Genomic DNA, 57,671 nt, shown 5'->3' on the forward strand with positions numbered 1-57,671 from the left:
AATTTGTGTGTAATTTCGCATTTTTCTCAATCTTAATTATGCAAAAAATGCATGGATCAATATATTTTTGCATTTCACACTGCTTCAAAATCGAGCAACAATCCCCTTCCATAACAACATCACCATATTCGATTCGGTTAAACAGATACAGATATCTAGGAAGATAAAATCGGTAGAACGACCGGACTGAACTAACAAGGAAAGCTTTCAATCATTCAAATCCCATCAAAGAATGATTGAATCAAATGGATAGAGGTTCATATGAAGCAAAAGAAATTGCTCAAGTATATTGTTATTGCTATTTTACTCGGCATACTGACAGGTTGGATTTGTCACCACTTTTTCAATGAAGGTGAACAACTCAAACAGATCGCTTCTTATTTCAGTATTATTTCAGACATCTTTTTACGCTTAATCAAAATGATTATTGCTCCATTGGTATTTGCCACAATTGTTTCAGGCATTGTATCAATGGGGAAATCTACATCAATTGGAAGTATTACACTTAAGTCAATGACTTGGTTTATTACTGCTTCGTTTGTATCGCTTGCAATCGGTATGGGTTTAGCTAACTTCTTCCAACCTGGTGCAGCTTTAGATTTAGCATTACCAACAGCTCAACAACTTAGTGGCGCCTCTCTCCCAGCGACCACTGGCTTTACACTACAATCATTCTTAAGCCATGTTTTCCCACGCAGCATTGCAGAAGCGATGGCCAACAATGACATCCTACAAGTACTCGTTTTCTCAATCTTCTTTGGTTCAGCTCTTGCCTTTGTAAATCAAGGTAAAGAAAAAGACTCAGTTATTGTTCGTTTGACTGAAGAACTTAGCAAGATCATGTTCCGTATTACCGATTACGTCATGATGTTCGCCCCTTTTGCAGTATTTGCTGCAATGGCTTCTGCAATTACAGTACAAGGTTTAGGCTTGATTGTTGACTACGGTATTTTAATCGCTGAGTTCTATTTCGGTCTTCTGTTGCTTTGGATTATTTTGTTCTCTGTTGGTGCAATCGTACTTAAAAAAGATATTTTCCGCTTAGGCAAATTAATTCGCGAACCTGTAACGCTTGCTTTTGCTACAGCTTCAAGTGAATCTGCCTACCCTAAAGTAATGGATGCACTAAATAAATTTGGTGTACCTAAAAAAGTGACTAGTTTTGTATTACCTTTGGGTTATTCATTCAACCTAGATGGTTCAATGATGTACACCACGTTTGCAGTACTGTTTATTGCTCAAGCTTACAACATCGATCTTAGCTTCACGCAACAAATCTTAATTCTGTTAACGCTTATGGTAACAAGTAAAGGTATTGCGGGTGTATCACGAGCTTCTATCGTGGTTATTTCAGCAACACTTACCATGTTCCATTTACCTGAAGCAGGCATTCTCTTATTGCTTGGTATCGATCAGTTCCTTGATATGGGTCGTACTGCAACAAACGTAGTAGGTAACAGTATTGCTACTGCCGTAGTTGCTAAACTTGAAGGTGATAAAGTAGCTGACACTGAAGAGCTACCAGAGCCTGTATTAATTAAATCAACTCAAGAACAAACGACCGCTTAAGTTTCTCTTTTCTCCCACTCTCCCAACTTAAGAGCAATTTTATATGACCTTATAAAATTGCTCTTCTTTTTATTCTAAAATTAAACAATAAAAATTTATCTGTATTTTCATATTAAATAATGAACCAAAAAATGCACTTTAACCCCTATTAAATTTTCTTAAAGTAAACCTTAAAAAGAGAATAAAAATCACCCAAACAGAATTCATATTCTTAGAAATAAACATCAAGTGATTAAATTTTAATTCATTTTATTAAAACTTAATTATATTAAACTATTGTAATTATTATTTAGTTTCCCTACCAAAAAATTTATATAACTTTATTTTTAAATAAAAACTTTTATAATCAATACAATATAAATACCAAATGGTAAATAAAACCCCACCACATCCATTATTTTTTAATTTTATAAAGATAAAAAAATCATTTGCTTTCTTTATATTAAAAAGCAAAAAAATCGAGATAAATTAGAAAAACTTAATAGATTTTTTATTTTATTCATGATATTTATTAACGCTGAATAAAAGCAATGACTAAGTAATTGTTGGTGAAACAAAATGCTATTCAGGGATGCTTCTTATTCAGCAAGTTACGAATATGTTTTACATGGTATGTATTTTGCTTAGGAAAAGCAGACATATTCGACAAACTTTTTTACTTTCGTCACTTCATAAGGATATTTTCGATGTTGACTAAAACTGTTAAATCTTTAGGTTTAGCGATGGGCTTATTGGCCTGCTCTCTCCCACTTTACGCAAAAAACAATGTAGTTGTTGTTGCCACTGGCGGTACTATCGCAGGTGCTGGCGCAAATTCAACAAACAGTGCAACTTACACTGCTGCGAAAGTTCCAGTTGATGCCTTAATTAATGCAGTTCCACAAATCAAAGATTTGGCGAATGTAACTGGTATTCAGGCATTACAGGTCGCTTCTGAAAGTATTACTGACAAGGAATTATTACAAATTGCTCGTCAAGTAAATGAGCTGGTAAAAAAACCATCTGTTAATGGTGTTGTGATTACTCACGGTACAGATACTTTAGAAGAAACAGCATTTTTCTTAAATCTGGTTGTTCACACTGATAAGCCGATTGTTATTGTTGGTTCAATGCGCCCTTCAACTGCTCTTTCAGCAGACGGCCCACTTAACCTTTATAGTGCAGTTGCTTTAGCAGCTTCTGATGATGCAAAAAATAAAGGCGTTATGGTTCTCATGAACGACTCTATTTTTGCTGCGCGTGATGTAACTAAAGGCATTAACATTCATACAAATGCTTTTGTTAGCCAATGGGGCGCTTTAGGTACATTAGTTGAAGGCAAGCCATACTGGTTCAGACAGTCTGTAAAACGTTTTACAAATGCTTCAGAATTTAATATTGAAAATATTAAAGGTGATGCACTTCCAATGGTACAGATCGTTTATGGCTCAGACTCTATGCTTCCAGATGCTTATGAAGCATATGCAAAAGCTGGCGCTAAAGCGATTATCCATGCAGGTACTGGTAACGGTTCAGTTGCGAACTATATCGTACCAACTTTACAAAATCTTCACGACAATAACGGTATTCAAATTATCCGCTCATCACGTGTTCCACAAGGTTTTGTAGTGCGTGATGCAGAACAACCTGACTCTAAATATGGCTGGGTAGCAGCACATGATTTAAATCCTCAGAAAGCGCGTCTTCTTGCAGCATTAGCTCTTACCAAGACTACCGATGCTAAAGAAATTCAACGCATGTTCTGGCAGTACTAAGTTTTTCAACCAGCTCAAACCTAGATGTTTGAGCTGGTCATATTTTATAAAAATAATGTCTTTTATATTAAATCTGTACAATAGATGTTCAACTCATTCTTCTTAAATAATAAAATCCTTAACAGTTTGCCAAAATATTAACCATTTCCTTTTAAGTTTGCGTGTTAAACTATGCCGTGGTCGCATTAAGGATTGGTTTATGCAGTTTGTTCATCTAGGTATTTATACAGAATTTTCGATTACAGAGTCGATAGTTCGCATACCTGACTTGGTCAATGCTGCGGTTAAAGACCAAATGCCTGCATTGGCATTAACTGATCTCTCTAACCTCCATGCGGCGGTAAAGTTTTATAATTCCTGTTTAAAAAAAGGAATTAAGCCGCTTTTAGGTAGCACAATTCGCCTTGATGATGCTCAACATCGTGTCACCTTACTTGCAATGAGTGATATTGGGTGGAAAAGTCTGACCGAAATCGTTTCACGCGGTTTTATTGAAGGACAACAGCTCAGTATTCCATGTGTACAAAAAGAATGGGTACTTGAACAGCATCAAGACATTATCGTTTTACTTGGCCAGCATAGTGATGTTGGTCAGATGCTTTGCTCATCTAACCCTCAAAAAGCTGCTCCCCTTTTAGAAGCATGGCTCGAAAAGTTTGGTAACCGTGTTTATCTTGCTTTAACACGTACTGACCGCCCGGGTGAAGAAGACTTTATTCAAGAAGCAGCTAAGCTTGCTGCACAATATAATGTTGGTGTAGTTGCACATAATGATGTGCACTTTGTAGAAAAAGAAGATTTTGAGGCACACGAAGCACGTGTTTGTATCGCTGATGGTTATGTATTAGCAGATAATCGCCGTCCACGGACGTATAGCCCAGAGCAGCACTTTAAAACCTCAGATGAAATGATCGAGTTGTTTTCTGATATTCCTAGTGCTATCGAGAACACCTATCATATTGCCAAACGCTGCAACGTTAAACTACAACTCGGTACTTACTTTTTACCTGACTATCCAATTCCAGATGGTTTTACCATCGACACTTATTTTGAACATTTATCAAAAGTAGGTTTGGAAGAGCGCTTAAATTATCTTTACCCTGTTGAAAAACGTGGCGAGGACTGGGCAGAGATTCGTAAGCCTTACGATGAACGAATTGATTATGAAGTCGGTATTATCCTTAAAATGGGTTTCCCAGGATACTTCCTCATCGTCATGGACTTTATTCAATGGGCAAAAAATAATGGTGTTCCTGTAGGGCCAGGTCGTGGTTCAGGTGCGGGTTCTTTAGTCGCATATAGCTTAAAAATTACTGATCTTGATCCACTTCGTTACGATCTACTCTTCGAACGTTTCTTGAACCCTGAACGTGTATCGATGCCTGACTTTGACGTCGATTTCTGTATTGCCGGACGTGACCGCGTCATTGATTATGTATCGCGTACTTATGGTCGCGAAGCCGTTTCACAAATTGCAACTTTCGGAACCATGGCAGCAAAAGGTGCGATCCGTGATGTTGCGCGTGTATTGGGTAAATCTTACGGTTTAGCTGACCGTATTTCAAAAATGGTGCCTACCAAACCGCTCGGTGTGGACTTAGCCACCGCTATTGATATGGAACCTCAGCTTAAAGATATTGTGACCAACCCATCTAACCCAGATAACGACGATGCAAGCGAAATCTGGGAAATGGCATTAAAATTAGAAGGTGTAACTCGAAATACTGGTAAACATGCCGGAGGTGTAGTCATTGCACCAGGTAAAATCACCGATTTCTCGGCTGTACTTTGTGATGCAGATGGAACGAACCGTGTTGCTCAATATGATAAAGACGATGTAGAAGCAGCAGGTCTGGTCAAATTCGACTTCTTGGGCTTACGTAACTTAACCGTTATTGAAGACGCGATCCAAAATATTAATAAAAACCGCGACAGTAATGATCAGCTCAATATCTTGCATGTTCCTCTAGACGACGCTAAAGCATATTCTGTCTTTGCCGATGCAAATACAACAGCGGTATTTCAGTTTGAATCCGTCGGCATGAAACGGATGCTTAAAGAAGCACGTCCAAGTAAATTCGAAGAAATTATTGCGTTCGTATCATTGTATCGTCCAGGTCCAATGGACCTTATTCCTGACTTTATTCACCGTATGCATGGTGGAGATTTTGAATATCTCCATCCCCTTCTTGAAGGTGTATTAGAGCCGACATACGGGATTATGGTTTATCAGGAACAGGTGATGCAGGCTGCACAGATCTGTGCAGGTTACACCTTAGGCGGCGCAGACTTATTACGCCGTGCAATGGGTAAAAAGAAACCTGAGGAAATGGTCAAACAGCGACAAATCTTCTTAGAAGGTGCTGCTGAAAAAGGGATTGACGAAAGCACAGCCAACCATATCTTTGACTATATGGAAAAGTTTGCAGGCTATGGTTTCAACAAATCTCACGCGGCTGCTTATGCCCTAGTTGCCTACCATACTGCATGGTTGAAAGCTCATTACCCTGCTGAGTTTATGGCAGCCGTCATGACATCGGAAATGCAAAACACAGACAGTGTTGTATTCTTGATTGATGACTGTCGAAATAATAATCTTGATGTCTTACCACCATCGGTCAACATGTCGACTTATCACTTCCATGCGAGTAATGATAAAACGATTGTTTACGGTTTAGGTGCAATTAAAGGCGTCGGCGAACAAGCAATGCAGTCAGTTATTGACTCTCGCCGACAATATGGCCCTTATACAGATCTATTCGATTTTTGCCATCGTATTGATTTAAAGAAAATCAATAAGCGTACTCTTGAAGCTTTAATTCGTGCGGGTGCACTCGATTGCTTAGGTATTGAACGTGCAAGCTTAATGGCTCAATTGCCTGAAGCTGTTCAAGCTGCTGAACAAGCTCGAAGTAACCGTGAAAGCGGTATTATGGATTTATTTGGTGAAGTTGAAGAAGTTCAGCGTAAGCCAGCTAAACCTGTAAAACCGTGGAGCGATGAAGTTCGTCTCAAAGGCGAAAAAGATACGCTTGGTTTATATTTAACGGGCCATCCAATTGATGTTTATCGACAAGAACTCAAAGCATTTATTCCTGTAAAACTAAATGAAATTACAGCTACGCGTCGTGGCGTTACAACAGTTTATGCAGGTTTGGTCATTGATGTCGCAAACTTCCCGAACCGAGTTGTTATTGTACTTGATGATGGTACGGCACGTATTGAAGTCAGCTGTAACCATGAGCGCTTCCAACGTTTCAAAGATATCGTTCAAGTGGAACGTGTTGTAGTTTTCGAAGGTGAAATCTATGAGCGAGAAGGCTTTGATCGTCCAATGGGACGTTTAACCAAAGCTTTCACCTTAAATGAAATAAGACAAAAACGTGCTAACAGTATTCAAATCAAATTAACAGAAGAGTTCATGCAACCAACATTGGCAAAAGATCTGCAAAACATGATCTTGCCATTTTGCAATGTAGATATGCATCAACATATCGCTCTACAGTTACAGATTGATCAACCCTATGCTCAAGCCGAGCTTCTGTTTGGTCCGCAATGGAAAGTCGCTCCTCTAGATGAATTACTTGCTAAGCTCAGAGATTATTTTGGTAAAGATAATATTTATATTGAATATCAAGTGAAGTCGAAAGCGGCTAAAGCAGCAGACCCTGTTCGTCCACATGCTGTTGCCTCTCCTCCTGCGGGTATGTCTATGGACGATGCATTGGATTTATACCAAAGCGAAGTTTCTCAATATTCGTAATTTCTGGAAATCTTATGAGTTCGTTTGACCACACCACCGTGTCAAAACAATTAGCACAAGTGCGTATTGTCATGGTAAATACAACTTTGCCTGCCAATATTGGTAGTGCTTTACGTGCCATGAAAACAATGGGACTAATTAAATTAGTTCTCGTAGCACCCAAAACATATCCTCATCCAGATATACAAGCACTTGCTGCCGGTGCCCAAGATTTATTTGAGCACCTTGAGATTGTAGATACCCTAGAAGATGCGATTAAAGATTGCCATTTGGTTTTTGGAACAAGTGCACGTAGTCGCACCATTCCTTGGCCTTTACTTGATGTGCGACCTGCTGCTAAAGAAGCCATTAAAGCAACCACTCAAGGACAACAAATTGCGATTGTTTTTGGTCGTGAAGACCGTGGTTTAACTAACGAAGAATTAGCACTGGCAAATTACCATTTAACGATTCCTGTAAATCCGGACTATGGGGTATTAAATGTTGCGCAAGCGATTCAAGTCGTATGTTATGAGCTTCGCATGTCTGCTCTGGAACAAGACAAAGTCGATCAGAATGTAGATGAAATGCCATTAGTGCAAGGCCAAAGCATGCAATGGGATGAACCTTTGGTTACTCAGCAACAAATGGAAGAGTTTTATCCTCACCTAGAAAAAATGCTGACTGAAATTGAATTTTTAGATCCAGAGAATCCACGTTTATTGCCTTTACGCTTGCGTCGTTTGTTTGGTCGTATACAATTAGATCGTATGGAATATCATTTACTTCGCGGTATTTTTAGTCGTGTGCAAGCCCTAACAAGTGGTAAATGGAAAAAAGCATTATCTGACAAGGAGGATCAACCCAATGCTTAAGCAGCTTAAAGAAGATATAAAGGCTGTATTTGCGCGAGATCCTGCTGCCCGCAATACACTCGAAGTTCTTACGACCTATCCTGGCATTCATGCAATTATGATGCATCGTGTTGCACATGAATTATGGCAAAAAGATTGTAAAGGTGCAGCTCGCCTACTTTCTTCATTTAGCCGTTTTGCAACAGGAATTGAAATTCATCCAGGTGCTAAAATCGGTAAGCGTTTTTTTATTGATCATGGTATGGGTGTTGTGATTGGTGAAACTGCTGAAATTGGTGATGATGTTACGCTTTATCATGGGGTTACATTAGGTGGTACAACATGGAAGACAGGCAAACGTCACCCAACTTTAGAAGATGGCGTTGTCGTTGGTGCTGGCGCGAAAATTTTGGGGCCATTTACGGTAGGTAAAGGTGCTAAAGTCGGTTCAAATGCTGTAGTGACTAAAGCTGTTCCTGCTGGTGTGACTGCTGTAGGAAACCCTGCTCGCTATATTTATAAAGATGCCGACAAAAATAAAGATGAAGAACGTCGCCGCGATTATGCTCAAAGTATTGGTTTTGCCCCATATGCGACAACTGCTGATCAGTCAGACCCTATTTTAGAAGGTATGCGCGTTTTGCTTGATCGTATTCAGCACAATGAAACGCGTATGAATAATTTATGCCAGCGTTTATCAGAGCTAGACCCTAGCTTCAAAAAAGAAAACCAAGATGAACAACCTTTTAGTGATGAAGAGCTAAAAATTCTTGAAGAAGTGCGTCGTGAATGTGGTGCACAAAACAAGATATCAAAAACGTAATATTCTTGATTCATAATGTAACACGCTTACTCTTGCATGTCGGTTTAGCTTTTCCTAGACTTACCACTACCAAATCTGACTTTACTAAAATGAACGGAAGATCCTATGAATTTTAAGCCTTTGGCATATATCATCCTTGCGACCTCAAGTTTAACAGCTTGTACAATGGCACCTGTAAAACAACAAAAAATTGAGCCTTTTGTTTTCAAGGAACCAGAGCTTACTCCTCCTTTTTATGCACTAAATCCTTTTAACTATGATCAACCACCAGCATTTGAAGTTGCGTTAAAAGACGCTGCTGCACAGCCGGTAACGAAAATGGTGGTTAATCGTCAAGATGACCCAACCAAACAGCTTACTCTCGACACCAATAAACTGATTGTTCCGACTGTAAATAACACACAGCGTTCAATGAAATACGCAGTTTTGGCAGGTGATAATGAAATTGATGTTACAAGCATTGATGACTTCTTACAGTTAGTGGAAGGCAAAGCACGTCACTATCCACCTCGCTTTACTGACCGCCAAGAACGTAAAGGCTTCGAAAGTAAACTTAAAGAAGTAACACAGCAGCTTGATACACTTGCTGCAAACCCAAATGCATCATTTGATATTTTACTTCGCGCTTTTAAAGCAAGTGTTCTTGCACGTAACCTTGATTTAGGTACTGTTCATACCACTAGATCTTTAGAATATGCTCAAAGACTTTTAAAAATTAATCCAGATGATGCGGAAGCAAACTTCTGGTTCGGTTTTGGCTTATCTGAAGGTGGTGGTCAACGCGAAGCGATTCCATATTTAGATAAAGCAATTAAAGGTAATGTTCAAGAAGCATATTTAGCTGCTGCAAATAACTATATTGCGATGGAGCAAAAGAAAAATGCGATCCAGACGCTTAAGAATTATAAAGTTAAATATCCAGATGAATCGGAAATTGCTGATCGTTTAATTCAAGAAATTGAAAAACAAGGTCGTTGGAATGTATGGCAAGTTTTAACTAACCCTGCAATGTCTGCAACTACCCCTAGCACAACATCTAAAAAATAAGCCTAATTAGATAAAAAAGGGCTGTTTTGACAGCCCTTTTTTTTATTTGATCATTTGAAAAATATTTTAAAATTTGTATGATCTACCTACCATTGAGCCACTAAATTTTGACCATAATGTTTTCAATAAAAAGAAGCAAAACAGTATTGACGGTCATACTACTCGGTTCAATTCTGAGTGGTTGTCAGGTCGTGAATGTTAAACAGCAAGCTTTGAATGTAACTATTGCAAATGAACGTAATAGTATTCTTACGCAAGATAAACTCAGCGAAGCAAGTCTGAATGTTTTATCAATGTCTGGTCAGGAAGCTAAAGTTTGTACTGACACACCTGATAACTGTGTAAATCAACTCAAAAAATTACCTCAAATTTTAGATGAACAGTTCTTATCAGCTGCAAGTGAAATGTATCTGGCAAAAGCAATGGCTTTGTCAGATTCATCTAATTGTAAAATTAGTAGATTTACTAAACATAAGTCTGAAGAAGAACAAACCAATATTCAGAACAAATATGATGATTGTTTAGACCAGCAATTAAATTTACTGGATAAAAGTATTCGTTATAGTTACGCCTATTTGTTTTCAACGAAGCGTCAGCCTACTGACCGTATTTTTGATAATAGACAAGTTCAGATTCGTGACTTCTATAATCAGGCAATTGCCAAAATGGTCGGTGCTTATGATTTGAGACACCCTCAAAAAAATGGTGTTGAACCCCAAATTCATATTGGTAAAAATGTTTATTCAATTGATTTTGAATTTCATAGACAGTTAACAGGTCAAAAATTAGAAAAATTAATTTCAAGTTATAACTTAAATTTTTCAGGGTTAAGAACCATTAACCGTCGTGATGGTTTTGGATCTGAATTTGTAGCGGTTTTTCCGAGTTCAGGAAAAGAAGATATTAATGAGTATATTTTAGACCCACTTAAATACAATTATAAAAATGGCGTTAACCCAAATATTCATCATGCACGTTATTTGGCTGCAACTATTGTAGCTGAACCAAAACATGCGACCACCGTTGAAGAAATTATTAATAATCCTGAATTCGTGATTCGGGTTTACGATCCATACCGGACCGACAATATTAGTGTAGCAGGAAAACAATATCCTCTAGCGGCCAACTTTTCCGCGCCTTACGGCCTATGGTTAGCCGAGAACAATTTAGGTGTTGCGGCTTATTTAAGTCTGATTGATCGTGATCAGCATTTAACCATGCCACACCTATATATGCTTGAACCATACAATCCAAATAAAAAAATTATTGTATTAGTCCATGGGCTCGCAAGTAGTCCTGAGGCATGGATTGCTTTGACTAATGATGTTATGGGTGACACGGTTTTAAGAGATAATTATCAAGTTTGGCAAGTTTTCTATTCGACTAATATGCCGATTCTGGAAAGCCGTTTCCAAACTTATGCCCTTCTTAAGCAAGCTTTTGGTTCTTTGAACCCTAATGATCCTGCTGCACATGATGCTGTACTGGTTGGACATAGTATGGGAGGTATTATTAGCCGTTTACTGGTAAGTGATGGCGATATTACCAAGCCTGCTTTAGAGCTAATGACGACACGTCAGCAAAACCGCTTTAAGAAACATCCAATGGTTACTGAACGATTGCAAATGCATTCAATCAATAATTTTGATCGTGCAATTTTCTTGGCTTCTCCTCATCGAGGTACAGATTATGCAGATCGCTGGTTTACATTAGCAGCGCGTAAAGTTATTCGCCTACCTGGTGCTTTTTTATCAGCTGTAGCAACTTCACTCACAACCGAAAATTTAGATGTTAAAGATTTCTTGAGTAATATTGATAGTGGTTTGATTCAAAATGGTCCAAGCGATTTGAGTCATCAGTCCAAATTTATGGAGCTTACAGAAAATATTAATCCTCATAAAGGCTTGGTTTTTCACTCAATTATGGGAAATATCACCAAGAGCGATGATCCAAACGTAATTACAGATGGTATCGTCCCTTATAAGAGTGCTCACTTAGAAGGTGCCAAATCTGAGAAAGTTCTTCCAGGTGGACATTCAATTCAATTAACGCCGCAAGCTGTATTGGAATTACGTCGTATTTTACGAGAGCATTTAGTCGAACATGGTTTATATAAACCATAAAAATAAAAAAAGCCAAAGGATAACCTTTGGCTTTTTTGTTTCTGGATCTAAATTTTATTGCCCAGAACGAATGATGTAATCAAACGCAGAGAGTGATGCTTTAGCGCCTTCACCTGTAGCAATAATGATTTGTTTGTAAGGCACAGTTGTACAGTCACCCGCAGCAAATACACCTTTCACATTGGTTTCGTTGCGGTCATTTACAATGATCTCGCCACGGTTAGTTAACTCAAGCTCACTGTCTTTCAAGAAGTCAGTATTTGGTAATAAACCAATCTGTACAAAGATCCCTGCAAGCTCTACCACATGCTCTTGATCAGTCGCACGGTCTTTATATTTAAGACCAGTTACTTGTGATCCATCGCCTAACACTTCAGTACTTAAAGCATTCATGATCACAGTTGTGTTTGGCAAGCTATGCAGTTTGTTTTGCAAGACTTGGTCAGCACGTAGTTTGGTGTCGAACTCAACTAAAGTCACATGCTCAACAATTCCTGCAAGGTCAATTGCAGCTTCAACACCAGAGTTACCACCACCAATCACGGCAACACGTTTGCCTTTGAACAAAGGACCATCACAGTGTGGGCAGTACGCGACACCACGGGTACGGTATTCTTGCTCACCCGGTACATTCATTTCTCTCCAACGTGCACCTGTTGAAAGGATTACTGTTTTCGATTCAAGCTTTGCACCATTTTCAAGTTCAACTTCAACCAGACCATTTACGGTTTGATCTGCACCAACGATTTTGCTGACACGTTGCAGGTTCATGATATCAACATCATATTCACGAACATGTGCTTCCATTTCGGCAGCAAACTTAGGACCTTGAGTCTTTTGCACAGATGTGAAGTTTTCAATATCCATGGTATCCATGACCTGACCACCGAAGCGTTCAGCCACGATACCTGTATTAATGCCTTTACGTGCTGCATAGATCGCAGCAGTTGCACCCGCAGGACCACCACCAATCACTAACACATCAAACGCATCTTTGGCATTCAATGCTGCTGCATCTTTTTCAGCAGAGTTGGTGTCGAGTTTTGCTACGATTTCTTCAAGGGTCATACGACCTTGACCAATGTGTTCATTATTCTGGAACACCATTGGAACCGCCATGATTTTGCGTTGTTCAACTTCGTCTTGGAAGAATGAACCATCGATCATGGTTGCCGTTGTGTTCGGGTTATAAATCGCAATCAGGTTAAGCGCCTGTACCACGTCCGGACAGTTATGACAGCTTAGCGATACAAACACATCAAAATCAGCTTTGAGGTTTAAACCTTTAATCTGGTTGAGCACTTCATCAGACACTTTAGGAGCATAGCCAGACACTTGTAACAGTGCCAAGATCAAAGATGTAAACTCATGGCCCATCGGTAAGCCAGCAAAGAACACACGAGGTTGTTCACCTGCTTTAGCCACACCAAAGCTTGGACGACGTGTATTTTTGCCATCAAAACGAGCAGTCACCTTGTCAGAAAGTTCAGCAATTTCGGTAACTAGCTCTTTAATTTGAGCAGCTTTATCTGATTCATCCAAAGCAGCAACTAATTCGATTGGACTTTCTAAACGTTCTAGGTAAGCTTTTAATTGAGTTTTAATGTTTTGATCTAACATCTGTTTTTACTCCAATGCATCCAAATTCTTTCAATAGATGCATAGTACGTTAAAACACAAAATAGGTGAAACAGTATGTTTTTATAGATTTGATCGGTTTTTTAGATTTAATTATTATTCACTTCAATCAAAAAAAGCCAACCTGAACTCATCCAGCGCAGGTCGGCAAACTGGTTAAACTAGAGTAAAACAACACCAAATACAGCGCCTGCAATCAAGACATGTAAGGGATGAACCTTTTTAATTAAAGATAATAACGTTGCAACGACGACCATAATGACAAGTAAAGTATTTATTGCAGCCGCCTCAGAAATAATCCAGGCACTGGCAAGTACCGTTCCAACAGTGACTGGTTGTAATGCAAGCTGTAAAACACGGCGCCATTTCTTATCTTTAAATTTTGACCAACCTCTCATTACAAATACAGTAATAATAGATGAAGGTAGAAATTTGGCAGTTGATGTCACAAGTAACCCCGATAACCCTGCTACATGCCATCCCACCAACGGTACAATCATCATGTTTGGACCAGGGGCAGCTTGGGCTATTGCGAATAAGGCACTAAATTCTTGTGCAGTCATCCAATGGTGAATATCAACGACTTGACGTTGCATTTCAGGCAAAATTGTATTGCCGCCACCAAAAGCAATAAGTGATAACTGAGTAAAAATGATGGCTAAAGTAAGTAGAACTGCACCCATTACACACGTCTCCAAATAACAGCTGAATAAAATGACAACAAAACCAGCATGGTCAAAAGCAAGGAGATTTTCAGAAAAGCGATGCTGACAATTGCTACTACAACTACACACATCGCTAATGGATTACGTAATAAGGGCTTGAGCATTTTCAACCCTGTTGCAACCAGTAGCCCAGCCGCTGCTGCTGCTAGTCCTTCAAAAAGATGCTTGACCATGAGGTTATCTTGGAACTGCTCATAGACATAATGTAAAAGTACAACAATTACCGTCGGTGCAAAGATTAAGCCAATCAGTGAGCTCACTGCACCACGAATACCACGAAACTCCATGCCAATCGCAACAGATAAATTAATAATATTGCCACCCGGTAAAAATTGACACAGACCAAGTAACTCAGTGAATTTTTCAGGACTTAGCCACTGTCTCTGCTCTACAACAACTTTTCGTGCTAAAGGCAGCACACCGCCAAATCCAATTAAACCTAATGTTAAAAAACCTAAAAATAGTTCTGTGCAGCTCGGTACACTCTCCTTCTGCACGGCAATCTCAACATGGTTCATTTTCGTTACTTTTCACTTTATCTGACCAAGATAGAATGATACTTTTATGACATATCTACAAATGCTTTTATTTTCTTTAACCATACTCTAAAGGTATTCCTATGCTAGATTTGCACAAGCTTCATGCCTTTGTTGTGGTTGTTGAAGAAAGAAACATTACCCACGCGGCAAACCGATTATTTATTCAACAGCCGCCGTTAACGCGTTTACTCAAAAAACTGGAAGAAGAACTCGGGACACAATTACTTGTTCGGCAACCACGTGGGATTGAACCGACTGAAGCAGGTTTAGCATTATTTAAAGAAGCACAAATTTTATTAGAGCATGCCAAACATATTCCTAAATTAGTTCAAGATGTCAGCCAAGGTAAAACAGGACAACTCAATATTGGTTTTACAAGTTCTGCAGGCTTGCATCCGCTCATTTCACTCGTATTACGCTCCTATCGAGAAATATATCCAGGGGTACAAACCAAACTTGAAGAAGCAGGTAGCCAAAAACAATTAGATCGGTTAATCTCGGAAAAACTTGATATCGCCTTTTTAAGAGCCCCGATTAGTCGTGATATTGGGTTAAAACATCTTCATATATTAGATGAGCCAATGATGGTGGCATTGCCTATAGGACATCCACTTACGCAAAAAGAAAAAATTAGTTCAAGTGACTTATCAGATGAAAATTTTGTTTTATACCGTCGCTCTTCAGGACAAGGTTTATATGACAATATTTTATATAGTTGTTATCAAGCAGGTTTTAGCCCACGTATTATTCAGGAAGCACCTCGACCTACCGCAACATTAAATTTAGTCGCTGCTGGAATTGGTATAACTATTGTACCAGCCTCAATGCATAACTTCTGGGACCATGAAATTATTTATCGCGAATTTGATAGTTCAATAAAACTTAATGCTCCTCTTTACTTGATTACAAGAGAAAATGAAAATTCAGCCAAAGTGGCAAATTTTATTGACCTATTGCAGACATTATTGCCTACCATCTAAATTCGTATTAAATATCAATAAAAAAGTGCTCTAATGTGAGCACTTTTTTATTGTCATCAATCTACTATTTTTGATTGATTCGTTTAGATAATTCTTCTGCCGATTCTTTACGTTCCGAATAGCGATCTGTCAGATATTGTTTTTGTCCACGTGTTAATAAAGTGAACTTATAGAGTTCCTCCATTACATCGACAATTCGGTCATAGTAAGAGGATGGTTTCATACTTCCATCTTCTTCAAATTCTAAAAAAGCTTTAGCAACTGAAGACTGATTCGGGATCGTAATCATACGCATCCAGCGCCCTAAAATGCGCATTTGATTCACAGCATTGAAAGATTGAGAACCTCCACTAACCTGCATAACAGCTAAAGTTTTACCTTGAGTTGCACGAATTGCTCCGCCAGCTAAGGGAATCCAATCAATCTGAGCTTTTAAAATCGAACTCATCGCACCATGACGTTCTGGTGAACACCACACCATACCTTCTGCCCAAGCCAAAAGCTCATGCAACTCTTGCACTTTAGGATGATCTGTTGCTGCATCCTCTGGTAAAGGTAAACCTTTAGGATGAAAAATTTTGACCTCGGCACCTAAATATTCAAGAATTCGGCCAGCCGTCAACACAGCAAAACGGCTATAAGAACGCTCACGATTAGACCCATATAGCAATAAAATGCGTGGTGGATGTTCAAGTTGCTGTGCTTGCACTTGTTCAAAGGTAGGCTTATCTAAAAGATTTAACGCTACATTTGATAAATCATTGTTAAGACTGTTCATGTGAGAAATACTTTTTCTTGAGCCAAAGAGAAACTGAAACGAGTGAAATTAAAACCGGAACCTCAACTAATGGTCCTATGACTGTAGTAAATGCTACAGGTGACGCTAAACCAAATGTTGCAATCGCAACGGCTAAAGCGAGCTCAAAGTTGTTACCCGCAGCGGTAAATGAAATGGCAGTGGTACGTGGGTAGTTATTCCCCATACGTTTACTCATAAAGAAGCTAATGAAGAACATCACCACAAAGTAAATCGTCAGTGGAATTGCAATTCGTAGTACATCTAAAGGTAAGCTCACCACATCACCACCTTTTAAGCTGAACATCGCCACAATGGTAAAAAGTAATGCAATCAAACTAATTGGACTAATTTTTGGCAAGAATTTAGTTTGATACCAATCTAATCCTTTTGCTTTCACTAAAATGAGTCGCGTTAGAAAACCCATTAAAAATGGAATACCTAAATACACCAATACAGCATGGGTAATGGTCCAGAAATTCACATCAATGACTTGACCCGCCACACCAAAATACGGCGGCAAGAAAGTTAAGAAAAGCCATGCATAAGTACTAAAGAATAAAATCTGGAAGATACTGTTAAAAGCAACTAAAGCAGCAACATATTGGTTATCCCCACATGCCAAACTGTTCCATACCAATACCATTGCAATACAACGTGCCAAGCCTATCAGGATTAGACCTGTCATATATTCCGGATAGTTATGCAGAAAAATAATCGCTAAAGCAAACATCAAAATTGGAGCAATTAACCAGTTTTGTACTAAAGACAAAGCCAACGTTTTTTTATCTTTAAATACTTCGGGTAAAGCTGCGTAATCTACCTTTGCCAAAGGTGGATACATCATTAAAATTAAACCAATTGCAATCGGAATATTAACGTTATCTACACTGAGTTGATTCAAAGAAACCGAGGCTTGAGGAAAGAAAACACCTATTGCCACCCCTAAACCCATGGCAATAAAAATCCATAGCGTTAGGTTCCGGTCTAAAAAAGAAAGGCCTTGTTTAGTCATGTTCTGCTCAATGAAAGAATTTATGAGTTTTACTTGTCATATAGGAATGATTTATTCCGGTAACTTAAACAAGCAAACATTTTCAAATAAAGTTTTTCAAACCTTAATCACAGCAAGTCGCTATTGATAAAGGTTGATCCAGTTGTTGAGCCATAGTTCCGTCTTGATGCTTTTCTATAACTTTTAAAATATCCAACGCCCATATAGGTAAAACTGGATTTAAGCTGTAATAAACCCACTGTCCTTTTCTTTCATCGAGTAATACGCCATGGGTACGCAGTAGAGCTAGATGTCTAGAAATTTTCGGTTGGCTTAAATCTAGCTGTTCTGTTAGCTCACAGACACATATGTTTTGTTTGTTTAAAACTAATTTAAGAATATTTAACCGAGTGGGGTCTGAAAGACATTTAAAAAAATCGACTTGAGTAATCATGTCAGCAACAGTTCATATTCGTTATTGCAAATATACGGATATCCATATATAAATGCAATATCTTAATTCGGCGATAAATTTGTCATGACTGAGCTAGTGAAGATTTACCATAACCCTGCTTGCGGCACCTCACGTAATACGCTTGCACTTATTCGTCACGCTGGGATTGAACCCATTGTTATTGAATATTTACAGACACCTCCTAGTAAAGATGAGCTTACTCAACTCATTTCACAAGCTGGATTAACCGTTCGTGATGCAATTCGTAAAAATGTTGATCCATATAAAGATTTAGATTTGGAACAAGACAGCTGGACAGATGAACAATTAATTGATTTTATGGTTCAGTACCCAATTTTAATTAATCGTCCGTTTGTAGTGACTTCAAAAGGTACACGTTTGTGCCGCCCTTCTGAAATTGTCCTTGATATTTTAGATTCAGAAAACTTAGGCTATTTTGCAAAAGAAGATGGTGAAGTGATCATTAATGAACAAGGTCAACGAATAAAATAATTTAAGATTCTCATCAATATAAAAAGCTAAATGGCGCAATACCATTTAGCTTTTTTGTTAAATGAAAAAGGTTAAAAGTAGGATTTAATAAAAGGAAGGAGTTGTTCTCCTATCACCATGCCTAATAAACCGACTAATGCAACAAGAGGTGGAGCTGGCGACTTCACATTTAAAACATAATATAAGATACCAACGAGCAACCCTACAGCCAAAGATAATAAGTACATTTTCATGGTACATACCTTAGAGAACCAAGCCATTTAAAGCGGCAGGTTCCCCTACTGTTTTATTTAAAATGCAAAACACGAACAACCCAGTGCGCCCCAGAAAGATTTTTTATCTTTATCATTTACAGGAACATCAAGCATCCATGAGTGGCTATGTCCATGCATACCGCAACTGCTAGCACATGAACAAAGCGCGCTTTCTGACTGTAAAGACTGATTTGAAGGTGCATTACGGTTTTCAGATAAACGCCATTGTCCACCAAAGCGTTTTACTGGCGACCATGTTGGTGATGCTGGTGGTAATGGAGGATCATCCTGCTTAAACTCTGCTCCGGCATACACAACGTTTCCACCCAAAACAGTGAGCACAGACTCAATCCACTGAATATCATCTGCCTCAACTTTGAAGTAGTCATCAGACAGCACGACCAAGTCAGCAAGTTCCCCTGCTGTTAGTGAACCTTTGACATCTTTTTCACCTGAAAACCATGCAGAACCTTTGGTCCAGAGCATGAGTGCTGTTTGACGATCTAATAGATTTTTTTCATCATATAAAGGTAAACCACCAACAGTTTTACCTGTGCTCAACCAATATAAACACACCCAAGGGTTATAAGAAGCAACACGTGTTGCATCAGTGCCAGCTCCGACAGGAACACCTAGTTCTAGCATTTTCTTAACTGGTGGCGTTGCTTGAGCAGCTTCAGCTCCATAGCGTTTTACGAAAATCTCACCTTGATATGCCATACGGTGTTGAATGGCGATACCACCGCCCAACGCACCAATACGCTCAATATTACGTTCAGATACGGTTTCGGCATGGTCAATAATAAATCGAGTTGCAAATGGCTGTTTTGAATTTACTTTTTCAAACACATTGAGCAAGCGATTAATACTTTCATCATAGGTTGCATGAATACGGAATGGCCATTTCTTTTCAGATAAATGCTCTACAATGGCTTCGAGTTCACCTTCCATTTTTTCTGGTAAATCTGGACGCGGCTCATAGAAATCTTCAAAGTCTCCCGCCGACCAAGTCAGGTTCTCACCCGCTCCATTCATTCTAAATAGTTCATCACCATCGCCTGGGAATGTCATTTCTGTCCAGCGACGATAATCATCAAGCTCCTGACCTGCCTTTTGAGCAAATAAGTTGTAAGCAATTCGCACCGTCATTTGATTTTGGTCATGCAATTGCTTAATCACATCATAATCTTCAGGATAATTTTGCCCACCGCCACCCGCATCGATTGCAGAAGTAATACCTAATCGATTGAGTTCACGCATGAAATGACGAGTTGAATTGACTTGATCTTCAACTGGTAATTTCGGTGCTTTGCCCAAGGTCGAATATAAAATCATAGCTGACGGCGTTGCGAGCAATAGTCCTGTTGGCTCACCCTTTTCATCTCGTACAATCTTGCCGCCGGGTGGGTCTGGTGTGTCTTTATTAAAGCCCAATACATCAAGCGCAGCTCGGTTCAACAAGGCGCTAGCATATAAATGTAAAACAAATACTGGAGTATCAGGAGCGGCTTTATTAATTTCTTCTAAAGTCGGTAAACGCTTTTCGGCAAACTGGAATTCAGTCCAACCACCAACCACACGTACCCATTGAGGAGCTGGTGTATTATCGGCTTGTTCCTTGAGTAAGAGTAGTGCATCCGCTACAGATGGCACACCTTCCCAGCGCAGCTCCATATTGTAGTTTAGACCACCACGAATAATATGTAGATGGCTGTCATTTAAACCCGGTATAACGCGACGACCATTTAAATCTACAACTTTGCTCGTCGCTGATGCCAGCTTCATGATCTCATCATTTGTGCCAGTGCGTACGACTTTACCATCTGCTATGGCAATTGCTTGTACTTCTGGATTTTTAGGATCTAGTGTGGTGATTTTACCGTTTTTGAGTATGAGGTTTATTTCGGTCATTCTGAACTCCATTCTTGTGAATTATCGTTCTAAAAAATAAAGGTATAGCAACATATATATTTCATTATTCTTTTGATTTTACACGACGGAGTCTGACCGTTTTTTTACATTCAATAAAAGTAGTTAATTCTATTACTTTTCTTTCGGGAAAAGTAACCAAAACCACTGCCATCTGCAAAACTCGTTCAATTACAATCTTTTTCAGATTTTGTCCTGCCTCGAACAGTTGCAGATGGCTTTTCCACTTATCAAATATAGTCAAAAATCGAATAAATCAACTTAAATATCGAAATACCCTTAACTCAACTATTTCTTATTTTGCAGGAACGGGTGCAAGTACTTCGTGTTTTGATGTGGTACGTTCAGGTGCCTTATGTACCATCGTATAGGCATAATCAACGCCCATACCATAAGCACCAGAATGCTCACGTACAATTGCCATGACTGCATCATAGGTATCACGGTGTGCCCAATCACGTTGCCATTCAAGTAATACTTGTTGCCAAGTTACTGGAACAACACCTGCTTGAATCATACGTTGCATGGCATAGTCATGTGCTTCTTTCGATGTACCACCAGAAGCATCTGCAACCATATAAATTTCATAATCACCTTCAAGCATGGCACCAAAAGCAAAAGTGTTATTGCACACTTCAGTCCACAAACCCGAAACAATCACTTTCTTACGATTATTTTTTGCAAGTGAATCACGTACTTTTTGGTCATCCCATGAATTCATTGAAGTACGTTCTAATAATGGAGCATCAGGAAATACATCTAAAAGCTCAGGATAGGTATGACCAGAGAAGCTTTCAGTTTCAACCGTAGTAATGGTGACAGGAATATTGAACGTTTTAGCTGCTTTTGCTAACCCTACAGTATTATTTTTTAATACTTGGCGGTCTATTGACTGTACCCCAAAAGCCATTTGTGGCTGGTGATCAATAAAAATAACCTGACAATTCGTTGGTGATAGTTGTTCTAAAAGTGATTTATTCATGGGTAAACTCCATTATTCCTTATGAGTAATGCATTGAAATTGCTTACTGGTCACTATCAAAACAGATAAAAATGTAAAAGCATAGACAGCAAATCAGCACGAATCTGTATCCTGCACGAATACAATAAAAACAATGATTGCTTTTTAATTTTTATAGTTTAATCATTGATATATATTTTTTTAACTTTCGCTTATCCATGGATCGATTAGACTGTATTTCCACTTTTATAAGTGTCGTAGAACATGGTAATTTTAGTAGTGCAGCCAGAGCACTCGATATCTCTCGTGACTTAGTTGCCAAACGCGTTTGCTACCTCGAAAATGACCTAAAAACTACACTATTAACCAGAACCACAAGACAGATGAACCTTACCTCTTGTGGAGAAAAGTTTTATCAACATAGCAAAGTCATTTTAAGTGAGTTTGAATGGGCTGCCTATGAAATTAACTACAATCAGCAGTACCCTGAAGGTGAACTCAAGCTCAATACCCCCATGTCTTTTAGCAATATTTTTCTTCAAAATATAATTTCAGACTTTATTGAAAAATACCCTAGTATCAAAATTGATTTGTTCATGACAGATCAGCTATTAGACATGAATAATAATAAATTTGATTTAACAATTCGTGTAGATGGCTCTCCTCCAAATTTGGCAAATAGTAAAATATTAAATACCTATCAACGATATTTATATGCAACGCCTGAGTATTTTAATCAGCATGGATTACCCGCCTCTTTAGAGGAACTCAAAGATCATAAATTTTTAATTTATTATCAAGATAGCCGTCATAAGAAGTTGATTTTCCAAAAAGATCAAAAAGAAGTGTCCTTTAATTGTTTCCCAGTAATGACCTGTAATAATGGTGAATTATTATTAGATATGTGCCTAAAAGATCACGGTATTGTCTTTCTTCCAGAGTTTATTGCGGAGCCTTACTACAAAGAAGGTAAATTACAGAAATGTTTGGAAGACTACACCAGTCAACCACTTCATTTATATGTGACATGGCCAAACCGTAAAATTTTGTCGAAGAAAGTAAAACTATTTATTGATTTTTTAACACATCAAATCGCTCCTATAAAATAAGTGGTCTGGGCCTTTTCCATAAGAATTGGCCCACTTTTTTTAGTTGGTTTGAGTAGCTTCAATCTTCTTATTTTTAAATAAATTTTGCTCTGCTTAAACCACAGCAAGCTCTGGCTGCTCTTTTCGATAAAATGGTGTATCACCATTAATGGTTGCACGGTGCATAATGCGATGTGCATCGCCATAATCAAATAATGCTTTATGTTGCGTACAACGGTTATCCCAAATCGCTACATCACCATCTTGCCACTTCCAACGTAAATGAAACTGCTCTTGGGTCGCATGTTCAAACAAGAAATTAAGTAACTGCTCGCTTTCTTGTTCCCCTAACTCATTAATTCGAGTGGTAAAGCCTTCACTTATAAACAACAAAGGTTCACCTGTAACCGGATGGGTACGCACCACTGGGTGAACCACTGGCGGATTACGCTTAAAAGTTTGCAAAAGCTTTTCACGTTCTTCTTCGTTATGGGCAAAACGTTCAAGTGGAAAAGACTTACGAATATCGTGTGTTGCAGTTAAGCCACGTAATTTCTGCTGTAGTTCGAGCGGAAGCCCTTTAAAAGCTGCTGTATTACTGGACCACAACGTGTCACCGCCTACAGGTGGAATTTTAATAGCTTGCAACACGCACCCTAATGGTGGATTTTTACTAAAAGTCACATCTGTGTGCCAAAGTTCATTGTCACGCAAGTCTTGTTTCCAGCTATCGAGCACCATCACTTCAGGCACATCTTCAATTGAAGGATAAATTGGGTGCACATGTAAGCTGCCAAAACTACGAGCTAAGTCTGCTTGTGCTTGCGGCGCTAATTGTTGCTTTCGAAAAAAAATGACCTGATGATCAAGCAAAGCCTGCTGGATTTGTTGCGTCGTCTTTTCATTTAACGCATTCAAATCAATATCGTGAATAATTGCGCCAATGGTAGGCTTGATCACTTCAATATTTAAGTTTGCTACTACTTTATTCATCTTCTTTACTACAACTGCTGACCATACCAAGGAGAAAACTGTTTTTGTAACCAACGTAAAAACAGCTCAAAACTAACTGCGACAATCGCAATCACAATAATGCCCAAAATCACCGTATCGGTAATTAAGAACTGTGCTGCCGATTGCACCATAAAACCAATACCACGGTCCGCTGCAACCAACTCTGCTGCAACTAATGTTGACCAACCTACCCCAAGACCAATACGGATACCGGTAATAATATGAGGTAAAGCCGTTGGCAAAATGACATGCCAAAATACTTGTGACTGACTTGCTCCTAGCGACAAGGCAGCTCGTTCACGATTAAGCTGATGGCTCAACACACCATGCGCACTACTAATAATGACAGGCGCCAAAATCGAGAAGAAAATCAAAAGTACTTTTGTGGTTTCGCCAATACCAAACCAAATCACGAGTAATGGCAAATAAGCTAACGGTGGGATTGGGCGTAATAACTCAACCAAAGGATCTAAAACAGCGCGAACCCATTTGTTCAGCCCCATCCATAAGCCCAGCGGAACACCAATCACCACGGCAGCAATCAAAGCTAAAAATACACGAGAGATGCTGGCTGCTAAGTGTTGCCACAAGGTTGCCTTCATAAAGCCTTCTTGGCTTACCGATATAAATTTTTGCCATACTGCCTGTGGGCTAGGTAAAAACAGTTCAGGTACCACATGCAAAGCAGTAATGAGAAACCAAATCGCAACAACGCTTCCCACACTAATAAAACTTACCGCCAAAGTTCGATGCTTCTCAAAAAATGACGATAAAAATGAAGGATTTTCTGTTTGCACATCTGGCTTAAGTTTTAGCCCTGCTTTGTCATATTCATAGACGTTATCTTTAGTGCTCATGTGGTTAACGCCTCCTTACCGCTTTGCTTTTGTGCCCTTAAACTTTCAAACAGCTGCTCTCTAAGCTGAATAAATTGAGGGTCAGATTTAATCGAGCGAATAGACTCGCCCTGACGATATCGCTTCGCAAAATCGAGATGTAAAGTTTCTACAATTTTGCCTGGATGTGCTGTCATCAGAACTAACTGATTGCTGAGCAACAATGCTTCTTCAATGTCATGTGTAATTAAAAAGAAGCTTTTATTTTGTTGAATCCATAAATCGAGCACTAACTGCTGCATGTTTTCACGTGTAAAAGCATCGAGTGCTGCAAAAGGTTCATCTAATAAAATAAATGGCGCGTGACTAATCAAAGCTCTGGCAATGCCAACACGTTGTTTCATACCACCAGAAAGCTCCCAGATATTGGCTTTTTCAACGTGACTTAAACCCACAATTTTTAAAATTGCGTTCACTTGTGCTTCGATATCTGCGCGCTTTAAACCTTTTAACTGCAAAGCGAAGCCAACATTATCTGCAACATTCAACCAAGGAAGTAATGCATGATCCTGAAACACCACAGCGCGTGTTACATCTGGCCCATTTACCACTTCATGATTTACAAGCACATCACCGGAACTTGGCTTTTGAAAACCTGCCAAGATATTAAGCAAAGTTGTTTTGCCACAACCCGACTCACCTAAAATGACGGTTAAAGAACCCTCTTCAATCGTTAGGTTAATGTCTTGTAAAACTGGCTTTTGCTGTTTAGGAAAAGTCAGATGAATATGTTTGGCTTCTAATACACTCATGACAACTCCTTAAGGCTGCAAAAATGAAGAGTTCACATTACCTTTATAATCGGCTTTAAGTTGGTCGACTTTGCCCTGACCTTTTAAGAATTTCGCAGTATCAAAGATATTTTGCGCAAACTCGCCATCTAAGGTTTGTTTTTGCTGAGCATGGTCAAGGTAAATATTTCCACTTAATAAAAGCGGGATATCTTTTGGATCAGAACCTGTTAACTGCGCAATTTTCTCAACGTTATCAGCATTTTTAACGTAAGCGGCTGGGTCTTGGTTATATTTTTCGAGTTGCTCAAGTGTGGTTTGGACAAAAGCTTTTAAGAAATCAGGATTTTTCTCTGCAAAGTCTTTACGTACAACCCATAAATCATAAGTTGGAGCACCCCATTCGCCGACTTGTTTTGAGTCGGTTAAAACCGTGCCAGATGCTTTAGCTTTACTTAAAGCTGGTTCCCACACATAGGCAGCATCAATATCACCACGTTCCCAAGCAGCTGAAATTTCAGGTGGACGCAAGTTAATAATTTTTACTTTGTCTTCTGGAATATTCCAATGTTTAAGCGCAGACAATAGGCTGTAATGCGTAGTTGAAACAAAAGGTACAGCAATAGTTTTTCCAATTAAATCTTGAGGGCTTTTAATGCCTGATTTATTACTTACCACTAATGCTTCAGACCCACCAAGTTTTGAAGTAATTAAGAATACTTCAATCGGTAAATCACGGCTTGCCGCAGCTGCAAGTGGACTTGATCCAATATTGCCAAGCACAACATCGCCTGAGGCCAGAGCGTTTACAACGTCTGAGCCGGCATCAAATTTTTTCCATTGAATGGTACGTTGACTATGCTTTTCATATTCCCCATTGGCCTGTGCCACTTTGCTTGGGTCAACCCCAGTTTGATAAGCAATGATGACTGGTTTGCTGTCACGAACTGAAGCACTTGTATTATTGTCTTTCTTATTTTGCCATACGATAAATGCAACAATTGCTACAACCACAATTGCCGTGATAATCAACGGTTTGGTCTTTGTGCTCATAATTTCATGATCTTTCAATAATATAAGCTCATGGTATGCAGCCGGCTTTATAATGAAAAATAAAAAAATATGAGTTGCTTATCAGGTTTTTATAAATAACTTTTCCTTATAAGTTTTTATCTTTTGGTAAAAAGAAAATATCAAATAAACTTACAGGTTAGAGGTAAAATTAAAATACTTATATATCAATAATTAAAAACGATATTCAAAAAATACATGATGATGAACACCTGACACACACCCTCTAATTATTTTATCCTACTCATTTCATCATTTTTGTTTTTGCTTATCGCAACCAGAGTTTTGCATCTAATTAATTTTCATTCTTTTATATAACGATCAGATTTTATTATCTTTTTATCTAAAAACCTCTGCAAATATTAAGATTTGGACAAATCTTTTTCTGGTTTATACATAACGCAAATTTAATTTTTATTTTTTAAGAGGAGAAAGAATCTTTTGTTTAAACATCCCAAAACTTTCAAAAAAATATTCATCGCAACGACTTTAATTACATTCAGCCTTTCAAGTCATGCAGCCCTTACCTTTGGTAATGCTGAAGAAGGTCAACTTAAAGTAAGTGGTACTGTTCGGGCTAAATATGTTTATGATTTTGACTCTGAACCCTCTACGAGTAAATTTTCCTTTAACGACGCAGTATTATGGTTGGACTACAACTCCCCGAAATGGATTGGCCGTTTAGATTATCGAGTTTATGAATATTACGGGCGTTTAGGCGATGCCAATTGGCTGACGGATGCATGGATGGGTTATAAAATTAATGACAACAGTAAAATTATTGCTGGCTTAAACCCAGTTCCTTTTGGCTTGGGTCGCTTTTGGGGAAATACTTATTATTTAGGGATTGCCAATAGTGCAGGTTGGGAAGATGTACATAATCTTGGGGTGAAATATGATTTCAATGATGGAATCAATGAAGCACAACTTGCCTTTTATCCTACCGATGGTGGCACCTATAGAGGTAAAAGCAAAGACTCGAGTCGATTTAGTATCAACCCTGTCAATGCGGATGACTCTGTACCGCAAGGCACCAATACCAAAGAAAAGAACTCGATTGTTGTTCGCGGTGCTCATACCTTTAAAAATGTTCTAGGCCAAGAAAATTTCTCTACCCAACTTGGTGCCTCTGCATGGTATTCCACCATTGAAAACAAACGTTCAGGACAAGATGGCGATCGCCAAGTTTATTCAGTTTTTAGCAATACCAATTATAACCAATGGAATTTGCAGCTTTTGGCTGGTTATCAAGATATTGATAATGCCGACACCCAATATAAAGATCATCTGACTCTGGGCGGTTTCGATTATTCATTTAACTCTGCAACCAAAGGTCAGATTTATTCAGCCGAACTCAGCTATTTATTTCCTCAGCAGTTTGGCCCGATTACCTCAGTTCGCCCGTATCTAAACTATAGTTCTTATCGAAAAGAACAAGATGGCTTTAAAGACTCAACCCGTTTTATACCCGGCATTGCGTTTAACTATCAAAAATTAACAGTACAAGCCGAGTTGCTAGTTGGCAAACATGACCCATACTTAGGTGATAGTGAAGGTCTGGCAGCTGGTGGAACTAACGATAAATGGAATAAAAAAGCGTTTGTGATTTTTGCTTATTATTTCTAACTCACAAAATAAAGGCCAACACATGTTGGCCTTTATTTTTTATCTAAAAATTTAGATTTAACTAATCAATTACAGGTGAATTATTAAGTGGAAGTTCTGGACTATTTTCATCAATCACATCGACATCTTGGGCGGTAGGCTCAAACTTAATCAGTAATCCAATCACAATTAAAGGAATAAAAGCAAAGATAGAAATAATCAGGTAAACATCGGTTTTATATCCCGCCATCCAGATCGGTAAAACAAACAAGGCAATCGCCTGAGCCACTCCAGTTACGGCACGGTTAAACCCGACACCAACGCCACGAATCGAAGCTGGATAAGCCATGGTCGGATAAACCATCATTTGCGCACCTGGCCCAAAACCTTCAGCAAAAAGCCATAAACCGAGCATCCCAATAGCGGTGTAGAGTAAAAAGCTATTACCCGGTTCACCAATCAATGCCAATGCAATAAGGGCAATAAACTGAAGTAAAAAACCTGTAAGTAGCACGTGACGAGATTTAAATCTGCTGGCGACAAATACACCTAATAGCCCACCCGTAAATGCAAACAGTAAATTGAGTCCGAGCGTTGTAGTAATGGTCGTCAAAATATCTGTATGAAAGAACCGTGTCAAAATCGAAGGTAAAAAGAAGGCAATAGTGGTGTACTGAAATGCCACCGAAATGTGAATCACAATGGCCACAATCGTTCTTGGCAAATAGGTTTTATTGAATAAAACCGCAAATCCTTCACGTTTTTTCTTTTCAGCAGTTCTTTCTACTTTTTCGACTGTTGCTACAGCATTAATTGCATAGGACTCTTGTAGAACTTTAGCTGCACCCTTTAAATCACCTTGGTTTGCCAGCCAAATGGGTGATTCAGTTAAATATTTACCGCGAATAAAAATAATGAGTAACGCTGGCACTGCTCCAAAAATTAAAGATGCTCGCCATAACCAGTTGCTATGTTCAGGCGGTAAAAGAAAATAAAGCGCTAAAACCAGACCAAAGCAGACAGAAGAAGCCGCATACCACATTGGGCACCATGCCGCTAAACGGGCTGCCTTATTGCTACTTCCGTTAAATTTGGAAAATTCAGATAAGTAGGACATTGCGACGGGTAAATCGATCCCGACACTAATTCCCATAATAAATCTGGCTAAAATTAAAACCCAAACATTTGGTGCAAAACCTGCCACAATTGCCGCAATGACGAACAGCACCATGTCAGCCATAAACACTCTATAACGGCCGATTTTATCAGTTAGCCAACCGCCAATTAAATTACCAACAATGGTTCCACAGACAATTGCTGAAGCCACCACACCCGTCATAACGGGACTTAAAGAAAACTCTGAGATAACTTGCTCAATACCGAATGAGAGTGTCGTTAAATCATAAGCATCAATAAACACCCCAATCAGTGCCAACCAAATGACTTTATTAGACTTGCCCTTCCCTGCAAACTTGGAAATTAATTGTGAAACATCATCGGGAGATTTAATTTCATAACGCTGGTTATGATCGAGTTCTTGTATGCTCACTTAATAATTCCTGTATTTTAATCACAGAAACAAAATAATGATTATTCACACAATACAAAAACAAATTAATCTGATTTTTTAATATTAATTATAGAATTATTTTTTCATTATTAACTCAGCAATAAAATCGATATAAAAGACAAAATAAAAGCTGGTATTTAACCAGCTATTTATTTAAAGGCTTTCCCAAATATTAACTCGCCTCAGCAAGTTTTAACTCTTTTAGATTGCGATATTTTGCACCGCGGTGATTTTCAGGTAAATATGGCCCAGCACCAAATAATTTTTCTCTTAATGTTCCTTGTGCATATGAGGTTTGATATACCCCTCGTTTTTGCAACTCTGGCACAATAAACTCAACTACATCGGCAAAGGTTTGATGAGCCAAAATATAGGCAAGGTTAAAGCCATCAACATCAGTATCTTCAACCCATTGTTGTAAAGCATCCGAAACAGTTTCTGCCGAACCCACTAACACAGGTCCATTACCGCCTAAGCTGTTCCAGTTTGCAATTTCCTCAATCGTCCATACACGCTCAGGGTCTGCATTCACATAAGAATCTAATAAAGATTGAATCGCATTGGTTTGAATATATTCAACTTTGTCAGTTGGTTGATATTGTGAGAAGTCCACACCAGACCAGCCAGACAGCAACGTTAAAGCACCATCATAGCTTCCATAGCTTTGATATTCTTTAAACTTGGCCTGAGCTTTTGCATCGGTTTCATCGGTTACAATAGACAAGAGCGCATAAATTTTAACTGAGTACGGGTCTCGACCTTCTTGAGCCAGTTTTTGGCGAATGCCTTGCACGACTTTTTTAGTAGCAATTTTAGACGGCGCTGCAATAAATACGCATTCGGCATTTTGACTGGCAAACTTCTGCCCGCGTGAGGATGCTCCCGCTTGATAAAGTACAGGCGTCCGCTGTGGTGATGGCTCACAAATATGGATGCCCGGTACAGTAAAGTATTTACCTTCATGCTGAATAGGATGCACTTTTTTATGGTCAGCAAAGATACCGTTTTCACGGTCACGAAGTACCGAACCTTCTTCCCAAGAACCTTCCCAAAGTTTATAGAGCACTTCTAAATATTCATCAGCAATATCATAACGATTGTCATGATTGACCTGAGTTTTTAGGCCCAAGTTTTTCGAACCACTTTCCAAATAAGACGTCACGATATTCCAACCAACTCGCCCTTTGGTTAAATGGTCTAACGTGCTAATCCGTCTAGCAAAAGGATAAGGATGCTCAAAGGAAATAGAAGTCGTGACGCCAAAGCCCAAGTGCTTTGTGACTGCCGCCATCGCTGGTACAATCTGCAAAGGATCATTGACTGGAACTTGTACTGCGCCTGTTAAGGCATGTTCAGCACTTTGATGGTAAACGTCATAAATCCCCAACACATCTGCAATAAAAATACCGTCAAAAAAACCGCGTTCCAAAATTTGTGCTAAATCTGTCCAATATTCTAAATCTTTATATTCAACAGAGCGATCTTGAGGATGTCGCCATAATCCAGGAGATTGATGTGCAATACAATTCATTTCAAAAGCATTAAAACTAATCTTCTTAGTCATAAAATATCAACCAACATTTTAATTACTTTTATACTAAAGCAATTTTTATCTATTCTTTATAATATAAACCCCAAACAAAATATGATTTTATTCTAATAGATTTTTATAAATTATTTTAAAAACGAAAATAATATTAAGCCGCTAAAACTAGCAGCTTAATATTTTAAATTTTAAATTATTGTTTAGCAACGTTACCAATTCGCCACTGATAAGGCGGTAATGTTCCATTCACACTAAAATCACCCACAATCCGATTTTTAAACACTCTTGGGTTGTGTGAAGATAAAGTTCTTACATTTCGCCAGTATCGATCTAGGCCTAAATCTTTGTCTGTTGCTGAAGCACCTAATGCATCAAATAAAATGGTAGATGCGTTTAAGATTAAATCGGTAATAACTGTTTGAGACTGTGCACTTTCAAGTTCGGCAAGCGCATTCTGTTCTTCTTCAAGCTGCTCATTATTTTGAAATGCTGCCAAGTAAGCACGCTGTAAGCTGCGTGCAACTTTTTCAACAATCGCCCCTGCACTGTAAGCCGCACCACGAATTTGTCCCACTACTTGTAAAATTTGTGGGTCCTGTTTTACAAATTGGGCATTCGCATGAGTATAGTTTCGGGTACGTTTAGCCACAGCTTGTGAAACATCATATGTCGCAGCTCGTCCTAAACCAGTAATGATTGCCAGTTGCACAAGTTGATAATAGGCAGCCGAATATTTAAAACGATCATCATCAGGTAAGATTTCGGTTTCATTAACCAATACGTCATGGAAATATGCCGTACCACTTGCGGTGAGTTGCTGACCAAAGCCATTCCAGTCATCTACAATTTCAACGCCTTCATCTTCACGGCGCACAACGACTGAGCCAGATTCCCCATTTAAATCTGTTACACCAACGTCAACCCAGTCCGCATATAGACTACCTGTGGTGTAGTATTTTTGACCTTTAACTCGAATTTTTCCGTCAGCATCCCGATATAAATGAGTTTCGAATTGATCGATTGACTCTTTCCCACCTTCAGACCAAGCACTACCAACTGTTTCACCATTTGCAATTCGACTTAGCCAGCGCTGTTGAAATTCTTTATTTTTGCTGACCAGCACATCTTCAGTAAAACCGAAGTGCACACGCAACGCTTGCGGTAAATTTGAGTCTGCTTCAGCAAGTTCAATTAACAATGCAAATAATTCAGGAATAGTTGCCTCAAAGCCACCATGTGCTTTAGGAAGTCGTAACCGTGTAAAACCAATATCTTTGAGCCACTGAAGTTGTTCATACGGCAAAATGTGCTGTTGCTCACGGATTAAAGCCCCTTCTTTAATGCGTGCAAAAGTCGGTCTAAAATTTTTTGCCAATTCATCATAACGTTCAGAAGGTCCTTCACCCCATACCCGAGAAATGATTGAGGCCTGACTAAGTGCAGCGTGAGTTAGTGAACCGAGATGATGCTCAAAATTTAGATTTGTCATTTATGTAAAACCAATATTGCTTTGCTTTTACCATAAAATATTTATTTCACATGAAAACGATTATTTTTTTATAACAGTATTCATTCTTCATATAACGCCAGAAAATGCCTACCAACATTAAGCGATCTCTTTCTTTTGAAGACTATGCTGACTTTGCAATAAGGTTTGCATATATTCTGAATAGACAGATAACTTCTCAAAAATATGTTCCGAATAAAACATATCATCAATTAAATGGGTCATTTGAGAGGCGGTAAAAGTGTCACATAAGCCTACAAGCTGTGCATTTAGCTGGGCAAATTGAGCACACAATTTCACATAAGTTTCATCTTTATTTTTAAATAATAATTGACGCATATCTAAATCATTTAGATCGTTTAAACCAGTATTTTGTTGAGGATTAATCCAATAAATTTTGACTTTTAAAAACAACGCAAGCTCTTCTAAATGCTCTAGGTCTATATCTAAATTTGTAATTAAAAAAATTGTGGAGATATCACTTCGGCACAGCGCTTTGATTAAGCTTAAATAAATAAACCCAACTTCACTCAGCTCTGATAATTCTAAATCTAGATATATTTTTAGACTTTCAAGAACTTCATCTACTTTAAACAAAACTTTCTTTTCGGCTTGATAATATTTATTGAGAATAGCAAGAACGGGCTTTGTCGCTGGTGTTGTATAAATAGCAGGCTTATTGAGGTTAGCAAAAACAAAAGGTGAAAATAGATAAGCCAAACTGCTTTGATGTGGATGAATATGTGATTGAATTAAATAAACAGTTTGAGATTTAGAAAAGTCTCTTAAGACTTTTGCTCTTAATAAAGTTGCTTCAAGATTAACATAGGCCTGCTCTAATTGAGCCATTATAGGTGCTGGAATAGCCTGATTTTTAATAATTTTATTTAGGATATTGAGTTGAGAAGTAATAAACATTTTTTAACATCCAAGCTATTTTAGAAGAGCTACACTTAAGCCAAGGTCTTTAATAACCTACGTAACAACCAGACCTCATACAAAACAACAAGGGAATAGACAAGAAGAAATTTATCCTGTGCTCATATGTAAACCCAAAGTCGCATTCATGGTATTTTTGAAGATTGATTTTGGTCAGCCATAAATCTTGTTCATTTTTATTTTGGACTTTAGATGAATGGATATATAGCTACAGATAATTGAAAAAAAACTATAGCACCCATAATAATGACTTCGGACTGTTATAGTTTTATAAAAAATTTCTGTATCTACATATACAAAATGAGTGAGTGCATGATTAAGAAAACTTCTTAAGGTAGGTAGTTTTCATGAAACGATCTATGGTTCATCGTCAGATATTTCATCAATGTTTCAATGCAACATGCATTTTTACAAATGCAACATCAAGCATGAGCTTTGTTAACAGATTGAGAACAATCAATCGGTCTATTCTATTGAAATATCAATCAATTATATTACTTCGCCCTTCTGGCATTTTACTTGCTAAGAACATTCATCACAGAAGTAAGTTCAATCGTCAGAATACTTTATTGCCTGAAAATAAGTATTTAACACAATCAATCATCATCAGCTAGTTCACAGGGGGAATGTATATGAGCCTCGGTCTAACCGCTTTAGAATTAGCACGAATACAATTTGCTTTCACAGTATCCTTTCATATTATTTTTCCAGCCACCTCCATTGGTCTTGCCTGCTTTTTAGCAGTTTTAGAGTGGAAGTGGTTAAGAACCCAAAACCCGATTTATAAAGATCTGTTTAAATACTGGATCAAGATCTTTGCCGTTGCCTTTGGTATGGGTGTAGTCTCGGGCGTGGTCATGAGTTATCAGTTCGGTACCAACTGGAGTGAGTTCTCTCGTATTGCAGGAAGTATTACTGGTCCTTTACTTACCTATGAAGTCTTGAGTGCCTTCTTTTTAGAAGCTGGTTTCTTAGGCATTATGTTATTTGGTTGGGGGCGTGTCGGACCCAGAGCCCACTTTTTTGCCACACTAATGGTTGCGATTGGTACCTGTATTTCCATGTTCTGGATTTTATCATCCAATAGCTGGATGCAGACCCCTCAAGGCTTCGCTATAGAAAATGGCATTATTGTGCCAAAAGACTGGTTTGCAATTGTCTTTAACCCATCCTTCCCTTACCGCTTTGCCCATATGGGTGCAGCAGCCTTTTTAGTTTCTTCTTTATTAGTCGTAGGAACTTCTGCATGGCACTTAGTGAAAGGCCGTCGTGATGAATTGGTAAAAAAATCGTTCTCGATGGGTCTATGGATGGTGCTTGTGACTTCATGTTTGCAAGTCGTAATTGGTGATAACCATGGTTTAAATACCCGTGAGCATCAACCAGCCAAACTAGCAGCGATGGAAGGTCATTGGGAAACGAATCACAATGAACCTATGCCACTGTTACTCTTTGCAATTCCAGACATGACAGAAGAACGAAACCATTTTGAAGTGGGTGTTCCATATTTAGGTAGTTTAATTTTAACTCACAGTTTAGATGGCCAAGTCACAGGTTTAAAAGACTTCGCACCTGAAGATCGACCAAACTCAACCATCGTTTTCTGGAGCTTCCGTGTGATGGTCGGCCTTGGCGTACTCATGGTCACGCTGTCTTTAATAGCCCTTTGGTTACGTAAGCGTGGAAAACTCTATGAAACTTCATGGTTCCATAAGTTTGCTTTAGTGATGGGGCCATCTGGTTATATCGCCATGCTTGCAGGTTGGGTGACTACTGAAGTCGGCCGTCAACCATGGGTGGTATATGGCATCCTACGAACTAAGGATGGTTTATCTCATACTGTTTCGGCAGAACAAGTCGGCCTGAGCCTCTTTATTTTTGTAGTGGTATATACCATCGTTTTTGGTAGCGGTATCTACTACACCTTAAAATTGATTAATAAAGGCCCTGTATTTATCGATACGCCAAATATGGAAGCAGGCGGTGTTGGACACTTTAAAACACCAATGCGCCCACTCAGTGCTGTCGATGAAAACATTGACAGTAAACAAAATTCTGGGGAGAACCGTCATGATTGATCTTTCTTTAATATGGGTCGGTATTATCGGTTTAGGTGTCATGATTTATGTCGTCATGGATGGCTTTGACTTAGGAATCGGGATCATGTTCCCTTTCATTAAGAACAGCCAAGAACGTGATGTGATGATGAATACCGTAGCCCCTGTCTGGGATGGCAACGAAACATGGATGGTACTCGGTGGAGCGGGTCTATATGCTGCATTTCCACTAGTTTACTCAACGGTTTTATCGGCACTGTATTTACCTATTATTTTTATGGTAATTGCCTTAATTTTCCGTGGAGTCGCATTTGAATTCCGCTTTAAAGCTCATCGCACCAAATACCTTTGGGACTTAGCTTTTATTTGGGGTTCAGTGTTAACTAGCTTCCTTCAAGGCATCATCTTGGGTGCCTATATTCAAGGCATTAAAACCACCAATGGTATTTTTTCTGGCGGATCACTTGATTGGTTGACACCATTTACCTTCTTTACTGGTATTGGTGTAGTTGCCATGTATGCCACTTTAGGATGTGGATGGCTTATTTTAAAAACCGAAAAAGGCTTGCAGCAACGTATGTATGAGCTTATGCCAAAGCTGATTATTGCACTGCTCATTATTTTTGGTGGAGTGAGTCTATATACACCATTAACTCATCCGGAAATCGCAGATCGCTGGTTCTCTTTACCAAATCTGTTCTATTTTAGCCCTGTACCTATTTTGGTCTTATTGTTTGTTGGTCTGATTTTATCAGCGTGTAAAAAGCAGCAACATGACCTTAAACCATTTATATATACGCTAGCCCTCGTTTTCCTTGCATTTACAGGTTTTGTGATTAGTTTGTGGCCTTATATTATTCCGCCATCAGTCACCATCTGGCAAGCCGCAGCTCCTCATTCAAGCCAACTGTTTGCTTTGGTCGGTGCGCTCATTCTGATTCCAATCATTATTGCTTACACTATTGTGTCTTACTGGGTATTCCGTGACAAAGTACGTGTAGGTGATGAAGGCTATCATTAAAGTTAGGAGGGTTTTATGAAAAATTTATCTTCTAAACTGTCTCAAACCCAATGGTTTATTTTGCTATGGCTAGGTGGTTTTTTAGCATTAGCTGTTATTGCTGGTTTGTTTAAAGTGATATTGATTTATGCAGCCCCTTACCTAAAATAAACTTATTTTTATAAGCAAATGCCGTTTGTAGATTCTACAAACGGCATTTATTATTGATTAAGTGCATCTTTCATTTTGTCATTTCGTGCAGCCAATACATGTATAAATCAGAACAACTTGCCCATAGCATTCGCCAACTCATTGAGAGCGGCACTTTAAATGCACACGAGAAGTTACCTTCTTTAAGAGATCAGGTGCAACGCTCTGGTTTTAGTTTAATGACGGTAATGAATGCTTACCAAGAGCTTGAATCACAAGGTTTGATCTATTCCAAAGAAAAATCGGGATACTTCGTTGCCGAGCAAATTACGCTTAAACCTTTAGAACAATATTCTGTTGTTTCACTCAATTCTAAAATCGAAATTAACTCTTTGGTTTTTAAATATCTTAAATCGATTCAACATGAGTCTGTCATCCCTTTTGGTTCGGCCTTTCCCGATAGTCAGCTTTTATATGCACCAAAACTCATTCAGATTATGGGGCAGCTTGCCCGCCAGAAACAGAGTTATGACCAAACTACGAGTCTACCTCCGGGTAATTTAGCTTTACGCAAACTCATTGCTCAACGCTACTGTATGCAAGGGATTCAAACCGACCCAGATGACATTGTCATTACATCTGGAGGATTGGATGCGCTCAATCTTTCTTTACAAGCAGTTGCTCAGCCAGGCGACTATATTTTATTACAGCAAAACGTATTTTATGGCGCTTGGCAGGCAGCAGAACGTTTAGGGCTAAAAGTTATTACCATTCCGGAACATCCTCAACATGGTTTTGATCTAGAAGCTTTTGAACAGGTCATTAACAATTATCCAATTAAAGTATGTTGGCTCATGCTCAATAGCCATAATCCAATTGGGTTTACAGTCAGTGATGATATTAAATATAAAATTGCAAAATTGCTTCATGAGCACCAGATTTATTTAATTGAAGATGATGTCTACGAAGAGCTGTTTTATGGCGGACAAAAGCCTCTTTCAATGAAGTATTTTGATCAGCAAAATCTAGTGCTCCACTGCTCGTCTTTTTCTAAAACGTTAGGTGCAGGTTTTCGAGTAGGTTGGGTCTATGCGGGGAAGTTTTCAGACCATATTCAACACTTACAACTTATGAGTACCATTTCAGTAAATGCACTCATTCAAAATGCATTAGTCGAGTTTTTGTCTCATCATCACTATGAAAAGCACTTACGTACTCTCAGGCTTTCACTTGAGCGTTATAAAAAGCAGTTTTATCATTATTTAAAGCAACATCTGCCACCATCTTGCGAAGTGTATTATTACCCAAGTGGTTATTTTCTTTGGGTAAAGTTGCCAAATAGTTTAGATAGTATGCAAATTTATGAAGAGTTAATTCAACAAAACATTGGGGTAGCTCCAAGCCCATTGTTTAGTGTTTTACCCGCGCAGCAGCATTATTTAAGAATCAACTGTTCTTTTGAATCGACACCTAAAATTCAAAGTGCATTAGAACAAATCATTAAGACAATCCAACAAAGAGTTGAAGCTGTTTCTTAAATAAAGTACTTCGACCTAAGCACAATTTTATAGTGGTGGGTTTGTGGTAAATTTATAGCTTAAATCTATATTTTTAAAAGGAAACAGGTTCAAGGAATTAATATGGAAATTGATGAAGAACTCACCCTTAAAAAGATACAGATTTTTTTAGCATTTATGCGCTGTGGCAATTTATCTAAAACAGCGACAGAAATGGAGCTTAGCAATGTCAGTGTTCACAAAGCATTGCACTCTTTAGAAAGTGCTTTGCGTTGCCCACTTTTTAAAAATGAAGGACGTAATCTAATTCCGTTAAAAAGTGCCTATGTATTTGAAGAACGGGCGCAAAAAATCGTACAGGACATTTTTATAACCGTAAATAAGACTAGAGAAGCTGCTGGCTTTGCGGCAAAAGTTTTACATTTAGGCTCTCTTTATTCTTTAACTGTCAAAACAATTCCAAATGTGATTAGTGGTCTTAAACTCAGACGTAGTGAACTAGATATTCAACTGTTACTCAGCTCAAATCAGGATTTAGTTAAAAAGCTTAAAGCAACGGAACTTGATGCAATTATTGTGGCACTCAATGAAACCACTCAAGATGATGACTTTGAAATTTTGCCGATGTTTTCAGATGATATTTTTTTGGCGGTAAATAAAGATTCTAAATATGCAGAGTTTAAAGACATTGATTTAAGTTTATTAAAAGAAGAGACCTTCCTCACTTTAACCAAAGGCTTTGCAACCCATAACGATAGCGATATTATTTTTAAAAAAGCAGGTTTTTCCCCTAAAGTTGCTTTGCAAGTGAACGATATTTTTACCTTAATTAGTATGGTCAGTTCAGGCGTTGGTTTTGCCCTTTTACCAGGTCGTATTTCGGCGGTTTATGAAAGCTCAGTTAAACTTATTCCCCTAAAACAGCAATATCATATGCAACAAGAAATTGGTTTGGTTTTCTTGAAAAGTAAAGAACGAGATCCAAACTTACTCGCACTGATTGCTGAGTGTCGTATGTTTGCTTCTAATTTTAAAAGATAAAAAGGGCCGTTGTTTTGTATAACAACAGCCCTTTTTATTTAAGCCGTGGACGCTTAGCCACCTACCAATGCTTTAACCGCAAAGAATAAAACTGTTGGTCCCATTAAACAGCCAAGTCCTGTATGGAACGTTGCTGTCAGTGCACCATAAGGTACTAAACGGCGATCTGTCGCAGCCAAGCCTGCTGATACACCACTTACAGTTCCAGCCAATCCACCAAAAATCATGGCAGAACGTGGATTATCGAGTCCCATAAATTTAGCAGTCAGCGGTGTTGAGACCATCACACAAATTGCTTTAACTAAACCCGTTGCAATCGACAATGCCATTACTTCTGAACTTGCTCCAATTGCAGCGCCCGTAACTGGTCCCACAATATAAGTCACAGCACCTGCACCGATTGTGGTAATACTCACGGCATCTCGATAACCAAAAATCCAAGCAAACATACAACCAACAATAAACGGCAGAATAGTTCCAAGGAATAAAGAGAATGCGCCAATAAACCCAGCTTTTTTCGCTTCAGTGGCTTGTACTTCAAATGCCGTTGCTACAATTGTAAAGTCACGTAGCATTGCACCGCCCATGAGCCCTACACCGGTAAAGAGTGCAAGGTCAGTTATGCCTTTTTCACCACCCGTCATTTTTCCGCCAAACCACGCCAAGATTAAACCAATCACAATCGCAATTGCTGAACCATGCACTCGTCCATTGGTTAAATATTTAGATAACTTGGTCGACAACCACATAATTAAAGCAATTAAGGCGAAAGCTGTAATTAAACCTAAATGGGTTAAGTCTTTTAATAATAGATCAACCATGAACTTTGCCTCCAATGCGGTTTAATGTGGTGTCTTCTTCCTTCGGTAAAGGGGTTGCTTTGTTATAACGACTTAAACCCGCAATCGTGAGCGTACAAACGATAACTGAAACCACAGCGGCAAAGAGTGCCATATGTCCACTAGATAAAGCTGAAACCACGTTTTGTTGTGCTGCCATAGCAACAACAACGGGAATATACATGGTGCCCCAGAATGAAACGCCTTTTTCGGTTTCAACTGTCATAACACCACGTTTTTCCATCCATAACCGTATGCAAATGAGTAAAATCATGGCGATACCCACGCCACCAACGTTGGACTTTACGCCCAATAAAATGCCCAACAGATCACCGACAATCACACCCACCAAGGTGCAAAGTGCGAGTAAACCAACTCCATATATAATCATGACAATCCCTCATATCCTTGGATCATTTATGCTTTTGTAAAATCAGATTCAAAAAGAAAAACTATTGTCCTGTTCTTTTTGCATTGCCATCTGAATGCTGTCTATGCGTGTTCCTTGAAAAGACAACACGGTTCCTTCTTTAAATGTTCGACGTGCAAGTGTAGTAAGCACCGTTCCCGGCAACGCTTCTATCTGTAACCTAACACCTCGCTCCCATGCAGCTTGAACGGTACTTTCCCAATCCACCATTCGGCTCATATTAAAAGCCAAGTCATCCCTAATCTGTTCAGCCTTGCCTAAAGTGCGAGCCGTTGTACCACTTAAATATCGAATTTTAGGCTGCTTAAAAGTGAGTCCCTCCATAGGCGCTGCAAGTTGCTCTGCTTGCTGACTTAATAATTCACAGTGCGATGGCACCGATACATCTAACTTTTTTGCCACCACTCCTTGTTGCTTTGCCAAAACAACAACTTGGTTCATGGCTTCACAACTTCCTGAAATAATGATTTGGTTAGGTGCATTAATATTTGCGACAAACACCTCAGGCGTTATTTCATAAATTTGTTTTACCCATGTTTCAACAGCTGCACGGTCTGTACCAATCAGAGCAGTCATACCATAGCCAGTTGGATAGGCGTTTTGCATGAGTTCCCCTCGATAGGCAACTAAGCGAATAGCATCTTCATAGGTTAAAACCCCTGCCACAACCGCTGCCGACCATGCGCCAATCGATAGACCCGCTACATAATCAGGTTTTAAGTTTTCCGCAGCTAATAAAGCTGAACTTACTACCCCTGAAATGAGTAAACAAAGCTGTACGGCTCGCGTCGATTGCAATGCAGTCGAACTGTCTAGCATCAAGACATCTTCTTTGAGTGCATCCGATGCACGCTCAAGATGTTCTTTAACCAGAGCGGTTTGAGGTAAGTCGTGCAACATATTGCTTCGTTGCACACCTTGTCCCGGATATACCCAAATTGAAGCCATGATATCTATTCCCTAATTCCATGGGTTTTCTACTAAAACCGCACCATCTGCACGTTTTAATAGAACTTTTCCACTGTTCCCAGCCCATTCTTTTAAGGCCAACCCACCTTGTGGAAGTTGTAGCTGTATATCCACATTCAGCCCTGCTTGCTGAAAATTTTCGAGTAGCTCAATCGCCTGCTTTTTAGCAAAAGGCTGTTCAGCTCGAATCAACAAATCTATGTCACTTTGCTGGGTGACGGTTTCAATACCAGTTGCCAACTCAAACCCAAAACTTCCTGTATACCCCCAACATCCTGAAAAGTTTTTCATGATGTTAGAAATGATCTGCAAACGTTCTGCCAAATGCTCAAACTGCTGTGTATTAACGTGAGTCAGTGCTTCTGGCTTAAGTTGTCTGCTAATAGCAGATCTTGGCATTTGTGATGCATATCGTTGATGACGGAATTGTCCTCTTACACCCACAGCAACCTGATTTAGAGGAGTGATTACCCGCCGAACCACAACAGGATCGCCTCGTACTAACACCTCTTTCACCCAAAGCGGAGCATCATCAGCCAAGCAGTCGGCTGTCATGCCCCACAGCAAATCATGGGCTTCGAGATCAAGTTTCATGACCATTGCTCACGTAATAATTCACGGACCTTTTTAGACATCTGTCTGTTTTGGCCGTGAAGTCTTTGTTCTAGCCCTCTAGATTGATCAGCATTAATTTCTTTAAATGCTTGAGCAACCACCTGCTTCACTAATGAAAGATCATCATTTGTCGGTTGTTCAGGGTTTTCAACCGATAAAAGTTCCGACAACAAACCAAGCGTTGCATAACTTTCGATGTCATAAGCCATTGGAGGAATGCTTGCAGCTAATTGTTCTAACTCATCAACCGACCGTAGGGTAACGCGTGCAGCAGATTCTTTGCCCATTGCATGCACCATAACACCTGAATCTTTTAAGGCAATAATACGATTGGCTTGGTAACCATGCGCTAAGAAAGCACCCGACATCGACTTACCGACTAGTAAACTGACAATAGGATGGCCTGCTAATCTAGCTCTAGCGTAGCTGTCTACTGCACCCGCTAAAGCTTGATGAATACCCAATAATTCTTCACGGCGACCATAGGCCTGACTAGGTACATCAACCAGACATAAAATGCCGCGTTTAGTCTCGGCATACGCATCAGCTTGAATCACGTCATCTACAGCCTTTGCCAAGCTCCAACCTTCCAAAAGGCCAACTTCACCTTGTCTCGCTCGCGGGAACAAATTATTGCTGTCTTGAACAACGGCAATCACGCGTACTGCTTGCTGATCAATCTGACCATCTGCCACCCAAACCGAAGCTGGAAAACCTTCAACTGTCTTAAAACCCTGTGTGAATGCTTTAAACCACTGTGCACCTCGCGTAGATGCTTTTAATGTATCAACGGCGATATTCATACTTGTTCTCCTTGATACAAAGTCTGAACCTGTGCTGGAGTAATCTGCTCGGTAGTATCAACGTGTTGTAACTGCGCTAAATAGAATGAGTAATTTGAACCACGATGCTGATTGGGTACGCCTTGGGCTAAATAGTCGATCACTTGTTGGCGAACTTTCTGGCGATCATCGTCAACATAGGCATCTGCTAAGCCACTGGCAAAACGCTGATTTCCTCCAGTTATGCTCCAAATAAATGGGCGATCTTTGGCGTTATATTCTTGTACACCAGCTTCTTGTTCAATCACTTGCGGGCCATTTAAGCCTAAACGTCCTTCTTGTGTCATTACAATATAGCTACATAGTCCAGCAGCAATCGACATGCCACCAAAGCACCCTACACTGCCTGCAACTACAGCAATCACTGGTTGATACTGACGTAAGTTCACAATTGCAGCCTGAATTTCAGCAATTGCAGCCAACCCCAGATTTGCTTCTTGTAAGCGAACCCCACCAGTTTCTAGTAATAAAATTGCAGCTGTTGGAATACCTTTCAGATTATCTTCAACCGCAAGTTCTAAGGCACCTGCAATTTTAGCTCCACCCACCTCGCCTAAACTTCCACCTTGAAATAACCCTTCAATTGAAATTAAAACCACTGGGCGTTCTTCAATAGTTCCTTTTGCAATCACCACGCCATCATCTGCTTGCGGCACAATATTTTGCTTAACAAGCCAAGGCGACATGACGCGTGCAAATGGATCGAGTAACTCGCGAAAAGTCTCTTCATCTAATAATGCTTTGGCACGTTCTCTTGCACTGAGTTCAATAAAATCTTGTTTATTTAATAAACTTTGGATATCAGTCATGAGCAATCTCCTCCAAGGCTTGTTCCAGACGTAAGCGAACAACACCGGGGGTTGCACCAAAGTCATGAATATCAATATTGACGGCTGGTGGTATTTGCGCTGTAAAAATCCGTTCGAAAAGATTTTTCCAACGTGCAACACTACCATCCACCGAAGTCACCACCTGAATAGTAGTTTTTCCCGCTTCACCGGGTTCCATCAAAATTTCTAAATCACCTGAACCCACACATCCGACTAATGCCTTTTTTACAGGTGGCTCTGTCGCCAAAAACTCAAAATGAAGTGTTTCCATAATCAAAATCCCTCTTTATTTTTTGAAGATGACTGCTCAACACGATCTATAAACAATGTTGCTGCCAACAAATCGGCTGCTCCGCCAGCGGATGCTTTCATCCTAAGTAGGTCAATCTCTAACAAATGCAAAGCACGTCGGCCTTCTAAGCTTGAACTACCGCCCAAATCGAGCACTTGCCGAGCCCCTTGTTGCATACGCTTTAAGCCATTTGTTCCAGAGCGATAAAGCACGCAGGTATCTGTCAGGTTAGTCATGATGGCAAGTAACGCATCTAAGCGAGCAAACTCTTCTTTCATGGGTTTACTGCGACTTTGATAAAGCTGCTTTAAACCAAAATTCACAATAGTTGGAAAGCCTTGTTGTGCCTGCTCTTTTGCACCTAAGACAGCTAATTTTTTCTGTACCTGCTGACCATGACTCAAAGCCTGTTTGGGAATAAACCGATCTTCTAGCTGGGCAATCTGACCTGCTAACTCACATAGCTCAACAGCCGATAAATATTGTTGATTCATGCGTGCCAATGAAGCTGCCGTAACCATTAAACCCAAGGCCCAAATTGCACCGCGGTGTGTGTTGACTCCATCTGTTGCCAACATCATGACCTTTTCACCTTGGCGACCAATTTCACCAATGTCTTCACGCAAGGCCTGACACACTGTTCCGTGCTGGATTGCAGCTTGGGCCATCGTTTCAAACATTGGGCCTAAACTTTTTGCAGAACGCTCCATTAATTCCAAAGTCAAATCATCATGTGCGCCACTGCCACGACGGTCGACCAACGCTGGCTTTGGTGTCAGATTCACTTCATCAATTAAAGCCTCGACCGCCATGTCTGCCAAAAGCTGACTATGGCTGAGTGTTTGATATTGAATTTGAGCCATCATTACCAACTCCTGAATTTTGCAGGGGGTTGATATAAACCATCTGACCATGTCACCAAGTCAGCAATATTTTTTGCAGCTAAAAGCTCACGTGTTGCATCGGTACGGCGAATACCTAAATCTTCTGGGAATACCACTAAACCTTCGTTTCTTAAACGTGCTGTGGTTTTAGGATCTTGGCTTAGACCAATACTGGTTACCCCTGCCACTGCGGCAATCATGGCTTGACGCTCTTCTTGACTACTTGCTTTATATAAATAAGCAATGCCTTCTTCGGTCAGTAAATGGGTGACATCATCGCCATAAATCATGATCGGTGCTAAAGGCAGACCTGCGGTTTTAGCAACATCAATCGCATCAAGACGATCCACAAAAGTCGGCTTACCACCTTCTTGAAAGGTTTCCACCATTTGCACAACTAGTTTTTTACCGCGGGCCAAATAGGTTTCTGTTTCATTGGCACCTTGCAAGCGCATATCTAGCCATGCTGGCGTATCGTGACGACGACCACGCGGGTCATGCCCCATGTTCGGTGCACCACCGAAACCAGCTAAACGACCTTTAGTGACAGTCGAAGAATGCCCCATGCCATCAACTTGCAAAGTTGCACCGATAAATAGATCAACGGCGTACTGACCTGCAAGCTGACACATCATGCGGTTAGAACGTAGCGCCCCATCACGGCCTGTAAAGAAAACATCGGGACGTGCCGCAACATATTTTTCCATGCCGAGTTCAGTACCAAAACAATGCACACTTTCAACCCAACCTGTCTCAATGGCAGGAATTAAGGTTGGATGCGGGTTAAGAGTCCAGTTTCGGCAAATTTTCCCTTTTAAACCTAAAGACTCACCATAGGTCGGTAAAATCAGTTCAATTGCCGCAGTGTTAAAACCAATCCCATGATTTAACGATTGCACATTATGCTTTTCATAAATTCCGCGAATTGCCATCATGGCCATAAGCACATGAACAGGTTTGATATGTTTCGGGTCGCGAGTAAATAACGGTTCAATATAAAAAGGCTGGTCTGCCACAACCACAAAATCAACCCAAGAGGCAGGAATATCAACACGTGGTAAATCAGTTACGTCATCGACCAGTTCATTCACCTGAACAATCACAATGCCATCACTAAAAGCCGCAGGTTCAATAAGTGCGGGAGAATCTTCAGTACTTGGGCCTGTATAGATATTGCCTTGGCGGTCTGCCATAAAACCGGCCGAAAGCACCACATTTGGAATAAGATCGACCACAAGACGTGAATACAATTCAATATAGGTATGGATAGCACCAATTTCTAATAATCCATCTTCAATCAACTGGCTAATACGCAAACTTTGCGGACCAGCAAAAGAAAAATCGAGCTTACGTGCAATGCCTTTTTCAAATAGATCAAGATGTTCCGAACGCCCAACGCTCGGCATAATCATATGTAAATCATGCAAAACATCTGGATTGGTTTGTGCCAAAGATCGAGATAAGAAATCTGCTTGCTTTTGGTTATTCCCTTCGAGTACGACTCTGTCACCCGGTGTAATCAGTGTTTCTAAGACTTTAATAATGTCTTGAGTTGGAATGACCACACCGTCGGTATATTGGCTTGCCATCTCCAGTTTTAGCTGTTTGGCATGACGCCGCTTTGTCCATAACCGTTCTTTATTTTGAACTGATCCTTCCATGTGCTTACCTATATAGATCGCAGTTTTGTTCTGAATCTATAAAAGCGCTTTATGGAATTTTGATCAATCAACCTGCATCAGCAGTCATTAACCTCAGGTTAATGATTTATTTTAAGGTGGCTAAAAAGGAATTTGAGAGAATCAAGGCACCAAACGTTCGCTATAAACTTGCTTATTTATAAAAACTGGTGCTTCAACTGTTTTGTATCAAACTATCAGATGATAGAATATTAAGTCTAATTACTCAGCTGCAATTACTTGATAAAAAATAGTTTATGCTAAAGAAATATACATATATCTGCTGCCAAAAACGCCTCAACATTTTCAAGCTGGACTGTTGATACTTCCCTATATAAAAACCGAAAACATCCAGACTCATCAATTAATACTTATAATTAAAGGCTCTTTATGCTTCAAAATACCATGCATCGCCAAGTTCTAATTTTGGCGAGCTCCCAGTCACTTTTTCAAACGATATCAGTGATCGTCATGACCATTGGTGGTTTGGCTGGGGCTAATATTGCAAATACTCCTACGCTTGCAACTTTACCCATTGCATCTATGTTTTTGGGTACTGCTTTAATGATGTTTCCTGCCTCAATGCTCATGGCCCATGTAGGACGACGTAACGGTTTTTTATTCGGCGCCTCTTTAGGCGTGCTTGGCGGAATTATTGCCTCAATTGGCATCTTTTATAGCTCACTACTGCTTCTTGCATTAGGCACGCTATGTGTTGGAGCATATCAATCTTTTGCTCAGTTTTATCGTTTTGCTGCCAGTGAAGTTGCAAATGATGCATTCCGTTCACGTGCTATTTCTTGGGTTATGGCAGGTGGTATTGTTGCTGCACTCATTGGCCCAACTTTGGCACGTTTTGGTGGTCCTTTATTCCAACATTTAGAATATATCGGTTCATTTTTAATTATCAGCATCATCTCACTCGTGGCAATGGGCATTTTATCCAGCTTAAATATTGCTCACACAGTTGAACAAAAATCTGACTTTCCTGCTGGTCGACCATGGCAAGAGATTGTATTTAAACCTACCTATTTAGTTGCTTTGTTTGGGGCGGTAACAGGCTATGGCATCATGATTTTAGGTATGACTGCCACACCGATCGCCATGCGACACTCACATCATGAACTTGGATCGATTACGACAGTCATTCAACTGCATGTACTCGGTATGTTCCTGCCTTCATTCTTTACTGGAAATTTAATCGCCCGATTTGGTGTGCTTAAAATCATGTTTGCAGGTCTTGTGTTATTTGCTTGCTACATTGGTTTTGCCCTCTCTGGTATTCAGTTCGAATCTTTTGCTATCTCCTTAATTTTATTAGGCGTGGGATGGAACTTTTTATTTATTGGCAGTACTTCTTTATTAACAGGAACGTATACGCCAGTTGAAAAAGCCAAGGCCCAAGCGATTAACGACATGACTGTTTTTATTGTCGGCTTAATCTGTTCTTTTAGCGCAGGTGCGTTACTCGACTTAGTTGGCTGGAAAGCAATGAATATGGCTTTAATACCGTGGTTAGTCATTGCAGCAGTTTCTCTTTTCTGGCTAAGCCCAAAAAGAGAAAAGCAGCCTGTTTAAATGATTTCTAACGCGGTTTGCTTAACAGCCATTCCAAGTTTTGACGAACCGCAGGCCATTCATGTTTTAAAATGCTATAAACATGAGTGTCTCGCAAAATATCATCTTTTACAATTTGATGGCTTCTGAGTACGCCATCGAGCTTTGCACCTAAACGTACAATTGCGGCTTGGCTTTGCACATTTAAAGAAGATGTTCGTAACTCAACCGCAATGCAGTCTAAAGACTCAAATGCATGAGCCAACAATAGTTTCTTACACTCAGTGTTCACAGGCGTGCGCTGTGCAGATTTACGATACCAAGTCGAACCAATCTCTGCACGGCGATGTGCAGCTTCAATATGCATTAAGGTCGTCATACCCACCGCTTGCCCTGTTTTTCGGTCTTCAATATAAAATGGCAACATGCTTCCAGATTGTTGCAAACCAAGACGTCTTTCAATTTCAGCAGTCATCTGTTCAGGTCTTGGAACACGGGTATACCAAAGATTGTAGAGCTCACCATCGCAAACTGCTTCTGCGAGCGATTCAGCTTGAGTTACATCTAGCGGCTTTAAAATAACGTGTTCGCCTACCAACTCAACAGGTGTAGTCCAAGACATGTTTTTCTCCTTAATGAATACTAAAATTTTATATTTTCAAAACTATTTGTTTAACTCAGCCACACTGTACATAGCATCCGCTATAGTTTTATGACCAGATTTCGCTAGACCATCCGCCGCACCTAAAATATCTCGACGATCTTTGTTTTGCCCAAGTTTTGATTTTCCTTGAAGCTTGGTAATTTCAATTTCTATACCGACAATAGCTTTTAGCATGGGTTCTAGATAGTCTTTTGGTGCATCAGACATTTTCCATGGTTCAGGTTGAGATGCTTCATGTGTACGGGTTAAACGAGCCACAACACCTCGAACATAACGCTCATCATCTCGAATCGTCACTTTACCGTAAGCATGTACAACTCTATAGTTCCATGTTGGCACTTGTTTGTGCTGTTCATGTTTGGATGGATACCAGTTTGGGGAAATATAAGCATCACCCGCCTGAAACACGACTAGCACTTCATCTCCATTTTTAACGTCCTGCCAGACAGGATTAATTCTAGATACATGCGCATGCAACACCCCTAAGTTCCCTTCATTTGTCTGTAACTCAAACGGAAGATGATTTGCATCTAAACCATTGCTCCCATGACTAAAAAGCACACCAAATGGATATTCCGTAATAAGAGAATGTAAGACATCCAAACAGTTTTCTGCAAAATCATCAGGGATATACATGGCTAAGAACCTCGTTGTAAATATCAGGGTTATTTATATTTTGTGTTGTAAATTTTCTGGTTTATGTGGTTTATTAAAAAGAACCACTTTGTATTTTTTTAAGTAGACCAGAATTATGGCAAGAATGGCAAAAGTTGTTGAACTTCCGTCTATTGCAAAGATTGATAAAAGCCAAGGAAAGATTAGTGCTCAACTGACCCAAGCTTTACGCGAAGCTGTGCAAAGTGGCGATTTACAACCGGGGGATCCTTTACCATCTTCCCGTGAACTGGCCCAAACCCTTGAGGTCGCTCGCGGAACCATCATTGAAGCTTATGATCAGCTTTTAGCCGAAGGTGTTTTTGATTCTCAGGCACGTACAGGAACTTATGTGTCTCATGCTTTAGTTAAAAAAAATACGCCGCAACATTCTCAAAAAGAAACCATATTTAGCTCAATCCCTTTGACCAAATCTGCACTTTCTTATGCCCAAGTGCTCAAGGAATTTAAACCACTTCCCCATGTTCCATTTGCTGTATCTGTACCCATTGGCCGAACTCAACCGAGTGATATTTGGCGTAAGTTTGGTAATAAATTTAGATCACGCGGCGCAGGTGCACCTTCGGGATATGGCGAACCGCAAGGTGTCTTATCACTAAGAATTGCTATTGCAGACTATGTACGTCGTTCACGCTCTGTACACTGTGAGCCTGAACAAATCGTGATTACGCCCGGCATTCAACAAGCACTTTATATTTGCAGCCAGATTTTATTTGAAGCCAAAGATGAGGTCTGGATTGAAGATCCAGCTTATCGTGGTACTACAGCTATTTTTGAGCATACCGTACAAAACATTGGTATGGTCCGTGTTCCGGTTGATGAAGAAGGTATTCAGGTTGAAGCTGGAATTAAACTTTCTCCAAATGCCCGTGCAGCTTTTGTAACCCCGTCTCATCAATATCCACTTGGCATGCCGATGAGTCTAGCAAGACGCACTGCCTTATTAGCTTGGGCAAAACAGCAAAATGCATGGATCATTGAAGATGACTATGACAGTGAACTCCGCTATAACGGTCAGCCCTTTCCATCTTTGCAAGGCATGGCACCCGATCAAGTGATTTATCTCGGTACTTTCAGCAAAGTATTATTTCCGTCACTTAGACTTGGCTATGCAGTATTACCTAAGGAACTGGTGGCACCTTTTTGTGGACTGAGGGTGTTAATTGATAGACACCCGCCTACAGCCGACCAACATGTTTTGTCTGCTTTTATTCAAGAAGGCTATTTAGAGCGGCATATTCGACGTATTCGGAATGTTTACTCAGAAGTTCGAGAACACATTATTGGTTTGATTGAAAAATACATACCTCAAGAGCTGGCTTGGTTACAACCGGGCGATCAAGGCATGCATATGGTGTTATGGCTTGCTCAACACATTAATGACGTTGAAGTCGCAAGCACAGCAGTCAATGCAGGCATTGCCATTAAAGCAATTTCACCGACATTTTCAAAAGAACAGCAACGTTCAGGTTTAATTGTTGGCTTGGGTGACTTTGAACCCGAACTTATGGAACAAGCCATAAAAAAACTATCAACAATTATTCAACAACATGACAAGCCAACGTAGACAAAATCTACAACAGCAACCATAGATGGATGGCAAACGGGCCAATCAGCACCATTAAAATACCTGCAATTACCATAGTTAAACTGGCAATTACACCTTCTTCGCTATTGCGTTGCTGAGCTCTAACTGTACCAAAACCGTGGGCTGCATTGCCGAAGGCTGCCCCATTTGCCACATTAGAACGGATTTTAGTAATCGCTAAAATCGCATCGCCGCAAATCATTCCGACTAAACCGGTAATAACGGTAAATAATGAAACCAAAGCCGCCGAACCGTGAATATCTTCAGCTAAAATCATGGCAAATGGTGTTGAAATCGAACGTGCCATCAAACTATTGGTGACTTCAGGACTAAAATGGAACCACTGTGCCATTTCATAGGCAGACATCACGCCCACACTCATTCCCACAATAATCGCAATCGATAAAACACCAAGATTTTTACGGATTGTTTCACGATAACGATAAATCGGTACAGCAAAAGCGACCGTAGCTGGACCTAATAAATTAACAATCCACTGCGTATCTTCGGCATAAGTTTGGTATGAAATTCCAAAAATCGTCATCAAAATGATGGTGAGTACAGGCACACTAATCGCGGGAGACAACCAAAGTTTTGGATGCTTTTGATAGATTCGCTTTGCCACAACATAGGCTGCCAACGTCCAGATGAGACAAAGAATTGACCAGATATTCATGTCGTTTTGCTCTTAGATATGCTTATGCTGAAGACGTTTTCGAGCCTGTAAATAAGCTTTCAAACGATTGTAATAGTGAATGGTCAAACACGTACTGAGCATGACTGAAATAGTCCCAACGGCAATGCTCAAAACAATTTGCCAACCTTCAGTCATAAACAAGGTTTTATATTGAACTACGGCAACCACCACAGGCACAAAAAACAGTAATAGCTCACCTAAAACAACGGTTGCTCCCATTGCCACCTGATCGATTTTGATAATTTTAAAGAACAGGCATAGAAGCAATAAAAACATACCTAAAATGCCTGCCGAGACAGGTACACCTAGTTTTTGATGTAAAAGATATCCCACCCACCAAAATCCAGCCAAAATTAGAATTTGTTTAACTAACTCTAAAAGCGAAGGTTGTGTGGGTGTTCCAGAAGCAGATTTAGTACTCATTTTACGAAATTAAATGGTTAACTACACCATTATGCTATCTTGGTTAAATCTGCTAAATATGAATTATTCATGTTAATATTATTCTAAAATGGAATAATTTATTCTTTATTATGCTTTCTCTAAAATCACTACAGTGCTTCGTTACACTGGTAAAAACCAAAAGTTTTACCCGTACTGCTGAAGAGTTGTATTTGACTCAGCCCACCATTAGTAAAATATTACAGCAGCTTGAAGAGCAACTTCAGGTACAGCTTTTGGTTAAACCTGATCACGGACGGAAAAGACAAATTGAATTAACTGAAATTGGAGAGCGTATTTATCAACATGCTCTTGAACTTCTTCAGGCAGAACAGAACATCTTTCTTGAGATTGAAAACTTTCAACAATTAAAAACAGGGACTTTAAAACTTGGTGTCCCACCTTTGGGTTCGCAGCTCCTAACGACTGCTCTATTTGATTATCATCAGCAATGGCCAGATATTGAATTGGCTTTTATGGAGGTTGGTTCGCGTGGTATTGAACAAGCCTTACTCAATAACGAGTTAGATGTTGGCGTTTTATTACAGCCCTTTGATGAGCAAATTTTTAATAGCATTGAATTATGCAATTACCCTTTAATGGTTCTTTTACGTCGCGATGCGACTTGGGCAACACGCAAAAAAATAAATCTAGAAGAGCTACAACATCAGTCGTTTTTAATGTTTCCAGAAAACTTCTCTTTAAATAGTATTATTCTCGATGCCTGTAAACAGCGTGGGTTTTATCCCTCTATCGCTTGTCGTACCAGTCAATGGCACCTCTTGGCAGATATGGTTTTACAACGTATGGGAATTGCGCTTCTCCCTCAATACTATACCGACATGCTGGACCCTACTTTATTTGCAGCAGTACCGCTTGAAAAACCAAATATTCAATGGCACTTAGTCATGGCTTGGAAAAAGAATCTTCCTGTCTCACCAGCGGTACAAGCGTGGCTGAGCATTGTTCGTCAGCATTTTCAGCACATTAAACCCTAATGAACAATGAAATTGCTTAATTCAGAAATCGATAAAGCTTTTCCACAAAAAAGCTACCCAATCTTGGAACAGCTCACTTAGACTAGATCCGATTGTTTTATGACATGGACAATAACAATGAATAATGAACATTTTAAGCTGTACACAGATTCACAATTTCTAAGTCCCTATGCCTTCACGGTTTTTGTCGGGCTACATGAAAAACACATTCCATTTGAAATAGCGACCATCAACTTAGGCCAACAAGACCAGTTTGAGAAATCTTTTGTAGCAAAGTCATTAACAGCCAAAGTCCCTGTACTTGAGCATAATGATTTTGCCTTATCAGAATCATCTGCCATTTTGGAATATCTAGAAGAGCTCTATCCAGACACACCAATTTATCCAACAGATATTCAGGCTCGGGCAAGAGCTCGACAAATTCAAGCATGGCTCAGATCAGACTTGGTGGCTTTAAGAACTGAACGCCCAACTGATGTTATTTTTATTCAACCCAACTCCACTCCGCTTTCAGAAGAAGGCCAAAAGGCAGCCGAGAAACTGTTTTTTGTTGCAGAAAAACTTCTAGCGCCTGATGCAGAATTTCTTTTTGGTTCATGGAGCATTGTGGATGCTGAACTCGCACTGATGTTACAACGCCTTATTCGAAATGGTGATGCTGTACCAGAGCGATTAAAAAATTATGCACTGCAAAAATGGCAACGCCCGAGCGTTCAAAAATGGCTTGCCTTGCGACATAACTAAATCCTATATTTCAACCAAAAATGAGATGAAAAATGAGTGATTCAAACTATATTCCTCCACAAGTTTGGCAATGGACTGGAGAAAAAACCGATTTAAACCAGCCCACTTCAGGTGCTCGCTACGAACATACTCTGCCCGTCGGAAAACACCCGCTCCAACTCTATTCTTTAGCAACACCTAATGGTCAGAAAGTCACTATTTTGCTTGAAGAGCTTTTAGAATTAGGGCATCAAGATGCTGAATATGATGCTTGGCTCATTAAAATTGGTGAAGGACAGCAATTTGGCAGTGGCTTTGTAGAAGTTAATCCTAACTCTAAAATTCCAGCATTGGTTGATCATAGCCAAAACCCACCATTAAGAGTTTTCGAGTCTGGCTCAATTTTGCTTTATTTGGCTGAAAAGTTTAAAGCTTTCATTCCGACCGATATTGCTGCGCGTACTGAATGTCTCAATTGGTTATTCTGGCAAATGGGCAGCGCGCCATATTTAGGTGGTGGTTTTGGACATTTTTATGCCTATGCGCCCGTTAAAATTGAATATGCGGTTAACCGCTTTGCTCTGGAAACAAAACGTTTACTTGATGTGTTAGATCAGCATCTAGCAAAAAATGAATATTTAGCTGGTTCTGAATATACCATCGCCGACATTTCCGCATTCCCTTGGTATGGTGGTCTAGTTAAAAACTGGGTCTATAACGGCGCAGAGTTTTTAGGTGTTGATGAATATAAACATGTAAAACGTTGGGCAGATGCGATTCTGGCGCGCCCTGCGGTACAACGTGGTCGTATGGTTAATCGCACTTTTGGCGATTTAGAAACACAGTTACATGAACGTCATGATGCAAGTGATTTTGAGACCAAAACGCAAGATAAACTTTAATTGTTATTTTTTAAATAAAACCCACTTTTGCTCAAATAGTGGGTTTTATTAATCTTCAATATTAAAAAATTATTTAACCTATTGATGTAATGAAAGTCCCTTAATTGCCTTATCAACTGCTTTTTTAGGTCCTCTTAACGCTACCCCGACCAAATTTAATTGATTTGCATCGTCGGCCAAAAAAGCCGCTCGATTATCCTCATCATTGCCTGTAGAAAACATGGCATGTACATATGGAATAATCGTTAAATCTTGCTCAATTCCTTTAAGATGCGCTTTTTGTAGTCCTGATAAATCACCCTCAAATACCAACATTGGCTGCCCTAGCATATTGCCATATTCATAACCATTTGCATCGATATAAGGTTTACCCAACATTTCAGGTACAGCCGATGCAACTCCCGTTGCCAAAAAAGCCACAACATTTAGCCTTTGCCAAGCCGCAAGATCATTACGGACAATCAACGCAATTTTTGTGTCAAACATAAAGCTCCATCCTGAATCATTTATCTCAAGTTAGTCATCATGCCTAATCCAGATTTTTCTCGTCTTGTACGTTTGTGCAAGCGCAATCGCAAACGTACAAGACCCTAAATTTACGAGTCAGTATGCTGGGTTGTTTTTGATTCAGTAGATGCGTTATGGAAATCTTTCTTTATACCTTGAGTGTGATGTATAGCCCTGGCCCAGTAAATTTCATGGGTTTAAATTCGGGACTTACAGGACAATTCAAAAAAACCATTTATTTTTTTATGGGTGTCGGCTGTGCGATGCTGATCTTATTCATGATTTTTGGATATGCAGGTGCGGCTATCATTCCACAAAATGCCCTGCACTATATTGCCTTGCTCGGTGCATGTTATACATTTTATCTTGCGTTTCAAATGTTAAAGGCAGATATCGACATTAATGATGAAGCCACTGAAATTCAGACACTTTCTTTCTGGAATGGCTTTTGGATACAAACATTAAATCCAAAAGGGATTTTGGTTATTTTGCCTGTTACAACAATTATGTACCCAACAGCGCACATTACTGGCATTCAAATCTTCTTAGTATCGTTACTCATTTCGATTGGTGCAGCAGACGCACCCTGTCTTTATTCGTGGGCTGGTGCAGTGTTAGGCAAAAAAATTAAAAATAAAATTTGGTTTAATCGCTTAAATAAAACCATGGCAATGATGCTAATCATTTCTGGCATATTTATGCTTTACGATTTCTTGAAAGGCATGAATCTAATTTAAGACAAAGTCTATGTCAGTCTAAACAGGCTGACTTTTACATAACCTGTTTAGGAAGATAACTTATTGATCATCCGCCATCTGGCTGGAGTCAGTCCAAATGCTTTTAGAAAATGACGAGTCATGTGACTCTGATCAAAAAATCCTGCAATTAAGGAAGCTTGAGTCAATGACTCTCCATACATTAGACAAGACTTCACAACCTCTAACCTACGCATGGTCATATATCGATGTGGACTTGTACCAAATAGCAGTCGAAAGTCGCGTGAAAGACTCCAACGGTCACGCCCAATATTTTTTTCAATATCATCTAAAGAAATATTCTCAAATAAAGATGCATGTATAAACTCTCTGGCACGTTCCGCTGCGACATAGTCATAAGAATGAGAAGTTCGCTGTTTTTTATCTGAAATTTCGTAAAGTGTAGTGGCTAAATCATATAAAGCATCTTGCTTTTCTAAAGGGTCGATATGCTGGTCTATCCCTTGTAATAGAACATCTGTTGCCTTAAATAAACGGGGGTCCTGACTTAAGCCATTTTCAAAAAATGGTAAAGGCTTACCCTTCATAATTTCCTGTAGGGTTGCAGGCTCTACGTACACCATCCTATATCTGAAGCCGTCTCGTGTACCGGACTCTCCATCATGTTTTTCATCAGGATGTAACACCATGGTCATTCCTGGCAAGCTATGTTTCATCTCTCCCCGATAATGAAAACTTTGAACACCAGTTAATGTCCGACCGATTGCAAATGTATCATGACGATGCAACTCATAAGCATGATCATTAAAAAATGCTTCGATTCGCTCCAGACTATTTGGATCGGAATTTCTGACAATCCAATCATTTGCATTGGGCAGTTCAATCACATCGTCACCAAAATCTTATATTTCTAGACAACATTGAGTATACAAGTTATGGCTTAGACGCTAAGCATTTATTTTACAAAGCAACCAGTTATTCGCTTTAGCAGTGAATTCGCTGATTGTTTAAGATGATGTGATATTAAACAACGAGTTTATTTAATTTTTATACTTATCTAATTTTAATAATAGTTAATAAGATTAATTAATAATATTTCTAAAAAATCCCCACATGCTCTATTTATAAAAAAATATATATAAATAGATATTCGTTATTTCTGCTTATATTCAAATCAGCGTAAATTCAACAATAACAATCTAGATAGAAGATAAAGGATATTTTTAATGAATGCCAAATTAAATACAGAAAACCGTTCTGGTTTTATTTCATCGGGCTCAAATACATCCTTGTCAAACGAAGAGATTCTTTCTAAAGCAAAACAATATGCCCAAGACCATGAGCTTAATTTTAGTGGAAGTTTATCACCCACTGATGCATGGCATCTCGTACAACA

At 39.4% G+C, this 57,671-nt stretch carries 55 protein-coding genes (1 of these 55 only partly in view); 23 read left to right on the forward strand and 32 right to left on the reverse strand.

What is annotated here, in order from left to right; genetic code table 11:
• Nucleotides 1–261: 261 nt before the first annotated feature.
• The 7 genes from HL290_RS06700 (at nt 262) to HL290_RS06730 (ending at nt 11,912) form a co-directional block, all read left to right on the forward strand.
• Complete coding sequence (locus HL290_RS06700; RefSeq protein ID WP_198495980.1) at nt 262–1,569, forward strand: dicarboxylate/amino acid:cation symporter; 1,308 nt, start codon at nt 262–264, stop codon at nt 1,567–1,569.
• Between the two features lie 686 nt (nt 1,570–2,255).
• Nucleotides 2,256–3,323 carry a type II asparaginase gene (locus HL290_RS06705; protein ID WP_198495981.1) on the forward strand — a complete coding sequence of 356 codons (1,068 nt, stop codon included), beginning with the start codon at nt 2,256–2,258 and terminating at the stop codon, nt 3,321–3,323.
• A gap of 199 nt (nt 3,324–3,522) precedes the next feature.
• Nucleotides 3,523–7,086: a DNA polymerase III subunit alpha gene (gene dnaE / locus HL290_RS06710; protein ID WP_017390496.1), complete on the forward strand. Its 3,564-nt coding sequence runs from the start codon at nt 3,523–3,525 to the stop codon at nt 7,084–7,086.
• Nucleotides 7,087–7,100: 14 nt separating this feature from the next.
• Entirely contained in the window at nt 7,101–7,940 is an 840-nt protein-coding gene (locus HL290_RS06715; RefSeq protein WP_005041281.1) for an RNA methyltransferase, read from the forward strand.
• Nucleotides 7,933–8,742 (forward strand): serine O-acetyltransferase, encoded by an 810-nt coding sequence (gene cysE / locus HL290_RS06720; RefSeq protein ID WP_005041283.1) that lies wholly within the window; start codon nt 7,933–7,935, stop codon nt 8,740–8,742. The genes HL290_RS06715 and cysE overlap by 8 nt, the downstream gene beginning before the upstream one ends.
• 105 nt (nt 8,743–8,847) lie before the next feature.
• On the forward strand, nt 8,848–9,789 hold the full coding sequence (locus tag HL290_RS06725; RefSeq protein ID WP_045432885.1) for an ABUW_2363 family tetratricopeptide repeat lipoprotein: 942 nt from the start codon (nt 8,848–8,850) through the stop codon (nt 9,787–9,789).
• 116 nt (nt 9,790–9,905) lie between these two features.
• Complete coding sequence (locus tag HL290_RS06730; protein ID WP_198495982.1) at nt 9,906–11,912, forward strand: esterase/lipase family protein; 2,007 nt, start codon at nt 9,906–9,908, stop codon at nt 11,910–11,912.
• Between the two features lie 54 nt (nt 11,913–11,966).
• Here the strand turns inward: HL290_RS06730 and ahpF are convergent, their stop codons facing one another.
• From ahpF to HL290_RS06745, 3 genes are all read right to left on the reverse strand, one after another.
• The gene (gene ahpF, locus HL290_RS06735) at nt 11,967–13,532 is read right to left on the reverse strand and encodes an alkyl hydroperoxide reductase subunit F (RefSeq protein WP_198495983.1); all 1,566 of its coding nucleotides are present in this window, start codon (nt 13,530–13,532) and stop codon (nt 11,967–11,969) included.
• A gap of 179 nt (nt 13,533–13,711) precedes the next feature.
• On the reverse strand, nt 13,712–14,233 hold the full coding sequence (locus tag HL290_RS06740) for a chromate transporter (RefSeq protein WP_005041292.1): 522 nt from the start codon (nt 14,231–14,233) through the stop codon (nt 13,712–13,714).
• Entirely contained in the window at nt 14,233–14,793 is a 561-nt protein-coding gene (locus HL290_RS06745) for a chromate transporter (protein WP_005041294.1), read from the reverse strand. The genes HL290_RS06740 and HL290_RS06745 overlap by 1 nt, the downstream gene beginning before the upstream one ends.
• 101 nt (nt 14,794–14,894) lie before the next feature.
• Here HL290_RS06745 and HL290_RS06750 point away from each other — a divergent pair, with 101 nt between their 5' ends.
• The gene (locus HL290_RS06750) at nt 14,895–15,794 is read left to right on the forward strand and encodes a LysR family transcriptional regulator (RefSeq protein WP_198495984.1); all 900 of its coding nucleotides are present in this window, start codon (nt 14,895–14,897) and stop codon (nt 15,792–15,794) included.
• Between the two features lie 64 nt (nt 15,795–15,858).
• Here the strand turns inward: HL290_RS06750 and arsH are convergent, their stop codons facing one another.
• The 3 genes from arsH to HL290_RS06765 all read right to left on the reverse strand — a co-directional run bounded on the left by arsH (nt 15,859) and on the right by HL290_RS06765 (nt 18,038).
• Nucleotides 15,859–16,572, reverse strand: coding sequence for an arsenical resistance protein ArsH (gene arsH, locus HL290_RS06755; RefSeq protein ID WP_198495985.1), 714 nt, complete (start codon nt 16,570–16,572; stop codon nt 15,859–15,861).
• Complete coding sequence (arsB, locus tag HL290_RS06760) at nt 16,559–17,605, reverse strand: ACR3 family arsenite efflux transporter (protein ID WP_198495986.1); 1,047 nt, start codon at nt 17,603–17,605, stop codon at nt 16,559–16,561. Before arsB ends, arsH begins: the two co-directional genes overlap by 14 nt.
• Before the next feature lie 103 nt (nt 17,606–17,708).
• A complete protein-coding gene (locus HL290_RS06765; RefSeq protein ID WP_045436426.1) occupies nt 17,709–18,038 on the reverse strand; it encodes an ArsR/SmtB family transcription factor in 330 nt (109 codons plus the stop codon).
• Between the two features lie 84 nt (nt 18,039–18,122).
• On the opposite strand from HL290_RS06765, the gene arsC reads away from it, so the two are divergent.
• Nucleotides 18,123–18,551 carry an arsenate reductase (glutaredoxin) gene (gene arsC / locus HL290_RS06770; RefSeq protein ID WP_198495987.1) on the forward strand — a complete coding sequence of 143 codons (429 nt, stop codon included), beginning with the start codon at nt 18,123–18,125 and terminating at the stop codon, nt 18,549–18,551.
• A 71-nt stretch (nt 18,552–18,622) separates the two neighbouring features.
• On the opposite strand, the gene HL290_RS06775 is transcribed toward arsC, so the two are convergent.
• The 3 genes from HL290_RS06775 to HL290_RS06785 all read right to left on the reverse strand — a co-directional run bounded on the left by HL290_RS06775 (nt 18,623) and on the right by HL290_RS06785 (nt 21,716).
• Entirely contained in the window at nt 18,623–18,784 is a 162-nt protein-coding gene (locus tag HL290_RS06775) for a DUF1427 family protein (RefSeq protein WP_058061669.1), read from the reverse strand.
• 57 nt (nt 18,785–18,841) lie between these two features.
• Nucleotides 18,842–20,716: an amidohydrolase gene (locus HL290_RS06780; protein ID WP_198495988.1), complete on the reverse strand. Its 1,875-nt coding sequence runs from the start codon at nt 20,714–20,716 to the stop codon at nt 18,842–18,844.
• Nucleotides 20,717–21,029: 313 nt separating this feature from the next.
• A complete protein-coding gene (locus tag HL290_RS06785; RefSeq protein WP_001043290.1) occupies nt 21,030–21,716 on the reverse strand; it encodes a hydrolase in 687 nt (228 codons plus the stop codon).
• A gap of 197 nt (nt 21,717–21,913) precedes the next feature.
• Here HL290_RS06785 and HL290_RS06790 point away from each other — a divergent pair, with 197 nt between their 5' ends.
• Complete coding sequence (locus HL290_RS06790; RefSeq protein WP_198495989.1) at nt 21,914–22,804, forward strand: LysR family transcriptional regulator; 891 nt, start codon at nt 21,914–21,916, stop codon at nt 22,802–22,804.
• A 93-nt stretch (nt 22,805–22,897) separates the two neighbouring features.
• On the opposite strand, the gene tauD is transcribed toward HL290_RS06790, so the two are convergent.
• Genes tauD through tauA form a run of 4 tightly spaced genes read right to left on the reverse strand, consistent with a single transcriptional unit; the run spans nt 22,898 to nt 26,495 of the window.
• Entirely contained in the window at nt 22,898–23,776 is an 879-nt protein-coding gene (gene tauD / locus HL290_RS06795; RefSeq protein WP_198495990.1) for a taurine dioxygenase, read from the reverse strand.
• Nucleotides 23,777–23,784: 8 nt separating this feature from the next.
• Nucleotides 23,785–24,654, reverse strand: coding sequence for a taurine ABC transporter permease TauC (gene tauC, locus HL290_RS06800; RefSeq protein WP_198495991.1), 870 nt, complete (start codon nt 24,652–24,654; stop codon nt 23,785–23,787).
• Nucleotides 24,651–25,445, reverse strand: a complete 795-nt coding sequence (locus HL290_RS06805; protein WP_198495992.1) for a taurine ABC transporter ATP-binding protein — start codon at nt 25,443–25,445, stop codon at nt 24,651–24,653. The genes tauC and HL290_RS06805 overlap by 4 nt, the downstream gene beginning before the upstream one ends.
• Before the next feature lie 9 nt (nt 25,446–25,454).
• The gene (gene tauA, locus HL290_RS06810; RefSeq protein WP_198495993.1) at nt 25,455–26,495 is read right to left on the reverse strand and encodes a taurine ABC transporter substrate-binding protein; all 1,041 of its coding nucleotides are present in this window, start codon (nt 26,493–26,495) and stop codon (nt 25,455–25,457) included.
• Nucleotides 26,496–26,936: 441 nt separating this feature from the next.
• Between tauA and HL290_RS06815 the strand changes: the two genes are divergently transcribed.
• Nucleotides 26,937–28,121 carry a hypothetical protein gene (locus HL290_RS06815; protein WP_017390478.1) on the forward strand — a complete coding sequence of 395 codons (1,185 nt, stop codon included), beginning with the start codon at nt 26,937–26,939 and terminating at the stop codon, nt 28,119–28,121.
• A 61-nt stretch (nt 28,122–28,182) separates the two neighbouring features.
• On the opposite strand, the gene HL290_RS06820 is transcribed toward HL290_RS06815, so the two are convergent.
• From HL290_RS06820 to HL290_RS06835, 4 genes are all read right to left on the reverse strand, one after another.
• Nucleotides 28,183–29,649, reverse strand: a complete 1,467-nt coding sequence (locus HL290_RS06820) for an MFS transporter (protein ID WP_198495994.1) — start codon at nt 29,647–29,649, stop codon at nt 28,183–28,185.
• Nucleotides 29,650–29,842: 193 nt separating this feature from the next.
• Complete coding sequence (locus HL290_RS06825; protein ID WP_064784413.1) at nt 29,843–31,234, reverse strand: LLM class flavin-dependent oxidoreductase; 1,392 nt, start codon at nt 31,232–31,234, stop codon at nt 29,843–29,845.
• A gap of 175 nt (nt 31,235–31,409) precedes the next feature.
• The gene (locus HL290_RS06830; RefSeq protein WP_198495995.1) at nt 31,410–32,705 is read right to left on the reverse strand and encodes an acyl-CoA dehydrogenase family protein; all 1,296 of its coding nucleotides are present in this window, start codon (nt 32,703–32,705) and stop codon (nt 31,410–31,412) included.
• A gap of 117 nt (nt 32,706–32,822) precedes the next feature.
• The gene (locus tag HL290_RS06835) at nt 32,823–33,641 is read right to left on the reverse strand and encodes a hypothetical protein (protein WP_198495996.1); all 819 of its coding nucleotides are present in this window, start codon (nt 33,639–33,641) and stop codon (nt 32,823–32,825) included.
• Nucleotides 33,642–34,294: 653 nt separating this feature from the next.
• On the opposite strand from HL290_RS06835, the gene HL290_RS06840 reads away from it, so the two are divergent.
• From HL290_RS06840 to HL290_RS06860, 5 genes are all read left to right on the forward strand, one after another.
• Entirely contained in the window at nt 34,295–35,740 is a 1,446-nt protein-coding gene (locus HL290_RS06840; RefSeq protein ID WP_003651255.1) for a cytochrome ubiquinol oxidase subunit I, read from the forward strand.
• Nucleotides 35,733–36,740, forward strand: coding sequence for a cytochrome d ubiquinol oxidase subunit II (gene cydB, locus HL290_RS06845; RefSeq protein WP_003651254.1), 1,008 nt, complete (start codon nt 35,733–35,735; stop codon nt 36,738–36,740). Before HL290_RS06840 ends, cydB begins: the two co-directional genes overlap by 8 nt.
• 15 nt (nt 36,741–36,755) lie before the next feature.
• The gene (locus tag HL290_RS06850) at nt 36,756–36,890 is read left to right on the forward strand and encodes a hypothetical protein (protein ID WP_003651253.1); all 135 of its coding nucleotides are present in this window, start codon (nt 36,756–36,758) and stop codon (nt 36,888–36,890) included.
• 98 nt (nt 36,891–36,988) lie between these two features.
• Nucleotides 36,989–38,407, forward strand: coding sequence for a PLP-dependent aminotransferase family protein (locus HL290_RS06855; RefSeq protein WP_045436365.1), 1,419 nt, complete (start codon nt 36,989–36,991; stop codon nt 38,405–38,407).
• Between the two features lie 102 nt (nt 38,408–38,509).
• Nucleotides 38,510–39,427 carry a LysR family transcriptional regulator gene (locus HL290_RS06860; RefSeq protein WP_003651250.1) on the forward strand — a complete coding sequence of 306 codons (918 nt, stop codon included), beginning with the start codon at nt 38,510–38,512 and terminating at the stop codon, nt 39,425–39,427.
• Between the two features lie 53 nt (nt 39,428–39,480).
• Here HL290_RS06860 and madM read toward each other — a convergent pair whose 3' ends face one another.
• The 9 genes from madM to mdcA are packed head-to-tail and all read right to left on the reverse strand — an operon-like array spanning nt 39,481 to nt 46,789.
• The gene (madM, locus tag HL290_RS06865) at nt 39,481–40,248 is read right to left on the reverse strand and encodes a malonate transporter subunit MadM (protein ID WP_198495997.1); all 768 of its coding nucleotides are present in this window, start codon (nt 40,246–40,248) and stop codon (nt 39,481–39,483) included.
• The gene (gene madL, locus HL290_RS06870; RefSeq protein ID WP_017390471.1) at nt 40,241–40,657 is read right to left on the reverse strand and encodes a malonate transporter subunit MadL; all 417 of its coding nucleotides are present in this window, start codon (nt 40,655–40,657) and stop codon (nt 40,241–40,243) included. The genes madM and madL overlap by 8 nt, the downstream gene beginning before the upstream one ends.
• A 48-nt stretch (nt 40,658–40,705) precedes the next feature.
• On the reverse strand, nt 40,706–41,644 hold the full coding sequence (gene mdcH, locus HL290_RS06875; RefSeq protein WP_198495998.1) for a malonate decarboxylase subunit epsilon: 939 nt from the start codon (nt 41,642–41,644) through the stop codon (nt 40,706–40,708).
• A gap of 12 nt (nt 41,645–41,656) precedes the next feature.
• Nucleotides 41,657–42,265 (reverse strand): malonate decarboxylase holo-ACP synthase, encoded by a 609-nt coding sequence (locus HL290_RS06880; protein ID WP_198495999.1) that lies wholly within the window; start codon nt 42,263–42,265, stop codon nt 41,657–41,659.
• Nucleotides 42,256–43,083 (reverse strand): biotin-independent malonate decarboxylase subunit gamma, encoded by an 828-nt coding sequence (mdcE, locus tag HL290_RS06885; RefSeq protein ID WP_198496000.1) that lies wholly within the window; start codon nt 43,081–43,083, stop codon nt 42,256–42,258. The genes HL290_RS06880 and mdcE overlap by 10 nt, the downstream gene beginning before the upstream one ends.
• A complete protein-coding gene (locus tag HL290_RS06890) occupies nt 43,080–43,931 on the reverse strand; it encodes a biotin-independent malonate decarboxylase subunit beta (RefSeq protein ID WP_198496001.1) in 852 nt (283 codons plus the stop codon). Before HL290_RS06890 ends, mdcE begins: the two co-directional genes overlap by 4 nt.
• On the reverse strand, nt 43,924–44,223 hold the full coding sequence (locus HL290_RS06895) for a malonate decarboxylase subunit delta (protein WP_004642485.1): 300 nt from the start codon (nt 44,221–44,223) through the stop codon (nt 43,924–43,926). Before HL290_RS06895 ends, HL290_RS06890 begins: the two co-directional genes overlap by 8 nt.
• Nucleotides 44,224–44,225: 2 nt before the next feature.
• Nucleotides 44,226–45,110 (reverse strand): triphosphoribosyl-dephospho-CoA synthase, encoded by an 885-nt coding sequence (locus tag HL290_RS06900; RefSeq protein WP_198496002.1) that lies wholly within the window; start codon nt 45,108–45,110, stop codon nt 44,226–44,228.
• Nucleotides 45,110–46,789, reverse strand: a complete 1,680-nt coding sequence (mdcA, locus tag HL290_RS06905; protein WP_198496003.1) for a malonate decarboxylase subunit alpha — start codon at nt 46,787–46,789, stop codon at nt 45,110–45,112. The genes HL290_RS06900 and mdcA overlap by 1 nt, the downstream gene beginning before the upstream one ends.
• Before the next feature lie 408 nt (nt 46,790–47,197).
• Here mdcA and HL290_RS06910 point away from each other — a divergent pair, with 408 nt between their 5' ends.
• The gene (locus tag HL290_RS06910; RefSeq protein ID WP_198496004.1) at nt 47,198–48,385 is read left to right on the forward strand and encodes an MFS transporter; all 1,188 of its coding nucleotides are present in this window, start codon (nt 47,198–47,200) and stop codon (nt 48,383–48,385) included.
• 7 nt (nt 48,386–48,392) lie between these two features.
• On the opposite strand, the gene HL290_RS06915 is transcribed toward HL290_RS06910, so the two are convergent.
• Both HL290_RS06915 and HL290_RS06920 read right to left on the reverse strand, forming a co-directional pair.
• A complete protein-coding gene (locus HL290_RS06915; protein ID WP_005047594.1) occupies nt 48,393–48,986 on the reverse strand; it encodes a GNAT family N-acetyltransferase in 594 nt (197 codons plus the stop codon).
• Between the two features lie 42 nt (nt 48,987–49,028).
• Nucleotides 49,029–49,664, reverse strand: a complete 636-nt coding sequence (locus HL290_RS06920) for an FMN-binding negative transcriptional regulator (protein ID WP_198496005.1) — start codon at nt 49,662–49,664, stop codon at nt 49,029–49,031.
• A gap of 115 nt (nt 49,665–49,779) precedes the next feature.
• Between HL290_RS06920 and HL290_RS06925 the strand changes: the two genes are divergently transcribed.
• The gene (locus HL290_RS06925; RefSeq protein ID WP_198496006.1) at nt 49,780–51,270 is read left to right on the forward strand and encodes a PLP-dependent aminotransferase family protein; all 1,491 of its coding nucleotides are present in this window, start codon (nt 49,780–49,782) and stop codon (nt 51,268–51,270) included.
• A 7-nt stretch (nt 51,271–51,277) separates the two neighbouring features.
• Here the strand turns inward: HL290_RS06925 and HL290_RS06930 are convergent, their stop codons facing one another.
• Complete coding sequence (locus HL290_RS06930) at nt 51,278–51,967, reverse strand: LrgB family protein (protein WP_005041374.1); 690 nt, start codon at nt 51,965–51,967, stop codon at nt 51,278–51,280.
• Between the two features lie 12 nt (nt 51,968–51,979).
• The gene (locus HL290_RS06935) at nt 51,980–52,411 is read right to left on the reverse strand and encodes a CidA/LrgA family protein (protein WP_198496007.1); all 432 of its coding nucleotides are present in this window, start codon (nt 52,409–52,411) and stop codon (nt 51,980–51,982) included.
• A gap of 110 nt (nt 52,412–52,521) precedes the next feature.
• Here HL290_RS06935 and HL290_RS06940 point away from each other — a divergent pair, with 110 nt between their 5' ends.
• From HL290_RS06940 to yghU, 3 genes are all read left to right on the forward strand, one after another.
• Nucleotides 52,522–53,427: a LysR family transcriptional regulator gene (locus tag HL290_RS06940; RefSeq protein WP_198078717.1), complete on the forward strand. Its 906-nt coding sequence runs from the start codon at nt 52,522–52,524 to the stop codon at nt 53,425–53,427.
• Between the two features lie 117 nt (nt 53,428–53,544).
• On the forward strand, nt 53,545–54,171 hold the full coding sequence (yfcF, locus tag HL290_RS06945; protein WP_198496008.1) for a glutathione transferase: 627 nt from the start codon (nt 53,545–53,547) through the stop codon (nt 54,169–54,171).
• A 32-nt stretch (nt 54,172–54,203) separates the two neighbouring features.
• Nucleotides 54,204–55,052, forward strand: coding sequence for a glutathione-dependent disulfide-bond oxidoreductase (yghU, locus tag HL290_RS06950; RefSeq protein WP_198496009.1), 849 nt, complete (start codon nt 54,204–54,206; stop codon nt 55,050–55,052).
• A gap of 78 nt (nt 55,053–55,130) precedes the next feature.
• On the opposite strand, the gene HL290_RS06955 is transcribed toward yghU, so the two are convergent.
• Nucleotides 55,131–55,538: a DUF2000 domain-containing protein gene (locus HL290_RS06955; RefSeq protein ID WP_198496010.1), complete on the reverse strand. Its 408-nt coding sequence runs from the start codon at nt 55,536–55,538 to the stop codon at nt 55,131–55,133.
• Nucleotides 55,539–55,693: 155 nt separating this feature from the next.
• Here HL290_RS06955 and HL290_RS06960 point away from each other — a divergent pair, with 155 nt between their 5' ends.
• Nucleotides 55,694–56,296 carry a LysE family translocator gene (locus tag HL290_RS06960; RefSeq protein WP_198496011.1) on the forward strand — a complete coding sequence of 201 codons (603 nt, stop codon included), beginning with the start codon at nt 55,694–55,696 and terminating at the stop codon, nt 56,294–56,296.
• 47 nt (nt 56,297–56,343) lie between these two features.
• Here HL290_RS06960 and HL290_RS06965 read toward each other — a convergent pair whose 3' ends face one another.
• Nucleotides 56,344–57,162: an AraC family transcriptional regulator gene (locus HL290_RS06965; protein ID WP_198496012.1), complete on the reverse strand. Its 819-nt coding sequence runs from the start codon at nt 57,160–57,162 to the stop codon at nt 56,344–56,346.
• A 339-nt stretch (nt 57,163–57,501) separates the two neighbouring features.
• Here HL290_RS06965 and HL290_RS06970 point away from each other — a divergent pair, with 339 nt between their 5' ends.
• A protein-coding gene (locus HL290_RS06970) for a rhodanese-like domain-containing protein (RefSeq protein WP_198496013.1) crosses the window boundary here: on the forward strand, nt 57,502–57,671 show its beginning. 340 nt of this gene lie beyond the right edge of the window; the window shows 170 of its 510 coding nt (coding positions 1–170); it begins with the start codon at nt 57,502–57,504; the stop codon falls past the right edge of the window.

This window comes from Acinetobacter sp. AC1-2 (assembly GCF_016124155.1).
Lineage (GTDB): Bacteria > Pseudomonadota > Gammaproteobacteria > Pseudomonadales > Moraxellaceae > Acinetobacter > Acinetobacter calcoaceticus.

Excerpts from the sequence above, each read along its gene's own strand:
- HL290_RS06825 (WP_064784413.1), bottom strand. The coding sequence starts at position 31,234 with ATGACTAAGAAGATTAGTTTTAATGCTTTTGAAATGAATTGTATTGCA.
- HL290_RS06880 (WP_198495999.1), bottom strand. The coding sequence starts at position 42,265 with ATGGTCATGAAACTTGATCTCGAAGCCCATGATTTGCTGTGGGGCATG.
- tauD (WP_198495990.1), bottom strand. The coding sequence starts at position 23,776 with ATGAATAAAGTAGTAGCAAACTTAAATATTGAAGTGATCAAGCCTACC.
- madM (WP_198495997.1), bottom strand. The coding sequence starts at position 40,248 with ATGGTTGATCTATTATTAAAAGACTTAACCCATTTAGGTTTAATTACA.
- HL290_RS06780 (WP_198495988.1), bottom strand. The coding sequence starts at position 20,716 with ATGACCGAAATAAACCTCATACTCAAAAACGGTAAAATCACCACACTA.
- madL (WP_017390471.1), bottom strand. The coding sequence starts at position 40,657 with ATGATTATATATGGAGTTGGTTTACTCGCACTTTGCACCTTGGTGGGT.
- yfcF (WP_198496008.1), top strand. The coding sequence starts at position 53,545 with ATGAATAATGAACATTTTAAGCTGTACACAGATTCACAATTTCTAAGT.
- cydB (WP_003651254.1), top strand. The coding sequence starts at position 35,733 with ATGATTGATCTTTCTTTAATATGGGTCGGTATTATCGGTTTAGGTGTC.
- mdcH (WP_198495998.1), bottom strand. The coding sequence starts at position 41,644 with ATGGCTTCAATTTGGGTATATCCGGGACAAGGTGTGCAACGAAGCAAT.
- HL290_RS06925 (WP_198496006.1), top strand. The coding sequence starts at position 49,780 with ATGGCAAGAATGGCAAAAGTTGTTGAACTTCCGTCTATTGCAAAGATT.
- HL290_RS06740 (WP_005041292.1), bottom strand. The coding sequence starts at position 14,233 with ATGGGTGCAGTTCTACTTACTTTAGCCATCATTTTTACTCAGTTATCA.
- HL290_RS06730 (WP_198495982.1), top strand. The coding sequence starts at position 9,906 with ATGTTTTCAATAAAAAGAAGCAAAACAGTATTGACGGTCATACTACTC.
- HL290_RS06745 (WP_005041294.1), bottom strand. The coding sequence starts at position 14,793 with ATGAACCATGTTGAGATTGCCGTGCAGAAGGAGAGTGTACCGAGCTGC.
- HL290_RS06790 (WP_198495989.1), top strand. The coding sequence starts at position 21,914 with ATGGATCGATTAGACTGTATTTCCACTTTTATAAGTGTCGTAGAACAT.
- HL290_RS06930 (WP_005041374.1), bottom strand. The coding sequence starts at position 51,967 with ATGAATATCTGGTCAATTCTTTGTCTCATCTGGACGTTGGCAGCCTAT.
- HL290_RS06805 (WP_198495992.1), bottom strand. The coding sequence starts at position 25,445 with ATGAGTGTATTAGAAGCCAAACATATTCATCTGACTTTTCCTAAACAG.
- HL290_RS06920 (WP_198496005.1), bottom strand. The coding sequence starts at position 49,664 with ATGTATATCCCTGATGATTTTGCAGAAAACTGTTTGGATGTCTTACAT.
- tauC (WP_198495991.1), bottom strand. The coding sequence starts at position 24,654 with ATGAGCACTAAAGATAACGTCTATGAATATGACAAAGCAGGGCTAAAA.
- HL290_RS06830 (WP_198495995.1), bottom strand. The coding sequence starts at position 32,705 with ATGACAAATCTAAATTTTGAGCATCATCTCGGTTCACTAACTCACGCT.
- arsB (WP_198495986.1), bottom strand. The coding sequence starts at position 17,605 with ATGACTAAACAAGGCCTTTCTTTTTTAGACCGGAACCTAACGCTATGG.
- HL290_RS06935 (WP_198496007.1), bottom strand. The coding sequence starts at position 52,411 with ATGAGTACTAAATCTGCTTCTGGAACACCCACACAACCTTCGCTTTTA.
- HL290_RS06765 (WP_045436426.1), bottom strand. The coding sequence starts at position 18,038 with ATGATTACTCAAGTCGATTTTTTTAAATGTCTTTCAGACCCCACTCGG.
- HL290_RS06700 (WP_198495980.1), top strand. The coding sequence starts at position 262 with ATGAAGCAAAAGAAATTGCTCAAGTATATTGTTATTGCTATTTTACTC.
- dnaE (WP_017390496.1), top strand. The coding sequence starts at position 3,523 with ATGCAGTTTGTTCATCTAGGTATTTATACAGAATTTTCGATTACAGAG.
- HL290_RS06960 (WP_198496011.1), top strand. The coding sequence starts at position 55,694 with ATGGAAATCTTTCTTTATACCTTGAGTGTGATGTATAGCCCTGGCCCA.
- HL290_RS06785 (WP_001043290.1), bottom strand. The coding sequence starts at position 21,716 with ATGAATAAATCACTTTTAGAACAACTATCACCAACGAATTGTCAGGTT.
- HL290_RS06835 (WP_198495996.1), bottom strand. The coding sequence starts at position 33,641 with ATGTTTATTACTTCTCAACTCAATATCCTAAATAAAATTATTAAAAAT.
- yghU (WP_198496009.1), top strand. The coding sequence starts at position 54,204 with ATGAGTGATTCAAACTATATTCCTCCACAAGTTTGGCAATGGACTGGA.
- cysE (WP_005041283.1), top strand. The coding sequence starts at position 7,933 with ATGCTTAAGCAGCTTAAAGAAGATATAAAGGCTGTATTTGCGCGAGAT.
- HL290_RS06955 (WP_198496010.1), bottom strand. The coding sequence starts at position 55,538 with ATGTTTGACACAAAAATTGCGTTGATTGTCCGTAATGATCTTGCGGCT.
- arsC (WP_198495987.1), top strand. The coding sequence starts at position 18,123 with ATGACTGAGCTAGTGAAGATTTACCATAACCCTGCTTGCGGCACCTCA.
- mdcE (WP_198496000.1), bottom strand. The coding sequence starts at position 43,083 with ATGAATATCGCCGTTGATACATTAAAAGCATCTACGCGAGGTGCACAG.
- HL290_RS06910 (WP_198496004.1), top strand. The coding sequence starts at position 47,198 with ATGCTTCAAAATACCATGCATCGCCAAGTTCTAATTTTGGCGAGCTCC.
- arsH (WP_198495985.1), bottom strand. The coding sequence starts at position 16,572 with ATGAACAGTCTTAACAATGATTTATCAAATGTAGCGTTAAATCTTTTA.
- HL290_RS06855 (WP_045436365.1), top strand. The coding sequence starts at position 36,989 with ATGTATAAATCAGAACAACTTGCCCATAGCATTCGCCAACTCATTGAG.
- HL290_RS06895 (WP_004642485.1), bottom strand. The coding sequence starts at position 44,223 with ATGGAAACACTTCATTTTGAGTTTTTGGCGACAGAGCCACCTGTAAAA.
- ahpF (WP_198495983.1), bottom strand. The coding sequence starts at position 13,532 with ATGTTAGATCAAAACATTAAAACTCAATTAAAAGCTTACCTAGAACGT.
- HL290_RS06940 (WP_198078717.1), top strand. The coding sequence starts at position 52,522 with ATGCTTTCTCTAAAATCACTACAGTGCTTCGTTACACTGGTAAAAACC.
- HL290_RS06915 (WP_005047594.1), bottom strand. The coding sequence starts at position 48,986 with ATGTCTTGGACTACACCTGTTGAGTTGGTAGGCGAACACGTTATTTTA.
- HL290_RS06750 (WP_198495984.1), top strand. The coding sequence starts at position 14,895 with ATGCTAGATTTGCACAAGCTTCATGCCTTTGTTGTGGTTGTTGAAGAA.
- HL290_RS06705 (WP_198495981.1), top strand. The coding sequence starts at position 2,256 with ATGTTGACTAAAACTGTTAAATCTTTAGGTTTAGCGATGGGCTTATTG.
- HL290_RS06775 (WP_058061669.1), bottom strand. The coding sequence starts at position 18,784 with ATGAAAATGTACTTATTATCTTTGGCTGTAGGGTTGCTCGTTGGTATC.
- HL290_RS06725 (WP_045432885.1), top strand. The coding sequence starts at position 8,848 with ATGAATTTTAAGCCTTTGGCATATATCATCCTTGCGACCTCAAGTTTA.
- HL290_RS06715 (WP_005041281.1), top strand. The coding sequence starts at position 7,101 with ATGAGTTCGTTTGACCACACCACCGTGTCAAAACAATTAGCACAAGTG.
- HL290_RS06900 (WP_198496002.1), bottom strand. The coding sequence starts at position 45,110 with ATGATGGCTCAAATTCAATATCAAACACTCAGCCATAGTCAGCTTTTG.
- HL290_RS06860 (WP_003651250.1), top strand. The coding sequence starts at position 38,510 with ATGGAAATTGATGAAGAACTCACCCTTAAAAAGATACAGATTTTTTTA.
- mdcA (WP_198496003.1), bottom strand. The coding sequence starts at position 46,789 with ATGGAAGGATCAGTTCAAAATAAAGAACGGTTATGGACAAAGCGGCGT.
- HL290_RS06890 (WP_198496001.1), bottom strand. The coding sequence starts at position 43,931 with ATGACTGATATCCAAAGTTTATTAAATAAACAAGATTTTATTGAACTC.
- HL290_RS06850 (WP_003651253.1), top strand. The coding sequence starts at position 36,756 with ATGAAAAATTTATCTTCTAAACTGTCTCAAACCCAATGGTTTATTTTG.
- HL290_RS06840 (WP_003651255.1), top strand. The coding sequence starts at position 34,295 with ATGAGCCTCGGTCTAACCGCTTTAGAATTAGCACGAATACAATTTGCT.